Annotated in this window: 54 protein-coding genes, 2 tRNA genes and 1 riboswitch (1 of these 57 running past the window's edge); of the genes, 44 read left to right on the top strand and 12 right to left on the bottom strand. The window is 72.7% G+C overall.

Features of this window, described 5'->3' with window-relative positions:
- The 12 genes from GGG17_RS08625 to GGG17_RS08570 all read left to right on the top strand — a co-directional run.
- On the top strand, positions 1-689 hold the 3' portion of the coding sequence (locus GGG17_RS08625) for a cation diffusion facilitator family transporter (RefSeq protein ID WP_311966536.1). It extends 283 nt beyond the left edge of the window; only the last 689 of its 972 coding nucleotides appear in the window; its start codon lies beyond the left edge, outside the window; it ends in the stop codon at positions 687-689.
- The gene (rsmI, locus tag GGG17_RS08620; protein ID WP_154593303.1) at positions 686-1,564 is read left to right on the top strand and encodes a 16S rRNA (cytidine(1402)-2'-O)-methyltransferase; all 879 of its coding nucleotides are present in this window, start codon (positions 686-688) and stop codon (positions 1,562-1,564) included. Before GGG17_RS08625 ends, rsmI begins: the two co-directional genes overlap by 4 nt.
- 169 nt (positions 1,565-1,733) lie before the next feature.
- A complete protein-coding gene (locus GGG17_RS08615; protein WP_288799219.1) occupies positions 1,734-2,465 on the top strand; it encodes a succinate dehydrogenase cytochrome b subunit in 732 nt (243 codons plus the stop codon).
- Between the two features lie 13 nt (positions 2,466-2,478).
- Complete coding sequence (locus GGG17_RS08610; RefSeq protein ID WP_154593302.1) at positions 2,479-4,476, top strand: fumarate reductase/succinate dehydrogenase flavoprotein subunit; 1,998 nt, start codon at positions 2,479-2,481, stop codon at positions 4,474-4,476.
- Positions 4,473-5,216: a succinate dehydrogenase/fumarate reductase iron-sulfur subunit gene (locus GGG17_RS08605; RefSeq protein ID WP_288799218.1), complete on the top strand. Its 744-nt coding sequence runs from the start codon at positions 4,473-4,475 to the stop codon at positions 5,214-5,216. Before GGG17_RS08610 ends, GGG17_RS08605 begins: the two co-directional genes overlap by 4 nt.
- Positions 5,217-5,340: 124 nt before the next feature.
- Positions 5,341-5,877, top strand: coding sequence for a type II 3-dehydroquinate dehydratase (aroQ, locus tag GGG17_RS08600; RefSeq protein WP_154593301.1), 537 nt, complete (start codon positions 5,341-5,343; stop codon positions 5,875-5,877).
- An 84-nt stretch (positions 5,878-5,961) separates the two neighbouring features.
- Positions 5,962-7,857, top strand: coding sequence for a methionine--tRNA ligase (metG, locus tag GGG17_RS08595; protein ID WP_154593300.1), 1,896 nt, complete (start codon positions 5,962-5,964; stop codon positions 7,855-7,857).
- On the top strand, positions 7,854-8,723 hold the full coding sequence (locus GGG17_RS08590; RefSeq protein WP_154593299.1) for a TatD family hydrolase: 870 nt from the start codon (positions 7,854-7,856) through the stop codon (positions 8,721-8,723). Before metG ends, GGG17_RS08590 begins: the two co-directional genes overlap by 4 nt.
- A complete protein-coding gene (gene rsmA, locus GGG17_RS08585; RefSeq protein WP_375804512.1) occupies positions 8,720-9,646 on the top strand; it encodes a 16S rRNA (adenine(1518)-N(6)/adenine(1519)-N(6))-dimethyltransferase RsmA in 927 nt (308 codons plus the stop codon). The genes GGG17_RS08590 and rsmA overlap by 4 nt, the downstream gene beginning before the upstream one ends.
- Positions 9,647-9,694: 48 nt before the next feature.
- Positions 9,695-10,636 carry a 4-(cytidine 5'-diphospho)-2-C-methyl-D-erythritol kinase gene (locus GGG17_RS08580; protein WP_154593298.1) on the top strand — a complete coding sequence of 314 codons (942 nt, stop codon included), beginning with the start codon at positions 9,695-9,697 and terminating at the stop codon, positions 10,634-10,636.
- A 7-nt stretch (positions 10,637-10,643) separates the two neighbouring features.
- Positions 10,644-12,470, top strand: a complete 1,827-nt coding sequence (locus GGG17_RS08575) for an ABC-F family ATP-binding cassette domain-containing protein (protein WP_311966535.1) — start codon at positions 10,644-10,646, stop codon at positions 12,468-12,470.
- Between the two features lie 195 nt (positions 12,471-12,665).
- Positions 12,666-13,160 (top strand): MarR family winged helix-turn-helix transcriptional regulator, encoded by a 495-nt coding sequence (locus tag GGG17_RS08570; RefSeq protein ID WP_154593297.1) that lies wholly within the window; start codon positions 12,666-12,668, stop codon positions 13,158-13,160.
- 9 nt (positions 13,161-13,169) lie between these two features.
- Here the strand turns inward: GGG17_RS08570 and GGG17_RS08565 are convergent, their stop codons facing one another.
- Positions 13,170-13,991, bottom strand: a complete 822-nt coding sequence (locus GGG17_RS08565; RefSeq protein ID WP_154593296.1) for an IclR family transcriptional regulator domain-containing protein — start codon at positions 13,989-13,991, stop codon at positions 13,170-13,172.
- A gap of 10 nt (positions 13,992-14,001) precedes the next feature.
- On the bottom strand, positions 14,002-14,196 hold the full coding sequence (locus GGG17_RS08560) for a hypothetical protein (protein ID WP_154593295.1): 195 nt from the start codon (positions 14,194-14,196) through the stop codon (positions 14,002-14,004).
- Positions 14,197-14,250: 54 nt separating this feature from the next.
- Here GGG17_RS08560 and GGG17_RS17160 point away from each other — a divergent pair, with 54 nt between their 5' ends.
- From GGG17_RS17160 to GGG17_RS08535, 5 genes are all read left to right on the top strand, one after another.
- Entirely contained in the window at positions 14,251-15,027 is a 777-nt protein-coding gene (locus tag GGG17_RS17160; protein WP_154593294.1) for a hypothetical protein, read from the top strand.
- Positions 15,028-15,166: 139 nt separating this feature from the next.
- The gene (locus GGG17_RS16450; RefSeq protein ID WP_230082819.1) at positions 15,167-16,747 is read left to right on the top strand and encodes an HNH endonuclease signature motif containing protein; all 1,581 of its coding nucleotides are present in this window, start codon (positions 15,167-15,169) and stop codon (positions 16,745-16,747) included.
- A gap of 25 nt (positions 16,748-16,772) precedes the next feature.
- Positions 16,773-16,851 (top strand) — tRNA-Gln (locus tag GGG17_RS08545).
- Between the two features lie 138 nt (positions 16,852-16,989).
- A complete protein-coding gene (glmU, locus tag GGG17_RS08540) occupies positions 16,990-18,456 on the top strand; it encodes a bifunctional UDP-N-acetylglucosamine diphosphorylase/glucosamine-1-phosphate N-acetyltransferase GlmU (RefSeq protein ID WP_311966534.1) in 1,467 nt (488 codons plus the stop codon).
- On the top strand, positions 18,453-19,445 hold the full coding sequence (locus GGG17_RS08535; RefSeq protein WP_154593293.1) for a ribose-phosphate diphosphokinase: 993 nt from the start codon (positions 18,453-18,455) through the stop codon (positions 19,443-19,445). Before glmU ends, GGG17_RS08535 begins: the two co-directional genes overlap by 4 nt.
- Positions 19,446-19,514: 69 nt before the next feature.
- Here the strand turns inward: GGG17_RS08535 and GGG17_RS08530 are convergent, their stop codons facing one another.
- The 3 genes from GGG17_RS08530 to GGG17_RS08520 are packed head-to-tail and all read right to left on the bottom strand — an operon-like array spanning position 19,515 to position 21,177.
- On the bottom strand, positions 19,515-20,411 hold the full coding sequence (locus tag GGG17_RS08530; RefSeq protein ID WP_154593292.1) for a class-II aminoacyl-tRNA synthetase family protein: 897 nt from the start codon (positions 20,409-20,411) through the stop codon (positions 19,515-19,517).
- Complete coding sequence (locus GGG17_RS08525) at positions 20,411-20,674, bottom strand: acyl carrier protein (RefSeq protein ID WP_154593291.1); 264 nt, start codon at positions 20,672-20,674, stop codon at positions 20,411-20,413. Before GGG17_RS08525 ends, GGG17_RS08530 begins: the two co-directional genes overlap by 1 nt.
- Entirely contained in the window at positions 20,671-21,177 is a 507-nt protein-coding gene (locus tag GGG17_RS08520) for a holo-ACP synthase (RefSeq protein WP_154593290.1), read from the bottom strand. The genes GGG17_RS08525 and GGG17_RS08520 overlap by 4 nt, the downstream gene beginning before the upstream one ends.
- 248 nt (positions 21,178-21,425) lie before the next feature.
- Here GGG17_RS08520 and GGG17_RS08515 point away from each other — a divergent pair, with 248 nt between their 5' ends.
- The 22 genes from GGG17_RS08515 (at position 21,426) to GGG17_RS08415 (ending at position 45,462) form a co-directional block, all read left to right on the top strand.
- Positions 21,426-22,766 carry a UDP-glucose dehydrogenase family protein gene (locus GGG17_RS08515; protein WP_288799130.1) on the top strand — a complete coding sequence of 447 codons (1,341 nt, stop codon included), beginning with the start codon at positions 21,426-21,428 and terminating at the stop codon, positions 22,764-22,766.
- A 204-nt stretch (positions 22,767-22,970) separates the two neighbouring features.
- Positions 22,971-23,666, top strand: coding sequence for a 50S ribosomal protein L25/general stress protein Ctc (locus tag GGG17_RS08510; RefSeq protein ID WP_154593288.1), 696 nt, complete (start codon positions 22,971-22,973; stop codon positions 23,664-23,666).
- A 117-nt stretch (positions 23,667-23,783) separates the two neighbouring features.
- A complete protein-coding gene (pth, locus tag GGG17_RS08505; RefSeq protein WP_154593287.1) occupies positions 23,784-24,383 on the top strand; it encodes an aminoacyl-tRNA hydrolase in 600 nt (199 codons plus the stop codon).
- 121 nt (positions 24,384-24,504) lie between these two features.
- Positions 24,505-28,104, top strand: a complete 3,600-nt coding sequence (mfd, locus tag GGG17_RS08500) for a transcription-repair coupling factor (protein ID WP_154593286.1) — start codon at positions 24,505-24,507, stop codon at positions 28,102-28,104.
- Positions 28,105-28,304: 200 nt separating this feature from the next.
- The gene (locus GGG17_RS08495) at positions 28,305-28,547 is read left to right on the top strand and encodes an acyl carrier protein (protein ID WP_230082818.1); all 243 of its coding nucleotides are present in this window, start codon (positions 28,305-28,307) and stop codon (positions 28,545-28,547) included.
- Positions 28,544-29,734 (top strand): acyl-CoA dehydrogenase family protein, encoded by a 1,191-nt coding sequence (locus GGG17_RS08490; protein ID WP_154593284.1) that lies wholly within the window; start codon positions 28,544-28,546, stop codon positions 29,732-29,734. Before GGG17_RS08495 ends, GGG17_RS08490 begins: the two co-directional genes overlap by 4 nt.
- Positions 29,735-29,746: 12 nt before the next feature.
- Entirely contained in the window at positions 29,747-30,676 is a 930-nt protein-coding gene (locus tag GGG17_RS08485; RefSeq protein WP_154593283.1) for a class-II aminoacyl-tRNA synthetase family protein, read from the top strand.
- 4 nt (positions 30,677-30,680) lie between these two features.
- Positions 30,681-31,652, top strand: a complete 972-nt coding sequence (locus tag GGG17_RS08480; RefSeq protein ID WP_154593282.1) for a DUF1839 family protein — start codon at positions 30,681-30,683, stop codon at positions 31,650-31,652.
- Positions 31,649-33,940 carry a glycosyl hydrolase 2 galactose-binding domain-containing protein gene (locus tag GGG17_RS08475; protein WP_154593281.1) on the top strand — a complete coding sequence of 764 codons (2,292 nt, stop codon included), beginning with the start codon at positions 31,649-31,651 and terminating at the stop codon, positions 33,938-33,940. The genes GGG17_RS08480 and GGG17_RS08475 overlap by 4 nt, the downstream gene beginning before the upstream one ends.
- Before the next feature lie 57 nt (positions 33,941-33,997).
- Positions 33,998-34,534 (top strand): hypothetical protein, encoded by a 537-nt coding sequence (locus GGG17_RS16445; protein WP_230082817.1) that lies wholly within the window; start codon positions 33,998-34,000, stop codon positions 34,532-34,534.
- Between the two features lies 1 nt (position 34,535).
- Positions 34,536-35,216, top strand: a complete 681-nt coding sequence (locus GGG17_RS08470; RefSeq protein ID WP_230082816.1) for a nucleoside triphosphate pyrophosphohydrolase — start codon at positions 34,536-34,538, stop codon at positions 35,214-35,216.
- Positions 35,217-35,354: 138 nt separating this feature from the next.
- Entirely contained in the window at positions 35,355-36,644 is a 1,290-nt protein-coding gene (eno, locus tag GGG17_RS08465) for a phosphopyruvate hydratase (protein WP_288800014.1), read from the top strand.
- Between the two features lie 10 nt (positions 36,645-36,654).
- Complete coding sequence (locus tag GGG17_RS16440) at positions 36,655-37,416, top strand: FtsB family cell division protein (protein ID WP_154593278.1); 762 nt, start codon at positions 36,655-36,657, stop codon at positions 37,414-37,416.
- A gap of 47 nt (positions 37,417-37,463) precedes the next feature.
- Entirely contained in the window at positions 37,464-38,003 is a 540-nt protein-coding gene (locus tag GGG17_RS16435; RefSeq protein WP_154593277.1) for a DUF501 domain-containing protein, read from the top strand.
- Positions 38,000-39,010, top strand: a complete 1,011-nt coding sequence (locus tag GGG17_RS16430) for a Ppx/GppA phosphatase family protein (RefSeq protein ID WP_375804511.1) — start codon at positions 38,000-38,002, stop codon at positions 39,008-39,010. The genes GGG17_RS16435 and GGG17_RS16430 overlap by 4 nt, the downstream gene beginning before the upstream one ends.
- Before the next feature lie 37 nt (positions 39,011-39,047).
- Positions 39,048-39,180: riboswitch (FMN riboswitch) on the top strand.
- A 125-nt stretch (positions 39,181-39,305) separates the two neighbouring features.
- Positions 39,306-40,085, top strand: a complete 780-nt coding sequence (locus GGG17_RS08445; protein WP_154593276.1) for an ABC transporter permease — start codon at positions 39,306-39,308, stop codon at positions 40,083-40,085.
- A gap of 57 nt (positions 40,086-40,142) precedes the next feature.
- The gene (locus GGG17_RS08440; protein ID WP_311966533.1) at positions 40,143-41,204 is read left to right on the top strand and encodes an ABC transporter substrate-binding protein; all 1,062 of its coding nucleotides are present in this window, start codon (positions 40,143-40,145) and stop codon (positions 41,202-41,204) included.
- 120 nt (positions 41,205-41,324) lie between these two features.
- Positions 41,325-42,146, top strand: coding sequence for a uracil-DNA glycosylase (locus GGG17_RS08435; RefSeq protein ID WP_154593275.1), 822 nt, complete (start codon positions 41,325-41,327; stop codon positions 42,144-42,146).
- A gap of 254 nt (positions 42,147-42,400) precedes the next feature.
- Positions 42,401-44,080, top strand: a complete 1,680-nt coding sequence (pgi, locus tag GGG17_RS08430; protein ID WP_154593274.1) for a glucose-6-phosphate isomerase — start codon at positions 42,401-42,403, stop codon at positions 44,078-44,080.
- Between the two features lie 40 nt (positions 44,081-44,120).
- Positions 44,121-44,196: transfer RNA gene (locus GGG17_RS08425), tRNA-Leu, on the top strand.
- Between the two features lie 118 nt (positions 44,197-44,314).
- A complete protein-coding gene (locus GGG17_RS08420) occupies positions 44,315-45,127 on the top strand; it encodes a Bax inhibitor-1/YccA family protein (RefSeq protein WP_154593273.1) in 813 nt (270 codons plus the stop codon).
- 2 nt (positions 45,128-45,129) lie between these two features.
- Positions 45,130-45,462 carry a hypothetical protein gene (locus GGG17_RS08415; RefSeq protein ID WP_154593272.1) on the top strand — a complete coding sequence of 111 codons (333 nt, stop codon included), beginning with the start codon at positions 45,130-45,132 and terminating at the stop codon, positions 45,460-45,462.
- Here the strand turns inward: GGG17_RS08415 and GGG17_RS08410 are convergent.
- Positions 45,455-46,678: an acetyl-CoA C-acetyltransferase gene (locus tag GGG17_RS08410; RefSeq protein ID WP_154593271.1), complete on the bottom strand. Its 1,224-nt coding sequence runs from the start codon at positions 46,676-46,678 to the stop codon at positions 45,455-45,457. The genes GGG17_RS08415 and GGG17_RS08410 overlap by 8 nt on opposite strands.
- A gap of 52 nt (positions 46,679-46,730) precedes the next feature.
- Complete coding sequence (locus tag GGG17_RS08405; RefSeq protein WP_311966532.1) at positions 46,731-47,795, bottom strand: SGNH/GDSL hydrolase family protein; 1,065 nt, start codon at positions 47,793-47,795, stop codon at positions 46,731-46,733.
- A 198-nt stretch (positions 47,796-47,993) separates the two neighbouring features.
- Here GGG17_RS08405 and GGG17_RS08400 point away from each other — a divergent pair, with 198 nt between their 5' ends.
- Positions 47,994-48,533 (top strand): hypothetical protein, encoded by a 540-nt coding sequence (locus tag GGG17_RS08400; RefSeq protein ID WP_154593270.1) that lies wholly within the window; start codon positions 47,994-47,996, stop codon positions 48,531-48,533.
- 245 nt (positions 48,534-48,778) lie between these two features.
- The gene (locus GGG17_RS08395; RefSeq protein WP_230082815.1) at positions 48,779-49,465 is read left to right on the top strand and encodes an enoyl-CoA hydratase-related protein; all 687 of its coding nucleotides are present in this window, start codon (positions 48,779-48,781) and stop codon (positions 49,463-49,465) included.
- A gap of 51 nt (positions 49,466-49,516) precedes the next feature.
- On the opposite strand, the gene GGG17_RS08390 is transcribed toward GGG17_RS08395, so the two are convergent.
- Both GGG17_RS08390 and GGG17_RS08385 read right to left on the bottom strand, forming a co-directional pair.
- The gene (locus GGG17_RS08390) at positions 49,517-50,044 is read right to left on the bottom strand and encodes a GNAT family N-acetyltransferase (RefSeq protein WP_154593269.1); all 528 of its coding nucleotides are present in this window, start codon (positions 50,042-50,044) and stop codon (positions 49,517-49,519) included.
- 22 nt (positions 50,045-50,066) lie between these two features.
- Positions 50,067-50,960 (bottom strand): helix-turn-helix transcriptional regulator, encoded by an 894-nt coding sequence (locus GGG17_RS08385; protein WP_154593268.1) that lies wholly within the window; start codon positions 50,958-50,960, stop codon positions 50,067-50,069.
- Between the two features lie 79 nt (positions 50,961-51,039).
- On the opposite strand from GGG17_RS08385, the gene GGG17_RS08380 reads away from it, so the two are divergent.
- Both GGG17_RS08380 and GGG17_RS08375 read left to right on the top strand, forming a co-directional pair.
- A complete protein-coding gene (locus GGG17_RS08380; protein WP_154593267.1) occupies positions 51,040-51,612 on the top strand; it encodes a maleylpyruvate isomerase N-terminal domain-containing protein in 573 nt (190 codons plus the stop codon).
- Between the two features lie 96 nt (positions 51,613-51,708).
- A complete protein-coding gene (locus tag GGG17_RS08375; RefSeq protein WP_154593266.1) occupies positions 51,709-52,266 on the top strand; it encodes a winged helix DNA-binding protein in 558 nt (185 codons plus the stop codon).
- 205 nt (positions 52,267-52,471) lie between these two features.
- Here GGG17_RS08375 and msrA read toward each other — a convergent pair whose 3' ends face one another.
- Together msrA and GGG17_RS08365 are read right to left on the bottom strand one after the other, a co-directional pair.
- The gene (msrA, locus tag GGG17_RS08370) at positions 52,472-53,188 is read right to left on the bottom strand and encodes a peptide-methionine (S)-S-oxide reductase MsrA (RefSeq protein ID WP_230082814.1); all 717 of its coding nucleotides are present in this window, start codon (positions 53,186-53,188) and stop codon (positions 52,472-52,474) included.
- 18 nt (positions 53,189-53,206) lie between these two features.
- Positions 53,207-54,172 carry an acyl-CoA thioesterase gene (locus GGG17_RS08365; protein ID WP_154593265.1) on the bottom strand — a complete coding sequence of 322 codons (966 nt, stop codon included), beginning with the start codon at positions 54,170-54,172 and terminating at the stop codon, positions 53,207-53,209.
- A gap of 75 nt (positions 54,173-54,247) precedes the next feature.
- On the opposite strand from GGG17_RS08365, the gene GGG17_RS08360 reads away from it, so the two are divergent.
- Positions 54,248-55,600 carry a glutamate mutase L gene (locus tag GGG17_RS08360; RefSeq protein ID WP_154593264.1) on the top strand — a complete coding sequence of 451 codons (1,353 nt, stop codon included), beginning with the start codon at positions 54,248-54,250 and terminating at the stop codon, positions 55,598-55,600.
- Between the two features lie 119 nt (positions 55,601-55,719).
- On the opposite strand, the gene greA is transcribed toward GGG17_RS08360, so the two are convergent.
- A complete protein-coding gene (gene greA / locus GGG17_RS08355) occupies positions 55,720-56,211 on the bottom strand; it encodes a transcription elongation factor GreA (protein WP_288799081.1) in 492 nt (163 codons plus the stop codon).
- Positions 56,212-56,227: the final 16 nt, after the last annotated feature.

Genomic DNA, 56,227 nt, shown 5'->3' with positions numbered 1-56,227 from the left:
CGGCGGGGGTGATCCTCGTGACCGCGGTCGAGCGCTTCCTGCATCCGCAGCCGATCGACAACGTCGGTGTCGGCCTGGGCGTCTCGGTCGTGGCCTCGGTCATCAACGGTCTGGTCGCGGTGGTGCTGGTGCGCGCGGGTCGGCGGCACGACTCGATCACCTTGCGCGCGGACGGTCAGCACCTGCTGACGGACGTGTGGACCTCGGTGGGGGTGGTCGTGGGTGTCCTGCTCGTCGCCCTCACGGGGTGGCAGCGGCTGGACCCGGTCGTCGCCTCCCTCGTCGGCATCAACATCGTCCTCACCGGCGTGCGGCTGCTGCGCGAGTCCGTGGGCGGGCTCATGGACACCGCCCTCCCGGAGGAGCGGCACCGCGAGATCGCCGCCGCGCTGCTGCCGTTCGCGTCCGACGAGGTCGACTTCCACGGCCTGCGCACGCGCAAGTCCGGTCACCACGAGTTCGCCGAGCTGCACCTGCTCGTGCCCGGCCACTGGACCGTGCGGCGCGGCCACGACCTCACCGAGGACGTCGAGCAGCACCTGCGCCGGGCGATGCCGGAGCTGCAGGTCGTCATCCACCTCGAACCGCTCGAGGACCCCCGGTCCTACGACGGCGTCCCGGTCGACCTGGGTGCGCTGCCCGCGGGGCCGCAGGGCCGGACGGACCTGGGCCGGGAGGGGATCGTATGACGCCGCCCGCCGCCTCCCCTCCCGCCGCCAGGCCGGGGGAGGGCGTGCTCGTCCTCGCCGCCACCCCGATCGGCGACCCGCGCGACGCGGCTCCCCGCCTCGCCGACGAGCTGACCGCGGCCGACGTCGTCGCCGCCGAGGACACCCGTCGGCTGCACCGTCTCTGCCAGGCCCTCGGCGTCCAGCCGGGCGGCACCGTCCTCAGCTATCACGAGCACAACGAGGCCTCGCGCACGCCCGACCTGCTGGCCAGACTCGAGGCAGGGGAGCGGGTGCTCGTCGTGACGGACGCGGGCATGCCGTCCGTCTCCGACCCGGGCTATCGCCTGGTGGCGGCCGCGGTCGAGGCGGACGTCCGGGTGACCTGCGTGCCGGGGCCCAGCGCGGTGCTGATGGCCCTCGCGGTGTCCGGGCTTCCGGTCGACCGGTTCTGCTTCGAGGGCTTCCTCGCGCGCAAGGCCGGGGAGCGGGCCCGCCACCTCGCCGAGCTCGTCGGCGAGCGCCGCACCATGATCTTCTTCGAGGCGCCGCACCGGCTCGACGCGACCCTTGCGGCGATGGTCGAGGCCTTCGGCGGCGACCGGCGGGCTGCGGTGTGCCGGGAGCTGACCAAGACCTACGAAGAGGTCGTCCGCGGCCCCCTCGTGGAGCTGGTGGAGTGGGCGCGCGGCGAGGTGCGTGGCGAGGTCACCGTGGTGGTCGAGGGGGCGCCCGCGGTGGTCGTCCGGGCCGAGGACGCCGTGGCGCTGGTGCTCGACCGGGTCGCCTCCGGCGAACGGCTCAAGGACGCGTGCGCCGCGGTCGCCGCGCAGACCGGCGCGGCCAAGAAGGCGCTCTACGACGAGGCGCTGCGCGCCCGGCATACGGACCGGTAGTCCCAGGGGCCGAGACCCCCCGAACCTCACGTCGGTGACGTGGGTCACGAAGGCCACCCTAAGCAGACGGACACCAACGCGGCGCGCACCGTGATCGTTCCCGATCCGTGGCCTCGGAGGGCGCGCCCCGGTCGGGCCTGTGCTGCGGCGAAGGGGTAAGTTTCACCACGTGGCTACTTCGACACTTCCCGCGAGGCAGGACACGCCGCGGCGCAGCAGCATCGCCCTGAAGGTCATCATGGCGATCTCGGGTCTGTACCTCGTGTTCTTCGTCCTCTTTCACATGTACGGCAACCTCAAGCTGTTCGCGGGCCAGGCGGCCTTCGACGAGTACGCGCACCACCTGCGCACGATGTTCATGCCGATCCTCCCGCACTCGGGCTTCCTGTGGGTGTTCCGCCTGACCCTGCTCGTGGCCGTCGTCGCCCACGTCTGGGCCGCGCTCCAGCTGACCGGTCGCGCCCATGCCGCCCGCAAGGACCGCTACGTCGTCAAGCGCACCGTGCGGGCCACGCTGGCGTCGCGCACCATGCGCTGGGGTGGCCTGGCGCTCGCGATCTTCATCGTCTGGCACCTGCTGCACTTCACGATCGCCAAGATCAACGTCAACAGCAGCTACTCCGACGCGGACCTGATGGTCGGTGGCCACGAGAGCCCGTTCCTGCTGACCTTCGCCGCGTTCAGCACCTGGTGGATGACGCTGATCTACCTGCTGGCCATGGTGGCGCTGGGGATGCACCTGCGCCACGGCATCTACAGCTCGATCCAGACGCTGGGCGGCACCAGCACCAAGAAGGCCAACCGCACCGCCAACCTCGTCTCGATCGCCCTGGCGCTCGTGATCGCGGTCGGGTTCGCCGTGCCGCCCCTGGCCATCGTCCTCGGCATCATCGGGAAGTAGGACCTGAGTACCCATGACTGACAACCTGATCCACGGCATCTACCGCGAGGGCGAGCCGATCCAGGACACGGCGGCGCCCAAGGGCCCGATCGAGTCGCGCTGGACCCGCCACAAGTTCGAGACCAAGCTCGTCAACCCGGCCAACCGCCGCAAGCTCGACGTGATCATCGTCGGCACCGGCCTGGCCGGCGGCGCGGCCGCGGCCACGCTCGGCGAGGCCGGCTACAACGTCAAGGCGTTCTGCTACCAGGACAGCCCGCGGCGCGCCCACTCGATCGCCGCGCAGGGTGGCATCAACGCCGCCAAGAACTACAAGGAGGACGGCGACTCCGTCTACCGCCTCTTCTACGACACGGTCAAGGGCGGCGACTACCGCTCCCGCGAGTCCAACGTCTACCGCCTCGCCGAGGTCTCGGCCAGCATCATCGACCAGTGCGTCGCCCAGGGTGTCCCCTTCGCCCGCGAGTACGGCGGGCTGCTGGACAACCGCTCCTTCGGCGGCGTGCAGGTGTCCCGCACCTTCTACGCCCGCGGCCAGACGGGCCAGCAGCTCCTGATCGGCGCCTACCAGGCCCTGGAGCGCCAGGTCGCGGCTGGCTCGGTCCGGCAGTTCACCCGGCACGAGATGGTCGAGCTCATCGTCGTCGACGGCCGCGCCCGCGGGATCATCGCCCGCGACATGGTCACCGGCGAGCTCGAGACCCACCTGGCCGACGCCGTCGTGCTCGCCTCGGGCGGCTACGGCAACGTCTTCTTCCTGTCGACCAACGCCATGGGGTGCAACGTCACCGCCACCTGGCGGGCGCACCGCAAGGGCGCGCTGTTCGCCAACCCCTGCTACACGCAGATCCACCCGACCTGCATCCCGCAGCACGGCGACAAGCAGTCCAAGCTGACGCTGATGAGCGAGTCCCTGCGCAACGACGGCCGCATCTGGGTGCCCAAGCGCGCCGAGGACTGCGACAAGGACCCGCGCCAGATCGCCGAGGAGGACCGCGACTACTACCTGGAGCGGATCTACCCCTCCTTCGGCAACCTCGTGCCGCGTGACATCGCCTCCCGCCAGGCCAAGAACATGTGCGACGAGGGTCGCGGGGTCGGCCCGGCCATCGCCGAGATCGGCCCGGACGGCCAGGAGCGCCAGGTGCGTCGCGGCGTCTACCTCGACTTCGCCGAAGCCATCTCCCGCCTGGGCAAGGACGCCGTGTCCGCCAAGTACGGCAACCTGTTCGACATGTACGAGCGGATCACGGGGGACAACCCCTACGAGACGCCGATGCGCATCTACCCGGCCGTGCACTACACGATGGGTGGCCTGTGGGTCGACTACGACCTGCAGTCCAACATCCCGGGGCTGTTCGTGGCCGGCGAGGCCAACTTCTCCGACCACGGCGCCAATCGCCTCGGCGCCTCGGCCCTCATGCAGGGCCTGTCGGACGGCTACTTCGTCCTGCCCAACACCATCCGCGACTACCTCGCGGCCGGGCCCTTCCCCAAGGTCGACGCCGACGACAGCGCGGTGGCCGAGGCCGAGCGCTCCGTCCGCGACCGCATCCAGCACTTCCTCACGATCAACGGCACCCGGTCGGTGGACTCCTTCCACCGCGCCCTGGGCTCGATCATGTGGGAGTACTGCGGCATGTCCCGCACCGAGGAGGGCCTCAAGAAGGCCATCGGCATGATCCGCGACCTGCGCGCCGAGTTCTGGCGCGACGTGCGGGTCCTCGGCGAGGGCGACCGGCTCAACCAGGAGCTCGAGAAGGCCGGCCGCGTGGCCGACTTCCTGGAGCTCGGTGAGCTCATGTGCATCGACGCCCTGCACCGGCGCGAGTCCTGCGGCGGGCACTTCCGCGAGGAGTCGCAGACCGAGGAGGGCGAGGCCCTGCGCCACGACGACGAGTTCGCCTACGTCGGCGCTTGGGAGTGGGGCGGCGAGAACGGCGCCCCCACCCTGCACAAGGAAGACCTCGTGTACGAGTTCATCGAGCTGAAGCAGCGGAGCTACAAGTGAGAATCACCCTGAAGATCTGGCGCCAGGCGGGCCCCGCCGCCAAGGGCGCCCTCGCGACCTACCAGCTCGACGACATCTCCGAGGACATGTCCTTCCTCGAGGTGCTGGACGTGCTCAACGAGTCCCTGATCTCCTCCGGCGAGGAGCCGGTGGCGTTCGACAGCGACTGCCGCGAGGGCATCTGCGGGCAGTGCGGCGTGGTCATCAACGGCCAGCCCCACGGCCCGGAGGTCACCACCTCCTGCCAGCTGCACATGCGGTCCTTCTCGGACGGCGCGGAGCTGACGGTCGAGCCGTGGCGCGCCACGGCCTTCCCGGTGATCCGTGACCTCGTCGTCGACCGCTCGGCCTTCGACCGGATCATCCAGGCGGGCGGCTTCATCGGCGCCAACACCGGGTCGGCCCCCGAGGCCCACTCGGTGCCGGTCCAGAAGCGCAAGGCCGACCGGGCGTTCGAGGCGGCGGCGTGCATCGGGTGCGGCGCCTGCGTCGCGGCGTGCCCCAACGCCTCGGGCATGCTCTTCATGGGCGCCAAGGTCACGCACCTCGGCGAGCTGCCGCAGGGCCAGCCGGAGCGCTGGTCCCGCGTCGCCGCGATGGTCAAGCAGCACGACGCCGAGGGCTTCGGCGGCTGCACCAACATCGGCGAGTGCTCGGCGGCCTGCCCCAAGGAGATCCCGCAGGACGTCATCTCCACGCTCAACGCGGACTTCCGCATGAGCAAGGGCGGCAAGCGCTGACCCCGCTCGTCACCCCGGCGCCACCGCGTGCGCCGTCCCACCGGTAGCCACCGGGACGGCCTACGACCGCAGACGGCCCGTCCTCCCCTCGGCGAGGGGAGCGACGGGCCGTTAGCGTTCTCCCATGGACCAGACCCACCCCCGGCCGTCACCTCAGCGAGACCCCGCACCGCAGGCGGAGGTCACGAGCGCGGGCAGGCCCGTCGTCGCGGTCCTCAACGGCCCCAACCTCAACCTGCTGGGGGCGCGCAACCCCGAGGTCTACGGCCGCGACACCCTGGCCGACGTCGAGCGTCGCTGCGAGGAGCGGGCAGCGGCATACGGCCTGGTCGCCGACTGCCGCCAGTCCAACCACGAGGGCGTCCTCATCGACTGGGTCCACGAGCTGCGCACCAGCTGCGTCGGCCTGATCGTCAACGCGGGCGGCTACACCCACACGAGCGTGGCGCTGCGCGATGCCCTCGAGACCGTCGAGGCGCCGGTGATCGAGGTGCACATCAGCGACATCCACGCGCGCGAGGACTTCCGCCACCACTCCTATGTCGAGCAGGTCGCCGCCGCGCAGATCGCCGGCCACGGGATCGCGGGCTACGAGGAGGCGATCGACCTGGTCGCCCGCCTGGCGGGTGCCCAGGCCGGCCAGCCAGACCGGCCCGTATGACGCGCCGCCCCGGCCGCTCGCGCCGGACCTGACCAGCGGGCGACGGTGAGAGCGGTCCGCGTGCGCCCACTAGACTCGTGCCTCATGAGCAAGGTCCTGTCAGCAGTTGCCTGGCCGTACGCCAACGGCCCCCGCCACATCGGTCACGTCGCGGGCTTCGGCGTCCCCTCGGACGTCTTCAGCCGCTACATGCGGATGGCGGGTCACGACGTGCTGATGGTGTCGGGGACCGACGAGCACGGCACGCCGATCCTGGTCGCGGCGGACAACGCGGGCGTCACCGCGCAGGAGCTGGCCGACAAGAACAACGCGGTCATCGTGCAGGACCTCGTCGACCTGGGGCTGTCCTACGACCTGTTCACCCGCACGACCACCCGCAACCACTACTCGGTGGTGCAGGAGATGTTCCGTGTCTGCCACGCCAACGGCTACATGGTCGAGGAGACCACCAAGGGGGCGATCTCGCCGAGCACGGGGCGCACCCTGCCGGACCGCTACGTCGAGGGCACCTGCCCGATCTGCGGCTTCCCGGACGCGCGCGGCGACCAGTGCGACAACTGCGGCAACCAGCTGGACCCGACCGAGCTGATCGATCCGCGCTCCAAGATCAACGGCGAGACGCCGCAGTTCGTGCAGACGCAGCACTTCTTCCTCGACCTGCCCGCGCTGGCCGACGCGCTCGCGGTCTGGCTGGACGAGCGCGAGAGCACGGGCACCTGGCGCCCCAACGTCATCAAGTTCTCCCAGAACCTCCTCAAGGACGTGCGCCCCCGCGCGATGACGCGCGACATCGACTGGGGCATCCCGGTGCCGCTGGACGGTTGGCGCGACCAGCGCGCCAAGCGGCTCTACGTGTGGTTCGACGCGGTCATCGGCTACCTGTCGGCGAGCATCGAGTGGGCGCGGCGCATCGGCGACGAGGAGCGGTGGCGCGAGTGGTGGAGCGACGAGGCGAGCTCCTTCTACTTCCAGGGCAAGGACAACATCACCTTCCACTCCCAGATCTGGCCCGCCGAGCTGCTGGCCTACGCGGGTCAGGGCGCCACGGGCGGCGAGCCCGGCGTCTTCGGCGCGCCGAGCCTGCCGACCGAGGTCGTGGCCAGCGAGTTCATGACGATGGAGGGCAAGCAGTTCTCGTCCTCGCGCGGCGTCGTGATCTACGTCGGGGACATGCTCAGCCGCTACCAGCCGGACGCGCTGCGCTACTTCATCTGCGCCGCCGGCCCGGAGAGCCAGGACTCCGACTTCACCTGGGCGGAGTTCGTCCAGCGCACCAACTCCGAGCTGGTCGCGGGCTGGGGCAACCTGGTCAACCGCACGGCGAGCATGATCGCCAAGAGCTTCGGCCAGATTCCGCAGCCGGGCGCCCTCGAGCCGGTCGACCAGGAGATCCTCGACGAGGTCGCGCGCGGCTTCGACACCGTGGGGGACCTGATCGCCCACCACCGGCAGAAGGCCGGCATCGCCGAGGCCATGCGGATCGTCGGCGAGGTCAACACCTATGTCTCGCGCACCGAGCCGTTCAAGCTCAAGGGCGAGGACCAGCGCGAGCGCCTCGCGACGGTGCTGCACACGCTCGCCCAGTGCGTCCACGACTGCAACACGATCCTCGCCCCCTTCCTGCCGCACGCCGCCAACCGCGTGTGGGCGACCTTCGGCGGCGAGGGGGAGTTCATGCCGATGCCGCGGATCGAGCACGTCGAGGACCTCGGCCCGGTCACCACCGCGCCGGTCGACCCCTCGATCGCCGCGGACGAGCTCCGCGTCTACCCCATCATCACCGGCGAGTACTCCGCGACCCCGCGCTGGGAGCGGCGCCCGGTCTCCGTGGGTGCGCCGGTCGCCAGGCCGACCCCCGTCTTCGTCAAGCTCGACCCGTCCGTGGTCGAGGAGGAGATGGCCCGTATGACGGGCGCCTCCGGCGCCGGCGCGACCGGTGAGGGTGAGGCCGCCCCGGCCGGCGGCGAGGCCCGGGCATGACGGACGGCGGCGGCCACGGCGCCGGGCAGGAACGCGGCGCGCCGCCGCCCCTGCCCGACCCCTTGCCGCTGCCCGTCGTGGACAACCACACCCACGTCGACACCGCCCGCGACGGCGGCGAGCGCCCCGACCTGAGCGAGGTGATCCGGCAGGCGCGCAGCGTCGGCGTGGACCGCCTCGTGCAGGTCGGCTGCGACCTGGAGGCGGCCCGCTGGACGGTCGAGACCGCGGTGACGCACCCCGAGGTCATCGGCGGCGTCGCGCTGCACCCCAACGAGGTCCCGCCCCTCGCGGCTCGCGGTGACCTGGCTGCGGCATACGCCGAGATCGAGCGACTGGCGCAGCATCCACGCGTGCGGGTGGTGGGCGAGACCGGTCTCGACTACTTCCGCACCGGCCCGGAGGGGCGAGACGTGCAGCACGAGTCCTTCCGCTGGCACATCGATCTCGCGAAGCGGCTCGGCAAGGCGCTGCAGATCCACGACCGCGACAGCCACGAGGACGTCCTGCGGATCCTCGCCGAGGAGGGCGCGCCGCCGGTGACGGTGCTGCACTGCTTCTCCGGCGACATCACCGTGGCGCGCGAGTGCGTGGAGCGCGGCTACTACCTGTCGTTCGCGGGCACGGTGACCTTCAAGTCGGCCAAGTCGCTGCGCGACGCCCTGTCGATCGTGCCCCTGTCGCAGGTGCTGGTCGAGACCGACGCGCCCTACCTGACCCCGCACCCGTGGCGCGGCGGCACCAACGCGCCCTACCTCATCCCGGTGACGCTCCGGTCGATGGCGACCACCCTCAACGTCGACGTGCCGACGCTGTGCCGCGCGGTGTCCGACAACGCCGAGCGCATCTATGGAGGCTGGTCGTGACCGAGCCCTCGACCAACGGCTCGACCGACGGCCCGACCGACGGCTCGACCGACGGCCCGACCACCGGCCTGCTCGGGCCCGTCCAGATCCGCGAGCTGGCGAGCCGCCTCGGGGTGCGCCCGACCAAGCAGTGGGGGCAGAACTTCGTCCTCGACGCCAACACCGTGCGGCGCATCGTGCGCCTCGCCGGGGTGGGGCCGGACGACGTCGTCGTCGAGGTCGGGCCCGGGCTGGGCTCGCTGACCCTCGCGCTGCTGCCCGAGGTGCGCCAGGTCGTCGCCATCGAGGTCGACCCGGCCCTCGCGGCTGCCCTGCCCGACACCGTCGCCGCCACCAACCCCGCTGTCGCGCACAAGCTCTCGCTGGTGCAGGCGGACGCCCTCACGGTGCGGTCGCTGCCCGACCCACAGCCGACCGCCCTCGTGGCCAACCTGCCCTACAACGTGTCGGTGCCCGTGGTCCTGAGCTTCCTCGAGGCCTTCCCGACCCTTGCGCGCGTGCTCGTCATGGTGCAGCTCGAGGTCGCCGAGCGCCTCGCGGCCGGGCCGGGCTCCAAGACCTTCGGCGTGCCCTCGCTCAAGGCCGCCTGGTATGCCGACGTCCGCCTCGTCGGCACGGTCGGGCGCACCGTCTTCTGGCCCGCCCCCAACGTCGACAGCGGCCTGGTCGAGCTCGTCCGTCGTCCCGCGCCGGTCGTCGAGGGGGACCAGCCCGACCGCACCGACGTCTTCCGCGTGATCGACGCGGCCTTCCTCCAGCGCCGCAAGACCCTGCGCGCGGCCCTCGGCGGCTGGGCCGGCTCCACGGCCCGCTCCGAGGCGATCCTGCGCGCGGCGGGCGTCGACCCGCAGGCTCGCGGCGAGGCCCTCGACATCGAGGCGTTCACCCGCATCGCGGTGGCGGCCGGCACGGTCCCCGCGTGACCCGGCGTCGTCTGCGCGCCCGGCCCGGGTGTGGGTAGGGTGCGAGACATGCCGTCCCTGCCCGATGCCGTCACCGTGCGTGCCGCAGCCAAGGTCAACCTCGAGCTGCTGGTCGGTCCGCGCGACGCCTCGGGCTACCACGCGCTCGCGACGGTCTTCCAGGCCGTCAGCCTCTACGACGACGTCACCGTGCGCCGGGCGGGGCGCTGCTCGCTGACGGTGGCCGGCCGCGACGCCGAGCACGTGCCGACCGACGAGTCCAACCTCGCCTGGCGGGCGGTGGTCGCCGTCGGCGAGGGACACCCCGACGCGGGGCCGGTCGCCATCTCCATCGCCAAGGACATCCCCGTGGCCGGCGGTATGGCGGGAGGGTCGGCTGACGGCGCCGCGGCCCTCGTCGCCGCTGACGCGCTGTGGGGCGTGGGGCTCGGTCGCAGCGAGCTGCACCGCCTCGCGGCCGGGCTCGGGGCGGACGTGCCGTTCTCGGTGCTGGGCGGCACGGCCATCGGCACGGGGCGCGGCGACGAGCTGGCGCCGGCGATGGCGCGCGGCAGCTATCACTGGGTGTTCGCGTTCAGCGACGAGGGGCTGTCGACGCCGCGTGTCTTCGCCGAGCTCGACCGGCTGCGCGCCGAGCGGGGCGAGGAAGCGGTGCACCAGCCCGAGCCCGAGGTCTCCCCGGCCCTGATGACGGCGCTGCTCGCCGGGGACGCCGAGGCCGTGGGCCGGGCCATGCACAACGACCTGCAGGAGGCCGCGCTGTCCCTGCAGCCCCGCCTCGCGGACACCCTCGTCATCGGCCAGGAGTGCGGCGCGCTCGGCGGCATCGTCAGCGGCAGCGGCCCCACCTGCGCCTTCCTCGCGGCCTCGCACGAGCATGCGCTCGACCTGGCCGTCGCGCTGACCGCGTCGGGCGTGGCCTCCGACGTGCGTCGCGCCCAGGGCCCGGTGCCCGGCGCCCGACTCATCCACCCCGGCAAGGAGCAGTGACCAGCAGGTGGCCAACCTCGTCTCCGTCGAGCACGCGACCCTCGCGCTCGGCACGACGCTCGTCCTCGACGACGTCTCCCTCGGCGTCAGCTCCGGCACCCGCGTCGGCATCGTCGGCCGCAACGGCGGCGGCAAGTCCACGCTGCTCAAGGTGCTCGCCGGTTCGCTGCCGGTCGACGACGGCCGGGTCGCGCACACCGGCGGCCTGACTGTCGGCGTCCTCAGCCAGGACGACACGCTCGACCCGGCGCACACGGTGCGCCAGGCCGTCCTGGGCGACCGCGCCGAGCACGAGTGGGCGGGCGACCCGCGCGTGCGGGACGTGCTCGAGGGCCTGCTCGGGGGTGTGTCCGCCCCCGACGTCGGTGGCCTCGAGGCGATCGTCGGGCCGATGTCCGGTGGCGAGCGCCGGCGCCTCGCCCTGGCGGCGCTGCTCGTCGCGGACCCCGACCTGCTCATGCTCGACGAGCCGACCAACCACCTCGACGTCGAGGGCGTCGCCTGGCTGGCCCGCCACCTGTCGACCCGCCGCACCCGCACCGACAGCGCACTGGTCACCATCACCCACGACCGGTGGTTCCTCGACGCCGTCGCGACCGACACCTGGGAGGTCGTCGACGGTGCCGTCAACGCCTACGAGGGCGGCTATGCGGCATACGTGCTCGCCAAGGCCGAGCGGGCCCGCATCGCCGCCGTCACCGAGGAGCGGCGCGCCAACCTGCTCCGCAAGGAGCTGGCCTGGCTGCGCCGCGGTGCGCCGGCCCGCACCTCCAAGCCGCGCTTCCGCATCGAGGCGGCCACCCAGCTCATCGAGGACGAGCCGCCGCCCCGCGACGACGTCTCCCTCCTGCGCTTCGCCACCACGCGGCTCGGCAAGGACGTCATCGACCTGGAGGACGCGTCGGTCCGGCTGGGGGACAAGCAGATCCTCGACGACGTGACCTGGCGCCTCGGGCCGGGCGACCGCATCGGCATCGTCGGCGTCAACGGGGCCGGCAAGTCCACCCTCCTGCGCGTCGTCTCCGGCGACGTGGCGCTGGACTCCGGACGCCGCAAGCAGGGCAAGACCGTGGCGATGGCCTTCCTGTCGCAGGAGGTCCGCGAGCTGGAGCGCTTCGCCGACTGGCGGGTCATCGAGGCGATCGAGGACGTCAAGAAGTTCACGATGCTCGGCGGCAAGGAGGTCAGCGCCTCCTCGCTCGCCAAACAGCTCGGCTTCACCGGGCAGCGGCAGCAGACCCGCGTCGGGTCCCTGTCCGGTGGCGAGCGTCGGCGGCTGCAGCTGCTGCGCCTGCTCATGGCCGAACCCAACGTCCTGCTCCTCGACGAGCCCACCAACGACCTGGACATCGAGACCCTGCAGTCCCTCGAGGACGTCCTCGACGGCTGGGCCGGCACCCTGCTCGTGGTCTCGCACGACCGCTACCTGCTGGAACGCATGTGCGACAAGCAGATCGCGCTCCTCGGCGACGGTCGACTGCGTGACCTGCCCGGTGGCGTCGAGCAATACCTCGAGCTGTATGCCGCCCAGCAGGCCGCCCGCTCGCGGGGCGCCGTCGCCTCGGCCACCCCGGCGGGCAGGGTCACCCACGACGGCGGTGGCGGGTCGGCCTACTCCGCCGCCGAGGTCCGTGAGGCGCGCAAGGAGATGGGCCGCCTCGAGCGCCAGATCGCGCGGCTCGAGGCCGAGCAGGCCCGGCTCCACGACGACCTGGTGGCCCGGGCCACCGACGCGTCCGCGGTCCGCGAGCTCGACGTCCGGTTGCGCGAGGTCGTCGATCAGCGCGAGGAGCTGGAGATGGCCTGGCTCGAGGCCGCCGAGATCGCCGACTGAACGCCGCCCCCACCGCCGTCGTCGAGCCCACCGCGCCGCGCCCATTCGTCGGCTCGGGGCTCAGCCCGGGTCGTCCGGGGAGCCCGGCGCGCGCCCGGTCGTCAGCGCGGACAGCACCCAGTCCACCCAGGCGACGTCTCCTGAGCCCCGCAGGTCGCTCGACGTCGAGAAACTTGACGGGGGTAGCCTGTCCTCATGACCACCGCTGACGACGTCGACGGCATCGTCGAGGCGTGGGGGCGAGAGCGGCCCGACCTCGACCTCGCCCCCCTGGACGTCCTGTCGCGCGTCTCGCGTCTCGCCCGGCACCTCGACCTGGCGCGGGGTGAGGCCTTCGCCCAGCACGGGCTCGACGGGTGGGAGTTCGACGTGCTGGCCGCGCTGCGACGGGCCGGCTCGCCATACGAGCTGTCCCCGGGGGCCCTGGTCCACCAGACGCTGGTGACCAGCGGCACCATGACCAACCGCGTGGACCGGCTCACCGCACGGGGATTCGTGCGCCGGTCGCCGGACCCGCACGACCGACGGGGGGTCATCGTGGCGCTGACCGACGAGGGGCGCGCGGTGGTGGACGCGGCGTTCGCGGACCTGCTGGGGCGCGAGCGCGAGCTGCTCACGGAGCTGTCGCCGGCGGATCGCGCCGAGCTGGCGGGGACGTTGCGTCGGCTGCTGCTGTCCTTCGAGGGCTGAGGGAGCCGCTCAGGTCTGCACGCGCAGATCCTCCTCGATCGCCCGCGCGGTGTCGCGCAGCGCGTCGAGATAGCCCTCCAGCTGGCCTCGCTCGGTCGACATCACCTTGGTGGACACGTTGGCGGCGGCCACGACCTGGCCGCGGGGGTCACGGATCGGCACGGCGAGCGAGCGTAGGCCGAGCTCCAGCTCCTGGTCGAGCATGCACCAGCCGGTCTCGCGCACCTCGTCGAGCGAGCGCCGCAACGCCTCGACGGTGACGACGGTGTGGGGGGTCAGGCGCTCGAGCTGCACCCGCGCCAGGTAGTCCTCCCGCTGGTCGTCGGGCAGGCCGGAGAGCAGCACCCGACCCATCGAGGTCGCGTATGCCGGGAAGCGCGTGCCCACGAGGATGGACACCGTCATGATCCGGGTGGTGGCACGACGGGCGACGTAGACGATGTCGTCGCCGTCGAGGACCGCCACCGACGTCGACTCGCGGATCCGCTCGGAGAGGTCCTGCAGGTGCGGCTGCGCGACGTCGGGCAGGGTCTGGCTGGACAGGTAGGCGAAGCCGAGCCGCAGCACCTGCGGGGTGAGGGTGAAGGTGCGTCCGTCGCTGCGGACGTAGCCGAGGGCCTCGAGGGTGAGCAGGAAGCGTCGGGCGGCGGCCCGGGACAGGTCGGTGCGGCGGGCCACCTCGGACAGCGTCATCTCGGGATGCTCGTCGTCGAACGCCCGGATCACCGCGAGGCCGCGGGCCAGGGACTGCACGTAGCCGTCGCCGGGGGCCTGCCCCGCCTGGGCGGCCGGGGTCGCTGCGGTGGCAGCGGCGGCGTCCGTGCTGGTCATGGGTGCGATCCTAGCGATCGCGGCGGCGACCGCCGGGGTGGGCCCCGCGCAGCCGGGCGTGCTGCGTGGCGAGGCGCACGGGGGCGTTGGGGGCGCCATACCCGTCGTAGCCGCCGCGCCGCTCCACGACCTCGAAGAACACCGACCCGACGGTGGCGGTGACGTCCTCGTCACCAACGCCACCCTCCAGTGGGTCCCCACGCACCGTGAGCTGATCCCGCGGTGGCTCGAGCACCTCGCTGCCGCAGGGTGGTTCGCGATGCAGGTTCCCGCGAACCTCGACGCCCCGAGCCACGCCCTGATGCGCGAGGTGGCGGCCGATCACCCCCGCGCCGCGGAGCTGGCGCCGGTGCTGGACCGATCCCGGGCATCGGGGTCCGCCACGGACTACCTGCGGCTGCTGATGGCGTCGGGACTCGAGACGGATGCGTGGGAGACGACATACCTGCATGTCCTGGATCCTGCTGGGACGCAAGAGGATCCGGTCCTCGAATGGGTGCGTGGCACAGGACTGCGACCGGTCCTCGAGGTGCTGGGGGACGACGCGCAGTCCTTCCTGGCTCCCTACCGCGAGCGCCTGCGGTCGGCGTATCCCCGTGAGCCTCATGGCGTTCCGTTCCCCTTCCGCCGCGTCTTCGCCGTCGGCCGCCGGCCAGGAGCGCGCGACGGCGCCGCCCCGCTGGTCGTCGGCCTCGACCACGTGCAGGTGTCCTGCGCGGCGGGCGACGAGGGGCGGGCGCGGGCGTTCTACGGCGAGCTGCTGGGCATGGCGGAGCTCCCCAAGCCGCCCGTCCTGGCGGTGCGGGGTGGGTGCTGGTTCCGCTCGGGGTCGGCGGTGGTGCACGTCGGTGTCGAGCCCGACTTCAGTCCGGCCCGCAAGGCGCATCCCTGCCTGCTGAGCGGCGACCTCGACGAGGTGGCCCGTCGGCTCACCGCGGCCGGCCACGACGTCACCTGGGACGACGCGATCCCGGGCGTGCGACGGCTGCACACGCACGACGGCATGGGCAACCGGGTCGAGATCCAGCAGGCCTGACCGCCCCCTGCTGGTCGTCGAGCTGGAGTCGGTGGGCACTCGTGGCTATGGGTGCTGACCGTGGGTGAGGGGTCTGCCGTCTGGGTGTTTGTGCTGGTCAGGGGTGGTTTCCGAGCATACTTTTCGCTATCCTGTTCGCATGACGACGACGCCGCTCCGGCAGGCCCCCGGGCCCGACGCGGCCCCCGCACGCCGTCACCTGACCCCCCTGCCGGGCATCGAGCCGGGAGGGGGCGCGGGGGTGTTGACCGCGGGCGGGGTCGACCAGGTGGTGGACCGGTTGCTGGTGCTGGACGACACCGCCACCGACACCGAGCGGGTCGGGTTGCTGGCAGCGTTGCAGCGTCTGGAGCGCGCGGCGCAGGCCGCGCAGCTGCGCACCATGCTGGCCCTGGACGAGCACCGCCACGACCAGCGCGAGGCCGCGGGGCTGGCCACCGACCGGCGCGGCTCGGCGCCCGGGGTCGCCGCGGAGGTCGGGGCCGCGTTGGGCTGCTCGGCCGGCGCGGCAGGACACCGGCTGGGGTTGGCGCGGGTCGCGGACCGGGAGCTGGGTCGAGTGGCGGGCCTGCACGCGCGGGGTCTGGTGTCCGAGCAGCACGTGCGGGCGGTCGCGGCCGCCACGATCGGGCTCGGCCGCGATGACCGGGTCACTGTCGATGAGGAGGTCGCCCCGCACGCGGCGGGGTGCAGCGTGCGGGAGCTGGAGGCGCGGGCCCGGGCGATCGCGTACGAGCTGGACCCGGGCGCGGCGACCGCGGCGCACGAGCGGGCGGTCGCGGACCGGCACGTGTCGGGTCGCCCGGTCCCGGGCGCGATGATGCGCCTGTCCGCGCTGCTGCCCCTGGTCGAGGGCGTCGCGTGCCTGGCCGCGCTGCGTCAGGGCGCGCAGGCCGCCAAGGCCACCGGGGACGCGCGTTCGGTGTCGCAGCTGCAGGCCGACCTGCTGGTGCAGCGGATCACCGGGGAAGCACCCGGGTGCATGCCGGTCGAGGTCGGGATCGTGATGGGCGACCACACCGCATTCGGGACCGGGGACACCGCGGCCTGGCTACCCGGTTACGGGCCCGTCCCCGCCCCCGTCGCCCGACGCCTGCTGCGCGGACAGGACGAACGCCACCACCACACCCACCACACCCACGACAGTCACGACAACCACGACAGTCACGACGGTCACGACCGCGACGGTGGTGGTGTCACCGGGCCGGGTTACGTGCCTCAGGCCCGGCCCGGCGCGCCGGGAGACGGTCTGGACGGGGACGACCCGGCCGTGCTGGCCCGGGCAGCGGACGTGTTCCTGCGCCGCCTGTACACCCACCCCGACACCGGGCAGCTGGTCGCCCTGGACGCCCGCGGACGCGCGTTCGACGGCGCGTTGCGGCGCCTGATCGTGTGGCGCGACGGGACCTGCCGCGCCCCGGGCTGCGACTCACCCATCCGCCACATCGACCACGTCCACCCCTGGCGCGACGGCGGCACCACCACCGCCGACAACGGGATCGGCCTGTGCGAGGCCCACAACTACGCCCACGAAGCCCCCGGCCACACCACCCACGCCGTGCACCCACCCCCCGACTACACCGGCTGGGACCAGCCCCCCACCACCATCCACACCTACCCCGACGGCAGCCAGCACCCCAGCGACCCCCCACCCCTGATCCCCTCCATCTGGGGACCCCTCGGCAGCCACCCACGCAGACCAGCCAGCTCGGTCGACTAGGCTTGGGCGGTCGCCCAGGCGACGTTCCCCGGTTGGTCTGCTGGCAGGGCCCGCCTGACTTTGAATCAGGACAAGCGACGTAGGTTCGATTCCTACCCGGGGAGCTGGGCGACGAAGGTGCCCGCCCCAGCAGGGCGCGTGAGACGACTCCGTCCACGGACGTCACCTGGCGGACCGGTAGAGTTCACGTCGTGCGCCGCCAGGGCGTGCGAGCCCTGTCCCCGCCAGGCTGGAGACCCCCAGTGACCGCAGTTCGTCCTGCCGCCGTCATCGTCCTCGCCGCAGGCGAGGGCACCCGGATGAAGTCCGCCACCCCCAAGGTGCTGCACGCGATCGGCGGTCGCAGCCTGGTGGGCCACGCGATCAGGGCGGCCGAGGGCGTCGAGCCCCTGCACCTCGCGGTCGTGGTGCGTCACGAGCGGGAGCGGGTCGCCGCTCACGTCGCCGAGATCGCCCCTGAGGCGGTGATCGCCGACCAGGACGAGGTCAAGGGCACGGGCCGGGCGGTCGAGTGCGGGCTCGAGCAGCTGCCGGCCGACCTGTCCGGCACCGTGATCGTGACGTATGGCGACGTGCCGCTGCTCGAGTCGGTCACCCTCACGGCCCTGCTGGAGCAGCACGACGCCACCGGCAGCGCGGTCACGGTCGTCACCGCGCACCTCACGGACCCCACGGGCTACGGCCGCATCGTGCGCGACGCCGACGGCTCGGTCGCCGCCATCGTGGAGCAGAAGGACGCGACGCCGCAGCAGCGGGAGATCACCGAGATCAACTCGGGTCTCTACGCCTTCGACGCCCAGGTGCTGCGCAGCGCCCTCGCCCAGGTGGGCACCGACAACGCCCAGGGCGAGAAGTACCTCACCGACGTCCTCGCCATCGCCAAGGGCCAGGGGCTCACGGTCAGCGCCCACGTCGTCGACGACCTGTGGCAGACCGAGGGGGTCAACGACCGCGTCCAGCTCGCCACGCTCGGCAAGGAGCTCAACCGCCGCATCGTCGAGCGCTGGATGCGTGAGGGCGTGACGGTCGTCGACCCCGCCACCACGTGGATCGACGCGGACGTCTCGATCGGGCGCGACACCACCATCCGCCCGGGCACGCAGCTCCTCGGCGCCACGACCATCGGCGAGGGCGCCGAGATCGGGCCCGACACCACGCTGCAGGACACTCAGGTGGGGGACGGCGCGAGCGTCATACGGTCCCAGACCCTGCTGGCCGAGATCGGGCCGCAGGCCACGGTCGGCCCCTTCTCCTACCTCCGCCCGGGCACGACGCTCGGGGTCAAGGCCAAGGTGGGCGGCTTCGTCGAGACCAAGAACGCCCAGATCGGTGACGGCGCCAAGGTCCCGCACCTGACCTACTGCGGGGACGCGACGATCGGGGAGGGCACCAACGTGGGGGCCGGCACGATCTTCGCCAACTACGACGGGGAGCGGAAGTACCGCTCCACGCTCGGCAAGCACGTCTTCATCGGGTCCAACTCGGTGCTGGTGGCCCCGGCCGACATCGGCGACGGCGCCTTCGTCGCGGCCGGGTCGGCGATCAACCAGCCGGTGGGCGCGGGCGACCTGGCCGTCGCGCGCGGCCGTCAGCGCAACATCCCGGGCTACATCCGCAGCCGTCGCCCGGGCAGCAAGGCCGCTGAGGCAGCAGCCGCCGCCGAGGCACGGCAGGGCGACGAGAGCAAGCAGGAGGGCACCACCCGATGACCGGTGTGAAGCGCACCAACGAGAAGAACCTCATGATCTTCAGCGGCCGGGCGCACCCCGCGCTCGCCGAGGAGGTGGCCTACCAGCTCGAGACCCAGGTGGTCCCGACCGACTTCCGCACCTTCGCCAACTCCGAGATCTACGTGCGCTTCCAGGAGTCCGTCCGCGGCTCGGACGCCTTCGTGATCCAGAGCCACACCGCGCCGATCAACGAGTGGATCATGGAGAACCTCATCATGATCGACGCGCTGAAGCGGGCCAGCGCCAAGCGCATCACGACGGTCATGCCGTTCTACGGCTACGCCCGGCAGGACAAGAAGCACCTCGGGCGCGAGCCCATCTCCGCGCGACTGATGGCCGACCTGTTCAAGACCGCGGGGGCGGACCGGCTCATCGCCGTCGACCTGCACACCGAGCAGATCTCCGGCTTCTTCGACGGCCCGGTGGACCACCTGCAGGCGATCCCGATCCTGTCGGAGTACGTCTACGAGAAGTACCACCACCACAACCTGTGCGTGGTCTCCCCGGACGCCGGCCGGATCAAGGTCGCGGAGAAGTGGGCCAACCGCCTCGGCGGCACGCCGCTGGCCTTCATCCACAAGACCCGCGACCCGCACAAGGCCAACCAGTCCGTCGCCAACCGCGTGGTCGGTGACGTCGAGGGGCGCATGTGCATCCTGGTCGACGACATGATCGACTCCGGCGGCACCATCTGCCAGGCCGCGGACGCCATCATGGAGGCCGGGGCCAGCGGGGTCGTGATCGTGGCGACCCACGGCATCCTGTCCGACCCCGCCGTGGAGCGCCTCAAGGCGTCGGTGGCGCGCGAGGTCGTCCTCACCAACACCCTGCCCATCCCGGAGGAGAAGCGCTTCGACAAGCTCACGGAGCTGTCGATCGCCCCGCTGATCGGCGACGCGATCCGCGAGGTCTTCGAGGACGGCTCGGTCACCTCGCTGTTCGACCACGCCTCGGAGCGGGCGCACTGACGACCGGCCGTATGCCGGACGCCCGACGACTCACGGGGTCACCCCGAGGCGGCGGCGTGCGGCATACGGTCAGAGCGCGAGCTCCCGGCGCACCTCGGCGGGCCACTCGCGCACGTCCAGGCCGTGGACCAGCAGCAGCGCCAGCGCCACCCGCTCCACCCCGAAGCCCGTGCACGCCGTCTCGGCGGGCGACCCGTCGGGCAGCCTGAGGTCGAAGGCCGTGGCGAAGTGGGGGCCGTGGAGGTTGGCGGAGGCGAGCGCGGTGCGCGGGTGGCCCGGGCCGTAGGCCTGGACCGACAGCTCCCGCTTGAGCTCGGCGGCCCGCTGCCCGCGCGCCATGAGCTTGCCCGCCCGGCCGAAGAAGGGGTCGTTGGCGACCTCGGCCTCCACGTCGAGGCCGAGCGAGGTGAGCAGCGCGGCAGCCCGCTCGAGGTAGTGGTCGCGGTGCTCCACGCAGTCCTCGTGGGTCCCGACGCGCACGGACTCCTTCTGTCGGAAGGTGATCGTGCGGAAGGGGTCCTCGGACGGCTCGTGCCGGAAGGCGTGGCCGAAGATCAGGTAGGAACCGCTGACCTGCTGCCCCGCGAGCGCCGCGTAGAGCGGGTGGCAGGCGGCCGAGGCGAACATCAGCCCGGCGGGCTCGAGGCGGTGCGTCCAGTCCTCCCCGGTCTCGCACTCGGCCAGCAGCGCGCGGTGCTCCTCGTCGCCGCCGCGAAAGACGTCGACGCTGCCGACGAGCTGCGTCTGGGAGGCGACGTAACCCGTGCGCTGGAAGGACTCCTGGGGCATGAGCGGCCCGAAGTGGTAGGTCCTCTGCGGCCGGTCGGAGTACATCGCGTCCAGGCGCGCGACGAAGCCCAGCACCACCCGCTCCAGGTCCGCGCCTCGACCCCAGCTGCCCTGGTGCGGCAGCGGGAGCAAGTGCCCGGCCTCGACCAGGGCGCGCCGGAAGGCCGTGGGGTTCATCAGCCCCGCAGCTGGTCGACGGCGTCGCTGATGGAGCGCAGCGACGTGAACGTCTCGCGGGTCAGCAGGGCGTCGGGGAACTCGACGCCGAGCTCGTCCTCCAGTGCCATCATCAGGTTGACGCTGCGGTGCGAGGTCATGCCGGCGTCGAAGAGGTCGTCCTCCGGCGCCAGCTCGGAGGCGTCGCGCTTCAGGCCGGCGTGCGCGGCAACGACGGCGCGCACCGCCTCGATGGTGTCGGTGCCCGTGGTGTCGGTGCTCATGGTGTCCCTTCCTGCGCTTCTGTGGTGCGGGGTGTGGTGCGGGGCGTGGTGCGGCCGGAGCGGAGGCCCACCGCGGTGACGGTGACGGTGTCGGCGGTCAGGCCCGCGGGGGTGACCTCGTCGAGCTCGTCGAGCACGAGCTCGTCGATCCCGAGCCGAGCGGCCAGCTCTCGTGGCCGCCCGTGCAGCACCACCGAGGGTCGTCCGGCCCCGCCGACCACCTCGACGTGGCGCCACGGCCAGGGGTCGTCCTGCGCGGGGCCGAGCACCTTGGTGACCGCCTCCTTGGACGCCCACCGCCGGGCGGTGTCGCGCACGAGGTCCTGGCCGGTCAGGGCCGTCTGCTCGGCCCGCTCCCGGGGGGAGAGCAGGAAGGCCCGGTAGCGCTCGGCGTAGACGGCCAGCGAACGGCGGACCTCCGCGACGTCGGCGGTGTCGACGCCCACGGCGACGACCCGGGTGCTGGACGTCGACAGACCCACGCTGACGCAGCCCTCTCTCATGTCCACCCCGTCCCGTGGCCTTCCCCCGGCCTCGCTGCCGACCATGGCGGTCGACAGGCCGATCCTAGGTGGTGGCGGGGGTGCGCGGGCGTGGTTGCGGAGAATGCCGGGCGGTAGCAGCGGCGGTGGCGGTGACGGGGACGACGACCCGGAGATCGGGGGCGGTGGCCGAACGTTCACGGGGCGTTGGGGGACTCGTCGACCGCGCGATGTCCCGCCGGGCTTGCCGAACGCCTATCTTCGGCCCCGTGAAGCTCTCGGTGATCGGATGCGGATATCTCGGTGCGGTGCACGCGGCCAGCATGGCCGAGCTGGGCCACGAGGTGGTGGGGGTCGATGTGGACGTCGACCGGGTGGAGCGGCTGTCTCGGGGTGAGCCGCCGTTCTACGAGCCGGGTTTCGCGGAGCTGTTGCGGCGCGGCGTGGACGAGGGACGGTTGCGGTTCACGACGGACATGGGGGACGTCGCGGGTGCACGGGTGCACTTCGTGGGGGTGGGGACGCCTCAGCGGGAGTCGGGGTATGCCGCGGACCTGTCGCACCTGGACGCCGCGATGACGTCCCTGCTGGCGGTCATGGCCGATCACCCGGTGCCGGGGGCGCTGGTGGTGGGCAAGTCGACGGTGCCGGTGGGCACGGCGGCGCGGCTGCAGGAGTGGTGCGGGAGTGAGGGGGTGGCCGCGACGGTGGTGTGGAACCCGGAGTTCCTGCGGGAGGGGTTCGCGGTGCAGGACACGTTGACCCCGGACCGGGTGGTGTACGGCCTGCCGGAGGACCGGGCGGCCGGGGAGGCGGCGCGGGACCTGCTGGACGAGGTCTATGCGGGGGTGCTGTCGCACGGGATGCCGCGGCTGGTGACCAACTACCAGACGGCGGAGCTGGTGAAGGTGGCGGCCAACTCCTTCCTGGCGACCAAGATCAGCTTCATCAACGCGATCGCGGAGCTGTGCGAGGCGACGGGGGCGGACGTGACGCGGCTGGCGGAGGCGCTCGGGCACGACGAGCGGATCGGTCCGAAGTTCCTGCGGGCGGGGGTCGGGTTCGGGGGTGGTTGCCTGCCCAAGGACATCCGGGCGTTCATGGCGCGGGCGGGGGAGCTGGGCGTGGACCAGGCGCTGACCTTCCTGCGGGAGGTGGACGCGATCAACCAGCGGCGGCGTCAGCATGCGGTGGCGATGGCGGAGCGGCACTTCGGCGGGAGCGTCCGGGATCGCCGAGTCGCCATACTGGGGGCGGCGTTCAAGCCGGACAGCGACGACCTGCGGGACTCGCCGGCGTTGTATGTCGCGACGCGGCTGGTGGGGCAGGGCGCGGACGTGGTCGTGACGGACCCGATCGCGTTGCCGGGGCTGCACGCCCGGTACCCGCACATCCAGACGGCGCCGAACGCGCGAGCGGCGTGCGTGGACGCCGAGCTGGTGATGTTGCTGACGGAGTGGACCGACTTCACGGGCCTGGAGCCCGACCAGCTGGGCTCGGTGGTCAAGGAGCGCGCGATCATCGACGGTCGCAACGCCCTGGACCCGGCCCGGTGGGAGGCGGCCGGCTGGTCCTACCGCGGGATGGGCCGCGCCTCGACCACCTGGTGACCCGACGCGGGCGGTTCCGGCATACGGCGAGGCTCGGCTATGCTGGTGCGGTTGCCTCGGCGAGGGACAGGGCACGGTGCGCAGCACCGGCCAGGTCCGTGATCGACGCGGTGGTGGGGGTCACCTCCTGCTGACGCGCCGTCGCGCCCGCGCCGTGTCCCGCGTCGAGGCCCGACCGTTCCCCACCACCCACGAGGAGTCGACATGTCCGACGCCATCCTGCAGGCCGAGGCCCGTTCCGAGTTCGGCAAGGGCGCCGCCCGCCGCATCCGCCGCGAGGGCAAGATCCCCGCCGTCATGTACGGCCACGGCGCTGCCCCCGTGCACGTGACCCTCCCGGGCCACGACACGCTGCTCGCCCTCAAGAACCCCAATGCGCTGCTCACGATCGTCCTCGACGGCAAGGAGCAGTACGCCCTGGCCCGCGACGTGCAGCGCGACCCGATCAAGACCGTCGTCATCGAGCACATCGACCTCGTCGTCGTCCGCCGCGGCGAGAAGGTCACCGTCGACATCGCCGTGAGCGTCGTCGGCGAGGCCGCGTCCGAGACCGTGGTCACCCTCGAGAACTCCGTCCTCTCCGTCGAGGCCGAGGCCACCCACATCCCGGAGGGCGTCGAGGTGTCCGTCGAGGGCCTCGAGGCCGGCACCCAGATCCTGGCCAAAGAGGTCGAGCTGCCCGCCGGCTCCACGCTGGTGTCCGACGAGGAGCTGCTCGTCGTCAACATCACCCAGCAGGTCTCCGCGGAGGCGCTGGAGGCCGAGCTCGCCGAGGCCGAGGCCGAGGCCGGCATCGAGCACGAGGAGTCCGACGCCGACGCCGAGGGTGGCGAGGGCGAGTCCGCCGAGGGCGGCGACGCCGAGGGCGACGAGGCCAAGCCCGAGGGCGACGAGGCCTGATCCTCACCCCTCCCGCGGGCCAGCCCGCAGCACGACCCGTACGCCGGCGCGGCGCCCAGGCAGCACCTGGGCGCCGCGTCGTCGTGCCACCCCCTCTGCTCTGGGAGACTGCCTGACATGACCACCTCGGACACCTGGCTCGTCGTGGGCCTCGGCAACCCCGGGTCCGCGTACGCCCAGAACCGGCACAACGTTGGGGCCATGGCGGTCGACGTGCTCGCGGCCCGGGCCGGGGCGTCGCTGCGTCGCCACAAGGCCCGGGCGTCGGCGGCCGAGGTGCGGGTGGGGGTGCTGCCCGGCGGCGCCCCCGGCCCGCGCGCCGTGCTCGCCGTGCCGTCCTCGTGGATGAACGAGTCCGGTGGCCCGGTCAAGGCGCTGACCTCCTTCTACAAGGTGCCGCCGCGGCAGCTGGTCGTGATCCACGACGAGCTGGACATCCCCTTCGCCACCTCCCGGGTCAAGCTCGGCGGGGGAGAGGGGGGTCACAACGGGCTGCGGTCGATCAGCAAGAGCCTCGGGACCAGGGACTACGTGCGCGTGCGCCTCGGCGTCGGTCGCCCCCCGGGCCGGCAGGACCCGGCCGACTTCGTGCTCAAGGACTTCTCGGGCGGCGAGCGCGCCGACGTGGACGTGCTGCTCGAGGACGCCGCCGACATCGTCGAGGACCTGATCACCCGCGGCCTCACCTACGCCCAGGACCGCTGGAACGTCCGCTGACCCTGCTCCCGGTGGTCCGCACCCCGCTCCCGCGGGAGCGGGGTGTGTCGGTGCCGCGGCGTAGGCTGTCCCGCGGTCCGGATCCCCCGTGAAGCCACCCCCCTCGGAAGCGAGACTGCTCATGGCGCTGCCTGCCCTCCTCGACGTCCTCGGTCGTGACGCCACGGTGCGTCGCGTCCTGGACTCCGTCGGCGTCGAGCAGCTCGTGGAAGTGGCCGCGGCAGGGGGGTCGCGCGCCCCCCTCATCGCGCTGCTGGCCCAGCACCGCGGCGGCACCCCGGTCCTCGCCGTGACGGCGACCGGGCGCGAGGCCGACGACCTGGCCGCCGCGCTGCGCTGCTTCCTCCCGCACGACGCCGTCGCCGAGTTCCCCAGCTGGGAGACCCTCCCGCACGAGCGGCTCAGCCCGCGCAGCGACACCGTCGGGCGGCGGCTGGCCGTGCTGCGGCGGCTCGCGCACCCCTCCGCCGACGACCCGGCACTCGGCCCGGTCTCGGTCCTCGTGGTCTCCGTCCGCGCCTTGATCCAGCCCATCGCGACGGGGCTGGGCGAGCTGGAGCCGGTGGCCCTGGCCGCCGGCGACGAGCGTCCCCTCGAGGACATCGTCGAGGCGCTGGTCGGCGCGGCCTACACCCGGACCGACCTGGTCGAGCGACGCGGCGAGTTCGCCGTCCGCGGCGGCATCCTCGACGTCTTCCCACCCACCGAGGAGCACCCGCTGCGCGTCGAGCTCTGGGGCGACACGATCGAGGAGATCCGGTGGTTCCGGGTCGCCGACCAGCGCAGCCTGGAGGTCGCCGAGCACGGGCTGTGGGCGCCGCCGTGCCGCGAGATCCTGCTCACCGACACCGTCCGCGAGCGCGCCCGGGCCCTGGCCGAGCAGCTGCCCGGCGTCCGCGACCTGCTCGACAAGGTCGCCGAGGGGATCGCCGTCGAGGGCATGGAGTCCCTCGGCCCGGCCCTGGTCGACGGCATGGAGAGCCTGCTCGACACCCTGCCCGCCGGGGCGCACGTCGTCGTGTGCGACCCCGAGCGCGTGCGCACCCGCGCCCGCGACCTCGTCGCGACGAGTGCCGAGTTCCTCGAGGCGAGCTGGGCCAACGCGGCTGCGGGCAACGCCGTCCCCGTCGACCTCGCGAGCGTGCTCGGCACCGCGTCCTACCAGGGCCTCGGCGACGTGCGCGAGCACGCGCTCGCCACGTCCCGCCCGTGGTGGACCCTGACGCCCTTCGCCGCCGACGAGGACCTCGCCGCGCTGGTCGGGGCCGGCGACGACGACGCGCTGACGTTCACGGTGCCGACCGTCGAGACGCCGGCCTACCGCGGCGACCGCGACGCGGTCCTCGCCGACCTGCAGGGGTGGCTGCGCGACGGGCGCCGCGTCCTGATGGTGACCGAGGGCCAGGGTCTGGCCAAGCGCCTGGTCGACCTGCTCGGCGAGGGCGGTCTCCCGGCTCGTCTGCTCGCGGACGGCGCCGGGCTGGACAGTGGGGTCGCCTCGGTCGCGACCGGGCGGCTGGGGCGCGGGTTCGCCTGCGACAGCGTCGATCTCGTCGTCCTCACCGAGGCCGACCTGACCGGCACCTCAGGCCAGGGCACGAGCACCAAGGACATGCGCAAGCTGCCCTCCCGGCGGCGCAACCAGGTCGACCCCCTGCAGCTGCGTCCCGGCGACTTCGTCGTGCACGAGCAGCACGGCGTGGGCCGGTTCGTCGAGATGATGCAGCGGACGGTGGGCGGCGCGACGCGCGAGTACCTCGTCCTGGAGTACGCCTCCTCCCGCCGTGGGCAGCCCGGTGACCAGCTCTTCGTGCCCACCGACCAGCTCGACCAGGTCACCCGCTACGTCGGCGGTGAGCAGCCGACCCTGTCCAAGATGGGCGGCTCCGACTGGCAGCGGACCAAGAGCCGCGCCAAGAAGTTCGTCAAGCAGATCGCCGGCGAGCTCATCCGTCTCTACAGCGCGCGCATGGCGACCGCGGGCCACGCCTTCGGCCCGGACACACCTTGGCAACGCGAGCTCGAGGATGCCTTCGCCTACGTCGAGACCCCGGACCAGCTGTCCAGCATCGACGAGGTCAAGGCCGACATGGAGAAGTCCGTGCCCATGGACCGCCTCATCTGCGGCGACGTGGGCTACGGCAAGACCGAGATCGCGGTGCGGGCCGCCTTCAAGGCGATCCAGGAGGGCAAGCAGGTCGCGGTGCTGGTGCCGACGACACTGCTCGTGCAGCAGCACTACAACACCTTCTCCGAGCGCTACGCGCAGTTCCCCGTGACGGTCAGGGCGCTGTCGCGCTTCCAGACCGACAAGGACGCCCGGGAGGTGGTGGCGGGGCTCGCGGACGGGTCCGTCGACCTGGTCATCGGCACCCACCGGCTGCTGTCCAAGGAGATCTCCTTCAAGGACATCGGCCTGGTGATCATCGACGAGGAGCAGCGCTTCGGCGTCGAGCACAAGGAGCAGCTCAAGGCGCTGCGCACCTCGGTCGACGTGCTCGCGATGAGCGCCACCCCGATCCCGCGCACCCTGGAGATGGCGGTGACGGGCATCCGCGAGATGTCGACCCTGGCGACGCCGCCCGAGGAGCGTCACCCCGTGCTCACCTATGTCGGGGCGTATGACGAGAAGCAGGTGGTCGCCGCCATCCGGCGCGAGCTGCTGCGCGAGGGACAGGTCTTTCTCGTGCACAACAAGGTCTCCTCGATCGAGCGGGCCGCGTCGCGGCTGCGCGAGCTGGTGCCCGAGGCACGGGTCGAGACGGCGCACGGCCAGATGGGCGAGCACCGCCTCGAGCAGGTCGTGCTGGACTTCTGGGAGAAGAAGTTCGACGTGCTCGTGTGCACGACGATCGTCGAGACCGGGCTGGACATCTCCAACGCCAACACCCTGATCGTGGAGCGGGCCGACATGCTCGGTCTTTCCCAGCTGCACCAGCTGCGTGGTCGGGTGGGGCGCGGACGCGAGCGCGCCTACGCCTACTTCCTCTACCCCCCTGAGAAGCCGCTCACCGAGACCGCGCACGACCGGCTGCAGACCATCGCCAGCCACACCGACCTCGGCGCGGGCATGCAGGTCGCGATGAAGGACCTCGAGATCCGCGGCGCCGGCAACCTGCTCGGCGGCGAGCAGTCCGGCCACATCGCCGGCGTCGGGTTCGACCTCTACGTCCGCATGGTCGGGGAGGCGGTCGCCGACTTCCGGGGCGACGACGCCGCTGCCCAGCCGATGGAGATCAAGATCGAGCTCCCGGTCGACGCCCACCTCCCGCACGAGTACGTCCCGGGGGAGCGGCTGCGCCTCGAGGCCTACAAGAAGCTCGCCGTCGTCGAGGACGAGGCCGCCCTGGCCGACATCGTCGCCGAGCTCACCGACCGTTACGGCACCCCGCCCCCCGCCGTCGACAACCTCATCGAGGTGGCCCGCCTGCGCACGGTCGCCCGACGAGCCAAGGTCAACGACATCGGGGTTCAGGGCAAGTTCGTCAGGTTCGGGCCGGTCGAGCTGCGCGAGTCCCAGCAGCTGCGCCTCATGAGGCTGTATCCCGGGACCCTCGTCAAGGAGCCGCAGCGGCAGCTCCTGGTGCCGGTGCCCACGACCGCCAAGGTCGGCGGCACGGTGCTCCGCGACGTCGAGATCCTGCGCTGGGCCGCCGGTCTCGTGCAGTCGATCCTGCTCGACGACATCGCCGCGGCGGCCGGGGTCCAGGGACGCAGCTGAGCGCGCAGCGTCACACTGATCTCACCAGGTGTCATGGATTGGCGCATTGTGGTGATGCGCGGGTGTGGTGCCCCCCCGAACGCCAGGTGGACGGGAGGTGTCCGCACTAGGCTCGGTGGCGAGCAGCCCTAGGGGGAATCTGGTGGCAGCTCGTCGCGTCCGCACCAGCTCAGCAGAGGGCCACCATGTCTGTCGACTCCTTGACCACCACCATCCGCGACGCCCTGGCCGAAGCCGGCCGGCTCAAGGTGGATGCGCACCAGATCGGCGCCGACGCCGACCTCTACTCCGCGGGGCTGACCTCGCACGCCACCGTCAACGTCGTGCTGGAGCTGGAGGACACCCTCGACATCGAGATCCCGGACGAGCTGCTCGTCAAGAGCACGTTCGCCTCCGTGGGCGCCCTGCAGGCCGCCTTGTCGCCGCTGGTGGACCAGCGATGACCAGCGACCCCGTCACAGCCCGTGCCGGCGCGCAGTCCCCGACCAGCACGGACGTGGTCGCCGAGGCCGGACGGATCGCCACCGAGGTGGCGGCGGTCCACGCGGCCGACGTCGACCGCGACGCCCGCTTCCCGCACGAGGCCGTGTCGGCTCTGAGGCAGGCCGGGCTCCTCGGCGCCTGGATCCCCACCGAGCTGGGTGGTCTCGGTGCCGACGTCGTGCAGATCGGGCTCGCCTGCGAGGAGCTCGCCAAGGGCTGCGCCTCGACCGCGATGATCTTTGCGATGCACCAGATCCAGGTGGGGTGCCTGGTCCACCACGGCAGGTCCCCGTACTTCCAGGAGCTCATGCGGCGCATCGCCGCCGAGCAGCTGCTGGTCGGCTCCGCCACCACCGAGATGGGCATCGGCGGCGACGTGCGACGAAGCCTGTGCCACGTCGACCGCTCCGAGGACGGCACCTTCGAGCTGGTCAAGAAGGCCCCCGTCATCTCGTACGGCGTCGAGGCGGACCTGATCTTCGTCACCGCCCGCAAGGACTCCGGGGCCGTCGAGAGCGACCAGGTGCTGGTCGTCTGCGAGAAGGAGGACCTGACCCTGGAGCCGCTGGGCGACTGGGACACCATGGGCTTCCGCGGCACGTGCAGCCCGGGCTTCGTCCTGACGGCCCGCTCCCACCAGGACCGGATCTTTCCGGACGACTACGCCGACCTGTCCGCCCGCACGATGCTCCCGATCGCGCACTCCCTGTGGTCCTCCTGCTGGCTGGGCCTCGCCGAGGGCGCGACGGCGGTGGCGCGCGGGGTCGTGCGGCAGGCCGCGCGCCGCGCGGGCCAGCTGCCGCCGGTGACCGGTCTGCGGCTGGCCGAGCTGGAGGTCGTGCTCGAGGCCTTCCGGGCCCGCGTGCACGCCGCCACCGTCGGCTACCTCGAGGTGGACCCCACCTCCCAGGCCGCCACGCTCATGGGCCGGGCGATCGGCTACAACACCCTCAAGGTCTACAGCGCCGAGACTGTCGTGGACGTCGTCGCCAAAGCCCTGCTCATCGTGGGGATCGCGGGCTATCGTCGGACGGGGGCGGTGAGCCTCGACCGCCAGCTGCGGGACGCCTACGGCGCCCAGCTCATGGTCAACAACGACCGGATCCTCGGCAACACCGCCCAGCTCGAGCTGATCTACAAAGGCTGACAGGAGACCCCGATGACCTCACGTCACGACCGCGAGCTGGCCCTGCGTCGAGACCTCGTCGAGGCCGGCCACATGGTCGAGCTCCCGCTGCGTGGTCTGTCCGCGTTCACGCAGACCTTCGAGGAGGTCCTGACCGGGGTGGAGCGCCTCGTCCATGAGATGCAGCCGACCGAGGACGTGACCGTCATCTCGTTCCCCCCGCTGCTCACGCAGCCGGTCTTCGAAAAGACGGGCTACCTCGACTCCTTCCCCCAGCTCATCGGCTCAGTCGACGTCTTCACCGGCGACGGCCGGGAGCACAAGGCGATGGTGGGCGCCAAGAACTCCGGCGAGGACTGGACCACCCACCTCGTCCCGGCCCGCCTGGACCTGCTGTCCGCGCCCTGCCACCAGACCTACCCGCTGCACGCCGGGACCCGGCTCGAGCGGTCCGTGACGTACGAGACCGGCAACCGCTGCTTCCGGCACGAGCCGTCCGACGACCCCATGCGCCTCGTGTCCTTCCGGATGCGCGAGAAGGTCTGCATCGGCACCCCCGAGCAGGCCCAGGCGCACCGCGAGATCGGCCGTCGCGTGGGGCCGGACCTGCTGACCTCCATCGGGCTGCAGATCGAGGAGGTGCCGGCCAACGACCCCTTCTTCGGCCGCGCCGCCAAGATCTTCGCCGCGGGCCAGCGCGACGCCGGGCTCAAGGTCGAGTTCGAGTGCAAGGTCTACGGCGAGGACCAGCCCGGCACGGCGCTCGGGTCCTCCAACTACCACAACGACCACTTCGGGCTCGACTTCGACATCACGACCGCGGACGGCGAGCTCGCGCACAGCTCGTGCATCGGCTTCGGGCTGGAGCGGGTGACGGTGGCGTTGTTCGCGACCCACGGCATGGAGGTCCCGTCCTGGCCAGCTCCGGTGCGCACCCGGCTGGGGCTCGACGCGCAGGGCTGACGGCATGCTGCTGGACCACCTGCGGGCTGACACCTTCACGGCGCACCCGCTGCACGGCGACGACCGGGTCTGGACGCAGACCAACTGCTACCTCGACATCTGGATCGAGATCGCCGCTTCCCTCGGGCTGCCTCCCGAGCCCCTCGGCGTCTGCGCCTACAGCGCCGGCACGGTCCCGGGAGCCTGGGCCTTCCTCAAGGCCCAGACCGACGACCTGCGCGACCTCTACGGCATCGAGGTCGCCGAGATCAACCTGTGGCGCACCGTCGAGGAGCACGTGCTCGACCATCTCGAGGTCGGCGAGCTGCTGACGGTCGAGTCGGACGCCTACTACCTGCCGGACACCGAGGGGGTGTCCTACGGCGCAGAGCGGGTCAAGACGACGATCGTGCCCGTTCAGGTGGACCCTCGCGCGCGGACGATGACCTACTTCCACAACTCCGGCCTCTACGCCCTGCACGGCGAGGACTACGACGGGGCGCTGGCCCTGCACGGCCTGCCGACGTGCGCCCCGCAGCCCTACGTCGAGCGCGTCCGCCTCGACGGCCTCGTCCGCGACGAGACCGAGATCCGCCGCAGGGCAAGGGCGCTGGCCTCCCGCCACCTGGCTCGCCGACCGGTGGGCAACCCGGTGGCCGACCTGTGCGCCTCCGTCCGCGAGGTGGCGCCCACGCTGCGCGAGCGCGGCTTCGCGTTCTTCCACCTCTACTCCTTCACCGCCACCCGGCAGCTCGGGCTCACCGCCCAGGCCGCCGCCGACGCGACCCGCTGGCTGGCCGCCGGGGATGAGGTGGACGGCGACGAGCTGCGCAGGGCCGCAGACGACTTCGACGTCGTCTCCCAGGAGATGAAGAACCTCCAGTTCGCCCTCGCCCGGATCACCGGCGGTCGCGCGCGAGACCTCGAGCCGACCCTCGGGCGCGCCACCGAGCGGTGGGGGACCGCCATCGACCGGGTCGCGGCCCAGCTGGGATGAGCGCCCTCGCCGCGGGCGGGCACCCCGTCGAGATCCGTTGGCAGGTCAGGCGGCTCGACGAGGGTGGGGGGCTCGACCCCGTCGCCTGGCCGCGCGACGGGTGGGTCGACGCGGTCGTGCCCGGGTCCCTCGCCGCGTCGCCCGCCGTCGTCGAGGCGTATGGCGAGCCGGCGCTCGCCGACGCCGACCACGTCGCCTGGGGGCTGCGCGGTCTGCTCACCCTCGACGAGCCCCTGCCGGACGCCCGGCTGGTGCTGGACCGGGTCGCCACCCACGCCGACGTCCATCTCGACGGCACCCGGGTCCTGCGCAGCGACAACGCCTTTCGCCGCCACGTCGTCGACCTCGGCGACCTCGCCCCCGGGCGGCACGAGATCACGGTGCGGATCGCGGCGTTCGACGAGACGCCCGTGCCTCGCAAGCCCCGTCCCCGCTGGCGCAGCGCGCTGCTGCCCGACCCGAGCCTGCGGTGGCGGCGCACCCCGCTGCTCGGCCGCATCCCCACCTGGGAGGGGGTGCTGCCGCCGGTCGGCATCCTCGGCGAGGCCACCCTGCGACGTCGTCCCCGGGTCGAGGTGCTCTCGTTGCGGACGCACGCCGAGCCGGGGCCGGACGGCTGGACCGCCCGGCTCGCGCTGCACCTGCGGGCGGCGGACCCGCACGACGTCGTGGTGCTGCTCGACGGGCACGCGGTGCCGTCCGCGTCGGAGTCCGAGTCGGAGCCCGAGTCCGAGTCCTGGGACCTCGCCGACGACGGGGCCTGGCACCTGCGGCTCACGCACGACCAGGCGGTGGCGGCGACCGCCCTGTGGTGGCCGCACACCCACGGCGCCCCGGCCCTGCACCACCTGCGCGTCGAGGCGTCGGGCGAGACCGTCCTGGACCGGCGGATCGGCTTCTCCTGCGTGCGGGCTCGCCGCGAGGACGGCCGGTTCGCGCTCGCCGTCAACGGCGTCGACGTCTTCGTCCGTGGCGTCGTGTGGGCGGCCACCGACCCGCGCGGCTGGACCAGCGACCCCGCCGAGATGGCCCGGGACCTCGACGCCCTCGCCGCGGCGGGCCTCAACCTCGTCCGGGTGCCCGGCACCGGCACCTACGCCGACGCCCTCCTGCGCGAGCTCGCCGCCGAGCGTGGCCTGCTCGTGTGGCAGGACGTGATGCTCGCGACCTTCGACCCGCCCGAGGACCAGGCCTGGCTGGCCGAGCTCGAGGCCGAGCTGCGGGACCAGCTCGAAGCCTGGCAGGGCTGGCCGCACCTGGCGGTCCTGTGCGGGGGGACCGAGACCGAGCAGCAGCCCACGCTGATGGGGCTGCCCGCCGAGCGTCGCCGGATGACGGCGATCCACGACCTGGTGCCCCGCCTCGCGCGGGAGCTGGCGCCCGGCGCCGTCCACGTGACCTCGAGCCCGTCCGGCGGTCCCCGCCCGGTCAGCATCGAGCACGGCGTCAGCCACTACTTCGGGGTGGGGGCCTACCTGCGGCCGCTCGAGGACGCCCGCACCGCACGCGTGTCCTTCGCGTCCGAGGCGTTGGCGTTCGGCATACCGCCCGAGCCGTCAACCATGACCTCCCTCGAGGCCTCGGGTGCGGCCCCCGGGCCGGGGGACCGGGGCCGCGGATCGGCCTGGCGCCGGGCGGCGCCGCACGACCGGGGGACCTCATGGGACTTCGTGGACGTCACCGACCACTACCTCCGGTGCTGGGCCGGGCGTGACCTGGACCTCGATGACCTCCCGACCGAGCAGCGGGAGGACCTGCAGCGCCGGACCGTCGCCCGGGTCATGGCCGAGACCTTCGCCTGGTGGCGCAGCTCGCTCACCCCGACCGCCGGCGCCGTGGTGCTCGCCCACCGGGACCTGGCGCCGGGACCGGGCTGGGGCCTGCTCGACGTCACCGGCACGCCCAAGGCGCCACTGGCGGCCCTGACCGCGGTGCTCGCCCCCGTCGCGCTGCTGCTGCTCGACCGCGGGCTCGACGGGCTGCTGCTCGAGGCGGTCAACGACACGCCGCTCCCGGTGCGGGGGGCGCTGCGGCTGCAGGCCCTGGACCTCGAGGGCGACCCCGTCCTCGACGCCGAGCTCGAGCTCGTCGTCCCGGCGCGCGGGCACGCCCAGGTCGAGGTCGAGGAGGCGCTCGGCGGCTTCCGGGACCTCGGCTGGGCCTGGCGCTTCGCGCCCGCCCCCGCCTACTCGGCGGTCCGGGCCCGGTGGGACACCGACGGGGCCGGCGAGGTCCGCGCCGAGCGCTGGCTGGTCCCGCCGGTCGTGGCTCACACGACCACCGACTAGGCTGTGACCGCGTCCCCGAGGCGGACGGTGCAGACCCCTTCCCGAAAGGACTTGATGGTGTTGGCTTCCAAGCGCGTGCTCACCGGGACCCTGGCGGCCGTGGTCGCCGCCACCGGGCTCCTCGCGGGGTGCGACCAGGGCTCCCAGTCCCGCGCCGCCGCGATCGTCGACGGCCAGCCGATCCTCGAGTCCGACGTGCAGACCGCGGCCCGCGAGTTCAACGGCGGGTCGTCCCAGGTCACGCAGCCGGTGCAGCCGGCCAACGTCGTCGGCCTGCTGACCTTCGGGCGCTATGTCCTGCCCGCGATGCAGCAGTCGGGCAAGGGGATCTCCGACGACGCCGCAAAGAAGATCCTGGACAAGGTCGACAACCCCTCCCGGCCCACCATCGACTTTGTGCGCACGGCCCTCGCCCTCAACAGCATGGACCCGGCCACCGAGCAGCGGGTCGTCCAGCAGCTCAAGCAGGCCGACATCGAGCTCAACCCGCGCTACGGCTCGCTCGACCGCACCACCCTGCAGATCGGTGACGAGAAGCGCAACTGGCTCGTGGCCGACGCGGCCGGCGCGCCCACCCCCTCGCCCACGCCCTGACATGACGACGAACGGCGATCTCGGGCGGCCCCGCCGCGGCGAGCGGCTGCTCGACCTCGTCGCCGTCATGGACCGGCTGCGGTCCCCGGGCGGGTGCCCGTGGGACGCCGAGCAGACCCACGACAGCCTCGCGCCGTATGCCGTCGAGGAGGCGCACGAGCTGGCCGAGGCCATCGCCTCGGGCGACCGTCAGCACCTCGTGGAGGAGCTGGGGGATGTGTTGCTCCAGGTCGCCTTCCACGCCCGGGTGGGCGAGGAGCACCCCACCGACCCCTTCGACGTCGACGACGTCGCCGGGGCCATCATCAGCAAGCTCGAGCGACGCCACCCCCACGTCTTCGCGGACGCCGTGGTGCGAGATGCCGCCGAGGTCGAGGCCGGCTGGGAGGCCATCAAGGCCCTCGAGAAGCCCGACCGGTCCGGTCTGCTCGACGGCGTTCCTGCGTCGCTTCCGGCGCTCGCCCTCGCCGCCAAGGCGGCCTCGCGGCTCGAGCGGGCCGGACGCGGCGAGCTCCTCGCCGAGGCCGTGGCACCCGCCCCCGCCGGCGAGGCGGGGACGGACGACGTCGGGGCCGCCCTGCTCTCCCTCGTCCTCGAGGCCCGCACGCGCGGGATCGACGCCGAGCAGGCCTTGCGGAGCACGGTCCGGCGGCTAGCGGCGCGCGCCGACGGCGACGCTTGAGCGGCCGGGCGGACGGCATACGGCCGCCGCCTGTCCACCGCTCGGACGGCGGCACGGTTGGCCGCACCCCGGCGCGCCCCCCGCGGCGCTCGGGATAGGCTCGAGCCGCACCGATCACCATCGATCAGGAGAGTTCTTGTGGCCAACATCGAAGCAGTAGGCGCACGCGAGATCCTCGACTCGCGTGGAAACCCCACCGTCGAGGTCGAGGTCGCCCTGGAGGACGGCACCATCGCGCGGGCCGCGGTCCCGTCCGGGGCCTCCACCGGGGCGTTCGAGGCCGTGGAGCGTCGCGACGGCGACAAGGGTCGCTACCTCGGCAAGGGTGTCGAGGACGCCGTCAACGCCGTGCTCGACGAGATCGCGCCGCGGGTCCTCGGCTACGAGGCCACCGAGCAGCGCCTCGTCGACAACGAGATGCTCGCCCTCGACGGCACCGACAACAAGGGATCGCTCGGCGCCAACGCGATCCTCGGCGTCTCGCTCGCCGTCGCCAAGGCCGCCGCCGAGTCGGCCGGCCTGCCGCTGTTCCGCTACGTCGGCGGCCCCAACGCCCACGTCCTGCCCGTCCCGATGATGAACATCCTCAACGGTGGGTCGCACGCCGACTCCAACGTCGACATCCAGGAGTTCATGATCGCCCCCATCGGTGCGCCCTCCTTCAAGGAGGCCCTGCGCTGGGGCGCCGAGGTCTACCACGCCCTCAAGTCCGTGCTCAAGGAGCGCGGCCTGGCCACGGGCCTCGGCGACGAGGGCGGCTTCGCCCCCAACCTCGAGTCCAACCGCGCCGCGCTGGACCTGATCCTGGACGCGATCCGCGCCGCAGGCTACGAGCCCGGCACGGACATCGCCCTGGCCCTCGACGTCGCGGCGTCCGAGTTCTACCAGGACGGCTCCTACGCCTTCGAGGGCGGCACCAAGTCGGCGGACGAGATGATCGCCTACTACGCCGAGCTCGTCGGGGCCTACCCGCTGGTCTCGATCGAGGACCCGCTCAACGAGGACGACTGGGACGGCTGGAAGTCCATCACCGAGCAGCTCGGCGACAAGGTCCAGCTGGTCGGCGACGACCTGTTCGTGACCAACCCCGAGCGCCTGCAGCGTGGCATCTCCAGCGACACCGCCAACGCCCTGCTCGTCAAGGTCAACCAGATCGGCTCGCTCACCGAGACGCTCGACGCCGTCGACCTGGCGCACCGCAACGGCTACCGCTGCATGATGTCGCACCGCTCCGGCGAGACCGAGGACGTCACCATCGCCGACCTGGCCGTCGCCACCAACTGCGGCCAGATCAAGACCGGTGCCCCGGCCCGCTCCGAGCGCGTCGCGAAGTACAACCAGCTCCTGCGCATCGAGGAGGAGCTCGACGACGCGGCCGTCTACGCCGGCGCGGGCGCGTTCCCGCGCTACCGGGGCGCGGGCGCCTAGTCTGGGGCCCATGCCGTCCAGCAGCTCCCGAGGAGGGACGTCGCGCCCCGCGCGACGTCCCTCCTCCGGTGCAGCCGCGGGGTCGTCCCGACGCCCTGCCGGCGCCGGCGACCGGCAGCGGCGGCCCGCCGGGAGCACCCGTCGGCGAGCCGGCGACGACGGTGGCGCGGGCCGTGGCGGTGGCCCGGGTGGTGCGAGCGGGCCGGGTGGGTCGCGTGGATCGGGTGGATCGGGCGGGCGGCTGCGGCCCGCGACGCTGCGACGGCTGCTCGGCCTGGCCGCCATCGTGGTGATGCTCGCGATCATGCTCGTCCCCACGCTGCGCCGCTATCTCGAGCAGCGCGACCAGATCGCCACCCTCGAACGCTCCATCGTCGAGCAGCAGCGCCAGGTCGACGCCCTCGTCCGCGAGCGCGCCCGATGGGACGACCAGGCCTTCCTCGAGCAGCAGATCCGGTCCCGCCTGCACTTCGTCAAGCCCGGCGAGACGTCCTACACCGTGCTGGACCCGCAGTCGGGCCGGCGCACGTCCGTCGATGCCCAGGTGGTCGGCGTGGACCTCGACGCCGAGCAGCTCCCGTGGTACTCCAAGGTCTGGACCTCGTTGTCCAGCGCCGACCGGCTCGGCCTCGACCCCACCGTGGCCCCCGCCGAGGGCGGCTCGACGCCCACACCGCGGCCAACGATCTCGGACACGCCACGCCCCGGCGCCACCCCTTCCGGCAGCGCCACCAGCGGTCGCACCACGCCTGGTGCCTCGCCCACGCGCTGACGCCGGGCGCCCGACATACCTCCTCTCCCGAAGGCCGAGGCCACCGTATGAGCACCGAGTCCACCACGCCCGCCCCGGGTCTCGCCGACGACGACGCGGCCGCCGTGCACGCCCAGCTGGGGCGCGAGGCGCGCGGCGTCGTCGAGGTCGCGCACCGTTGCCCGTGCGGGCGCCCGGACGTCCTGCGCACGCTGCCGAGGCTGGCCGACGGGACGCCCTTCCCGACCACCTACTACGCCACGTGTCCTCGGCTGACCGGCGCGCTGTCGACCCTCGAGGCCCAGGGCGTCATGCGCGAGATGACCGAGAGGCTGCAGGACGACGAGGCGCTGGCCGAGGCCTACCGCCGCGCGCACGAGGCCTACCTCGCGGACCGGGCCGAGCTGGGCGCTGTGCACGAGATCGACGGGATCTCCGCTGGGGGCATGCCTACCCGCGTCAAGTGCCTCCACGTGCTCGCGGGCCACGCGCTTGCCGCCGGCCCGGGGGTCAACCCGCTCGGCGACGAGGCCGTCGAGGCCGTGGGGCAGTGGTGGGCGCCCGGACCGTGCGTCGTGCCGACCGAGGACGGCTGGGAACGCCGGTGAGCCCCGTTGCCGGGACGGCCGGCGAGGTGCGCCGCGTCGCGGCCGTGGACTGCGGCACCAACTCGATCCGGCTGCTCGTCGCGGACGTCGACCTCACCGCGCCGACCGCACCCGTCCTGCACGACGTCGTGCGCCGCATGGAGGTCGTCCGCCTCGGCGAGGGCGTCGACCGGACCGGCCGCATCTGCGAGGCCGCCCTGGCCCGCGCCCTCGGACGGTCGCGGGAGTATGCCGAGCAGTGCGCCGAGCTCGGCGTGGCGGACGTGCGCTTCGTGGCGACCTCGGCCGCCCGGGACGCCGGCAACGCCGAGGACTTCGCGGCCGGGGTGGTCGCAGCCTTCGCCGAGCACGGGCACGACGGCGTCGCTCCCGAGGTGATCAGCGGCGCCGAGGAGGCCGAGCTGTCCTTCCTCGGCGCGACCGGCGACCTCGGGGCGGCGGACGTCCCCGGCCCCTACCTCGTCGTCGATCTCGGCGGCGGGTCCACGGAGCTCGTGCGCGGCACGGCGGACGGCGTCGTCCAGGCGGCGATCTCGGTGGACATGGGGTGCGTGCGGCACGTCGAGCGCTACCTGCACCACGACCCGCCCACCGCCGAGGAGCTGGCCGTCGCCCTCGCCGAGGTGGACCGGCAGCTGGACCTGGCCGCCGCCACCGTCGAGCTCGCCGGGGTCCGCACCCTCGTCGGCGTCGCCGGCACCGTCACGACCGTGACCGCACACGCGATGGGGCTGACGGCATACGACCCCGAGGTCATCCACCTGTCGAGGCTCCCCGCCGACCAGGTCCGCGCGGCCTGTACGGACCTGCTCCACCTCGACCGCCGCCGCCGCGCGGCGCTGCCGTTCATGCACCCGGGGCGGGTCGACGTCATCGGGGCTGGCGCGCTGATCTGGGGCCGGGTCGTCGACCGAGTGCTCGCCGCCGGTGCGGACGACCTCGTCGTGACCTCCGAGCACGACATCCTCGACGGCGTCTGCCTGCGCCTGGCGGCCGACACCGACTGACGGTGGCACCTCGCCGCCGGGCCTACACTGGGGGGAGCACGTGCTCCGGGGTCGGTGCAATTCCGAGCCGGCGGTGACAGTCCGCGACCCGACCACCTCTCCGAGGTGGGCGGCTGACCTGGTGGAACTCCAGGACCGACGGTGAAAGTCCGGATGGGAGGCAGCACGCGGCGCCCTGTCTGCGCCCGCTCCGGTCCAGGGACCGGCGCGGATCCGGACCTGGCGCACGTCCGTCGACCGACGGTGACCCGGCGCAGCCACGCAGCATCGGCACGGGAGTCGACCGGAGGTGAGGATGACCCGACACGCGAGGCACACCTGGCTGGCGCCGCTGGCGCTCGGCGCCGTCCTGCTCGCCGTCTGGGCGCTGGTCGCGGCGTTCGCCGGGCTGCCGGCCTTCCTGCTGCCCGGTCCGCTCGACGTGGCGACACGTCTGGTGGGCATGCTGGGCGGCCCCGTGGTGTGGCCCTACGTCGCGCTCACCCTCGCCGAGGCGCTCGGCGGCTGCGCGCTCGGCGCCGCTGTCGCCCTGCCCCTGGCCGTGCTGGTCCACCGGTCGCGCTGGGTCGGCGCCGCCGTGACCCCCTTCCTCGGGGCCACCCAGGCGATCCCCGCCATCGCCCTCGCCCCGCTGCTCGTGCTCTGGGTCGGCTACGGCCTGACCGCGATCATGGGCCTGTGCTCGCTGATGGTGTTCTTTCCGATCCTCATCTCCTCCGTCGTCGGCCTGACCCACGTCCCGCGCGAGGTCGTGGACGCCGCCCGCATCGACGGCGCCGGCAGCTGGGACCTGCTCCGGCACGTCGAGGCGCCCCTGGCCCTGCCCAACGTCCTCGCCGGCCTGCGCAACGGCTTCACCCTGTCCGTGACCGGGGCCGTCGTGGGCGAGATGGTCATGGGCGGCGAGGGGCTCGGCACCCTGCTCACGCTGCAGCGGGACGCGGTCGACACGGCGGGCATGGTCGCCGTCATCGTGATGCTCTGCGTGATCGCAGCCTCGGCATACACCCTGCTCCTGGTCGTCGAGCGACGCTCCACGATCGTCGCCGACGTCCGTGAGACCCCTCGCGGCTGACCGGACCTCACCCACCCGCACTCCCGCACCCCCGCATCCCCGAGAGGACCACTCCCCGTGACCATCACCCGCCGATCCCTGCTCACCGCCGTCGGACTCACCTCGGTGCTGGCGCTGGCCGCGTGCGGCGGCAGCGGCGACCCGGTGGTCCGCTCGTCCACCGCCGGTGCGCCGACCGGCACGCCCGCGAGCAGCAGCACCGGGGGAGGGAGGGCCACGGTCGGCCTCACCTACATCCCCAACATCCAGTTCGCGCCGTTCTACGTGGGGATCGAGCAGGGCTCCTTCCGGCGTCGTGGCACCGACGTCACCGTCCGCCACCACGGCGCGCAGGAGGGGCTGTTCACGGCCATCGCCTCCGGGCAGGAGGACCTGGTCATCGCGGGCGGCGACGAGATGGTCGAGGCCCGCGCCAAGGGTCTGGACCTGGTGGCCGTCGCTTCCTACTACCGGAGGTACCCCGTCGAGCTGATCGTCCCGGCCGACTCCCCGATCAAGACACCCGCCGACCTCGAGGGTCGGTCCCTCGGGGTGCCCGGGCGGTATGGCGAGAGCTGGCTCGGGGCCCTGGCGATGTTCAAGGCCGCGGGCATCACCGAGCGGGACGTGCGGGTCACCGAGATCGGATACACCAGCCAGGCCGCGCTCGCGACCCGCAAGGTGGACGCCGTCATGGGCTACGCCAACAACGACACGGTGCAGATGCGGCTCGCCGGGCTCGACGTGCGCTCGATCCCGCTCACGGCGACGGGCGAGGTGCCGCTCGTGTCCATCTCGCTCGTGACCACCCGGGACTACCTGCGCGCCAACCCGGACCGTGTCCGCGCGGTGGCCGACGGGATGCTGGACGGCATCCAGATGATGGTCTCCGACCCGGAGCAGGCCATCAAGGACTCGGCGCGGCACGTGCCCAACCTCGCCGAGGCCAAGGCCGCCGCCGCGGCCCGAGCCACCCTGGACGCGACGGTCACGGTCATGCGCACCAAGGACGGGGCGGTCAGCGGCAGGCTGGACCCGGCACAGTGGCAGGCCATGTCGACGTTCATGCGCTCGCAGGGCCTGATCCCCAAGGACGTCCCCGCGGGTGACGCGGTGGCGACGGGCTACGTCTCGCGCTGACGCGAGCCTACTGCTGGGCCTGCTGCCGCTCATCCTCCCCGGCCGGCTCCTCGTCAGCTCTCGGACCAGGTCCACCGGATGCCGTGCACGCCCGGCGGTGCGGGATGGCATCCTGCCGGCATGGACCTGCTCCCGCACCCCGGCACCGGCGACCTGCATCCCTCGCCCGTGCCGCCGGGCACGGGGTGGCCCGGGGATCCCGCGCGGCCCCGCACCCAGCGTGCCGCAGCCGCGACGGACGTCATACGGCTGGCGGGGTCGGCCCGGTCCCTCGATCAGCTCGACGCGAGAGTGGCCGTCTGCCAGGCCTGCCCACGCCTGGTCGGGTGGCGCGAGCAGGTCGCCCGCGCCAAGCGGGCCGCGTTCGCCGACCAGCCCTACTGGGGCCGCCCGGCGCCGGGGTGGGGAGACCCGCACCCGCGCGCGCTGATCGTCGGGCTCGCCCCCGCGGCGCACGGCGCCAACCGGACCGGCCGGATCTTCACCGGGGACCGCAGCGGGGACTGGCTGTATGCCGCCCTCCACCGCGCGGGCCTGGCCAGCCAGCCCACCAGCGTGCATGCGGCCGACGGCCTCGAGCTGCACGGCGTGCGCATCACGGCCCCCGTGCACTGCGCGCCCCCGGACAACCAGCCCTCGACCCTGGAGAAGGCCACCTGCGCACCGTGGCTGGATCGTGAGATCACCCTCGTGGAGCGCGATCTCGAGAGCCTGCTCGCCCTCGGCGGCATCGGCTGGGCGCAGGCGATCGGCGCCGCGAGACGGCTCGGCTGGGCCGTCCCGCGTCCCGCGCCGAAGTTCGGCCACGGCGCCGAGGCCACCCTGATCACCGCGCGGGGCAAGGAGATCCGCCTCGTCGGGTGCTACCACGTCAGCCAGCAGAACACCTTCACCGGCCGCCTCACCGACGCGATGCTCGACGAGGTGATCGCGCGGCTGTGAGCCGGGGCCGGTTGTGCTCGCCGGCCTTGGTGCGCCCGGCCGAGACGATGCCGGGACGTTAAATCGTTCAAGCGCTTCATCGGCCCCGGCCGTGCGGCGTGGACCTGCGGCGGGATCCCCGGGGACGGACTCCTGGAGGCACAGAGGTGATTAGATGCAAGAGGTGCGTGGCCGAGGTCACGCGACGCACAGCGATGACAACGGCGTCCTCGCACGACAACCCGACGTCCGCCATCACCGCAAGGAAGGCACCCATGCCCCATCCTGTCGACCCGACGACGACCGACGCCTGGCGTGAGCTCTCCGACGCCCGCGACGACCTGGAGCCCGACCTGCGCGGGTGGTTCGCCTCCGACCCGGACCGGGCGCGCCGGATGAGCCTGGACGCCGGCGACCTGCACGTGGACCTGTCCAAGAACCTCGTCGACGACCAGATCCTCGCCGAGCTGGTCCGGCTGGGCGAGCAGGTGGGGCTGGCCGAGCGGCGCGCCGCGATGTTCGGCGGGGAGCGGATCAACGTCACCGAGAAGCGGGCCGTCCTGCACACCGCGCTCCGGGCTCCCCGCGGCACGGTCGTCGAGGTGGACGGCACCGACGTCGTGCCCGAGGTGCACGAGGTTCTCGACCAGATCTACGCCTTCGCCGACAAGGTGCGCTCGGGGGCGTGGACCGGCGTGACCGGACGGCGCATCAAGAACGTCGTCAACATCGGCATCGGCGGCTCGGACCTCGGCCCCGTCATGGCCTACGAGGCGCTCAAGCCCTACGGCCAGGAGGGGCTGGAGCTGCGCTTCATCTCCAACATCGACCCCACCGACGTCCACGAGAAGACCGCCTACCTCGACCCCGAGGAGACGTTGTTCATCGTCGCGTCCAAGACCTTCACGACGCTCGAGACGCTCACCAACGCCCGCCTCGCCAAGAAGTGGCTCCTGGACGGTCTGGCCGAGCGCGGCGCCATCCGCGAGGGTGACAGCGACCAGGCGCTCGCCGCGATCGCGCAGCACTTCGTCGCTGTCTCGACGGCGCTGGACAAGGTCAGCGAGTTCGGCATCGACCCGGCCAACGCGTTCGGGTTCTGGGACTGGGTGGGCGGGCGCTACTCCGTCGACTCGGCCATCGGCACCTCGCTGGTCGTCGCTATCGGGCCCGAGCGGTTCGCCGAGCTGCTCGCCGGTATGCACACGATGGACGAGCACTTCCGCACCGCGCCGCTGGAGCGCAACGTCCCCGCCCTCATGGGTCTGCTCAACGTCTGGAACTCCAACTTCCTCGGTGCCCACACCCACGCCGTGCTGCCCTACGCGCAGTACCTCCACCGCTTCCCGGCCTACCTGCAGCAGCTCACCATGGAGTCCAACGGCAAGGGCGTGCGGTATGACGGGACGCCCGTCACGACCGAGACCGGCGAGATCTGGTGGGGCGAGCCCGGCACCAACGGCCAGCACGCCTTCTACCAGCTCATCCACCAGGGCACCCGCCTGGTGCCGGCCGACTTCATCGCGTTCGCCAACCCCTCGCACCCGCTCAAGGACGGTGCCCAGGACGTCCACGAGCTGTTCCTGGCCAACTTCCTCGCCCAGACCGCGGCGCTGGCCTTCGGCAAGACCGCCGAGGAGGTCCGCGCCGAGGGCACCGAGGAGTCCCTTGTCAGCGCGCGCGTCTTCGAGGGCAACCGGCCGACGACCTCGATCATGGCGCCGGCCCTCACCCCGTCCACGCTAGGTCAGCTGATCGCGCTCTACGAGCACATCACCTTCGTCGAGGGCGTCGTGTGGGGCATCGACTCGTTCGACCAATGGGGCGTCGAGCTCGGCAAGAAGCTCGCCAAGGAGGTCGGCCCCGCCATCGAGGGCGACGCCGACGCCCTGGCCGCCCAGGACCCGTCCACGCGGGGGCTCATCGAGTACTACCGCGACCACCGCGGCAGCTGACGCGCTCGGCATACGTCCGGGCGAGCCCTAGTCTGGACCCGCCCTCGTAGCCCAACGGCAGAGGCAGGCGACTTAAAATCGCTCGAGTGCGGGTTCGACTCCCGTCGGGGGCACCATGGCCGGCACAGCGGGCGCTGAAAGCGGCCTGTCGGGAACTTTTCCGGTCGCTGTGACGTCATGGTGAGGGAGACCGTCGCCCCGAGCGTGACGGCCCGATCATTGGGAGACATCACGATGAGCAACCCGATCTTCGATCGCGTCGACCGGGAGGCGCAGCGCGGCTACGCCGGCTTCGGCCAGCAGGAGCGCACGCCCGACCTGTCCGCACGCCAGCTCCAGGACATGTATGCCGCCCCGTCGGTCACCCCCGTTCACGAGCGCCGGGTGACCCTCGACGACGTGATGATGAAGTCGCTGCTGTTGTTCGGCATCGTCGTCGGCGTGGGCGCGGTGTCGTGGTTCGCCGCGGCGGCCGCCCCCGCGACCGGCATGGCGCTGTGGATGGGTGGCATGTTCGGCACCCTGATCCTGGGCCTGGTCATCGCCTTCAAGAAGGTCATCAGCGTCCCGCTCATCGTGGGCTACGCCGTGCTGGAGGGCCTGTTCGTCGGGGCCATCAGCCAGTTCTTCAACGCGCAGTGGGAGGGCGTGGTCCCGACCGCCGTCCTCGCCACGCTCTGCGTCTTCGGCGCGATGTTCGCCGGCTGGAAGGCTGGCTTCATCAAGGTCACCGACAAGTTCCGTCGCATGATGGGCATGGCCCTGATCGGCTACGCGATCTTTGCCCTGATCAACCTCGTCGCCGCCTTCATGGGCGTCGGCGGCGGCTGGGGCTTCGGCGGCAGCGGCATGCTCGGCATCGGCATCTCGCTGTTCGCGACCGGTCTCGCGGCTTTCACCCTCGCGCTGGACTTCGACTCGATCGACAACGCCGTCCGCTCCGGGATGCCCGAGAAGTACTCCTGGCTGCTCGCCCACGGCCTGGTCGTGACTGTCATCTGGCTCTACATCGAGATGCTGCGCCTCCTGGCGCGCCTGCGGGACTGAGCATGACGCCCGCCCGTCTGCCTGACGAGGTCCGGGTCGAGCTGGAGCGCGTGGTCCGGCGGTGGCAGCAGCTGCCGCTGGACCACGCGCTCCGCGCGGCCGGGCCGGTGCGCGCCCTCGCCCAGGCGCTGGCCGACGAGGTCGCCGACGCCGAGGCCCGACCCCGCGTGACGCTGCCCGAGCTGGGGCCGGCGACCCTGCTGCACCAGCTGCAGGTCTGTGTCTACGACGCGAGCCGGTATGCCGCCGCCCGCCTGCACCCCGAGGAGCGGCAGGCGGGCGGCATACGCGATCTCGCGGAGCGTCTCGCGCAGGTGAGGCGCCAGATCAGCTGAGGCGCTCGTAGATGATGGCCATGCCCTGGCCACCACCCACGCACATGGTCTCCAGGCCGTAGGTCAGGTCGCGGGCCTGCAGCGAGTGCAGCAGGGTCGTGGTGATGCGGGCGCCCGTCGAGCCGAAGGGGTGGCCCAGCGCGATCGCCCCGCCGTTGACGTTGAGCTTGTCGAGGTCCATGCCGAGGTCGTCGGCGCTCGGCAGCACCTGCGCCGCGAAGGCCTCGTTGATCTCGTAGAGGTCGAGGTCGCCGATGGTCATGCCGGCACGGGCGAGGGCCTGGCGGGAGGCCTCGACCGGGCCGAGGCCCATGATCTCGGGGGACAGGGCGCTGACGCCCGTCGACAGGATGCGGGCCAGCGGCGTGAGGCCGAGCTCCTTGGCCTTGTCCGCGGCCATGACCACGACGGCGGCGGCGCCGTCGTTGAGGGGGCAGCAGTTGCCCGCCGTGATGGTGCCGTCCTCGCGGAAGACGGGCTGCAGGGTCTGCATCTTGTCGAGGGTGACGCCCGCGCGGGGGCCGTCGTCGGTGTCGACCACGGTGCCGTCCGGCAGGGTGACGGGGGTGATCTCCTCCGCGAAGAAGCCGCTCTTGATGGCCTGCTCCGCGAGGTTCTGCGAGCGGACGCCCCACTCGTCCTGGCGCTCGCGGGAGACGCCGCGCAGCGTCGCGACGTTCTCGGCGGTCTGGCCCATCGAGAGGTAGATGTCGGGCAGCAGACCCTCCTCGCGCGGGTCCGTCCAGGTCGTGTTGTCGGCCGCGATGCGCTCCATGCGCTCCTGGGCGGCCGCGAAGCGGGGGTTCTTGGTGTCGTCGGCGGAGCCGCCCGCCCCCGCGAAGTCCCGGTAGCGCGAGACGCACTCGACGCCCCCGGACACGAAGACCTCGCCCTCCCCGGCCCGGATCGCGTGGAAGGCCATGCGCGTGGTCTGCACGGAGCTGGCGCAGAACCGGTTGACGGTGGCGGCGGGCACGTGGTCGAGGTCGGCGAGGATGGCCACGACCCGCGCCATGTTGGCGCCGTGCTCCCCGGACGGCTCGGCGCAGCCGAGGTAGAGGTCGTCGATGAGCGATCGGTCCAGGCCGGGGACCTTGTCGAGCGCAGCGCGCACGACGTGGGCCGCGAGGTCGTCCGGGCGGACGTCCTTGAGCGAGCCCTTGAAGGCCCGGCCGATGGGGGTCCGTGCGGTCGAGACGATGACAGCGTCCTGCATGCGGCACTCCTTCGTGTCGTGCGGGTGCCTTACCCGCAGGTATGCCGAGAGGTTAGCCCGGCTGCGGCTCGTCGGTCACGCTCGCGCCAGGCGGGGTGGCCGACGTCACCTGGGCCTTGCGGAGCCGACCCACGTCGGGGCGGCGCAGCCGTCGCAGGACGGCACGTCGGGTCCGGGTGGTCCGCGACGTCCCACCGCCGGTGGCGTCCGAGGCGGCCTCGGCGCTGACCTCGGTGCCCGGGTGGGCCACGGCATGGACGGCGGCCACGTGCAACGGTCCCACGCCCTCGCCGCGCGCGACCTCCGGGGGGCGCTCCGACTCGGGCCACAGACCGAGGGCGGCAGCGACGGACGGCAGGATCGCCGACGCGGCCCGCGCGTAGCCGGCCGCCGAGGGGTGGAACTGGTCCTTGGAGAACATCAGGGCGGGCTCGGCGAGGAAGTCCGGACCGATGAGATCCCCGAGCGAGACCGTGCGGGCGCCCGCCTCGACGGCGGCCACCGTCTGCGCGGCCGCGAAGTCCCGGGACCACCGGCTCACCAACCACCGCAGCGGCTGGGGGAGCGGCTCCACCGTGCCGAGGTCCGGGCAGGTCCCGACGATGACGGTGGTGCCGAGGGCCCGCAGCGCCATGATGGTCACGGCCAGGTGCGCCATCGCCTCGGGGACGTCCTTGCGGTGGGTCACGTCGTTGCCCCCCACCACGACGACCACGACGTGCGGCCGCGGTGCGCGAGCCAGCAGGTCCTCCAGCTGGGCGGGCAGGTCGGTCGACTCGGCGCCCACGACGGCGGCGTTGGTGAGGCGCACGGGCTGCCCGGCGATCGCGGAGATGCCGTGCGCGAGCGTGGCGCCGATGGTCTGGCGCCGGTGGTCGACCCCCAGACCCGCGGCCAGCGAGTCGCCCAGCACACCGAGCTCGATGGGGTCGCCGAGGCCGGCGCCGTAGACGTCGGAGTCCCGCGGCGCGGACTCGAAGGGCTTGCCCACGACCCGCCGCACCATGCGCGCCTCGACCTTGAGGATGCCGTAGCCGGCCGCCCCCACGCCGGCCACCCCGGCCAGGCCGTAGCTCCCGCCGCGCGCGATCCTCGTGCCCAGACCCAGCGTCCCCACCCCGTTCAGCCCGTCGATGTCCCGTCCAGGGTAAGCAAACTCGGTTACCGGTGCGTAATGCCCGATGCGCAGCACCTGGCTTCTCCGAGTTCGGCTCCCGTTCACGTCGGGGTGGCCCCCGTGATGCTCGGCGCGAGTCGAATGGTCGTCTGGCGCCGGCGACTCCCGCCGTTGCGGCCACGACGGGCAGGGGGCTCGATGGACAGCGCAGGACCTCCGCGGCGCCCCGACGAGCACGTCACCGCCCTGCCGGGGTGGTGGACGACCGTGCAGGAGGCCGAGCAGCAGGCCCTGCAGCTCACGCGGGGGACCGACGTGCTCACCGCCGCGACCCACGTCGTCGACGGCATCGCCCTCGTGACCGCGCAGGTCCTCGGGCCGCACCGCTGGGCCGGCGCCGGGCTGCGTGACCATGACCGCTGGGCCGTGATGGCGCGCGACGCCGTCGCCGACCACGAGGCGCGGTATGGCGGGCGGCTGTTCGTCTTCCCCGGCCAGTGCGCCCTCGCCGGCGCGATGACGGCGCGCGAGGTCCTGGACGGCACCGTGATCGACGAGCTCGTCATCCCCGGCCACCCCAGCCGCATCGACCCGCAGGCCCGGATCGAGGGCCTGGACTTCGTGCGGCCGGTCTACCGCCAGGGCCAGGTGGTGCTGACCCTCCGCCCGATCGGGTCAGGCCTGTTCACGCCGTTCGAGCGGCCGCGGACGGCCGGGGCGCTGCGACCGAGCACCTGACGCGCCCGAGCATCTGACGCGCCGGAGCGTCTGACGCACCCGACCGCTCGGCGCGCGGGAGGGGCCGACGGTCGACGTAGGGCCACGGGGCCTATCCAGGTTCGTCCCCCTTTGCCAGACTGCCAGGACACGCCCGATCGAGGAGGATCCATGGCAGACGTGCTCGTCTGCGTCGACTGCACCGGCGACGTCACGACGGTGACGATGACCAGCCCGAGGCAGCGCAACGCCCTGTCGTCGACATGATGGGCGCGCTGCGCGACGCCCTCGCCGAGGCGGGCAGCACCGACACCCTCGCGGTGGTGCTGGCCGCGGAGGGCCCGGTGTTCAGCGCCGGCCACAGCTTCCTCGACATGGTGGGAGCCAGGTCGGAGGACGTGACCGAGCTGTTCGAGCTCTGCACGTCGCTGATGGACACGGTCCAGGCGATGCCGCAGCCCGTGATCGCCCGCGTGCACGCCCTCGCCACGGCCGCCGGCTGCCAGCTCGTCGCGACCTGCGACCTGGCGGTGGCGGCCGAGACGGCGGGCTTCGCGCTGCCGGGAGGCCGCGGCGGGTTGTTCTGCCACACCCCGCTGGTGGCGGTGGCGCGCAACGTCGGTCGCAAGCGCGCCCTCGAGATGGCCTTGTCCGGCGACGTCGTGGACGCGGGCACCGCCCTGGAGTGGGGTCTGGTCAACGCGGTCGTCCCCGAGGACGAGCTGGACGAGGCGGTGGCCGCCCTGGTCGCTCGCGTGACCCGTGGCAGCGCCGCCCAGCGTGCCGCCGGCAAGCGGCTCTTCTACGCCCAGGTCGGCCGGGACCAGTCCGAGGCCTACGCGATGGCGATTGCCGCGATGGCAGACGGCGCGGTGGGGGTCGACGGCCAGGAGGGGATGACCGCCTTCCTGGAGAAGCGGCACCCTCGCTTCACCAGCACCCCGCAGGGCTGATCGGCCGCCTGGGTCTGGACACGTCAGGCCGGACCCCTCAGGCCCGACGGCTCAGACGCGCAGGTCGAGGAGCATGGTCTCGGCCGTGCCGTCGTGCCCCACCGTGCGATAGCCGAGCCGGCCATACAGGTTGACCGCCTCGTTGCCGTCCTCCACCGACAGGCTGGCGCCGGCATACCCCGCGGCCCGCAGCCGGTCGGCGAGCCGCTCCATCAGGGCCTGCCCGACCCCCTCGCGGCGGTAGTCCTCGAACACCGTGACGCTCACCTCGGGCATGGTGTCGGCGACGTAGCCGTAGCCCGGGTCCTGCGCCGAGAACGTCCGGGCCCACGCGACGCCGACGGTCTCGGTGCGCGTCTGGGCGACCACGCCGAGGTCGCCGCCGCGGTGCCCGAAACCGGCGAAGTAGTGCGCCATCCGGGGGTTCTCGCGGACCTCCGCACGGCTGGTGCGGTGCCGCAGCCAGTTGACGTTGACCCACGTGGCGACCTCGAGGAGCTCCTCGTCGGCGGTCGTGGCGTCGCGCCACTCCAGCTCGTCCAGCAGGGAGGTCGGGTCAGGCTGCGGGGCGTCGTCCATGGCGCGCACGATAGCCGAGGGCTCAGGCCCCTCCGCGCTGCAGCGTCACGAACTCCCGTGGCGAGTAGCCCGTCGCCGTGCGGAAGTCGCGCGAGAAGTGCGCCTGGTCGGCGTACCCCAGGTCTGCGGCCACGTCGGCGAGGCTGCCCTCGTGGTGCCGCAACCGGTCGGCGGCCTCGTGCAGCCGGCGACGACGGACGAGCCACAGCGGGGTGAGCCCCAGCCGGCGCTCGGTGAGGCGCTGCAGCGTCCGCTCGGACAGGCCCACCCGCTCGCACAGCTGGGTGACCGTGAGGACCGAGCCGTCCTCCTCGACGGTGCGCACGACGTCGTTCACCAACCGGTCCTCGACGCCCGGGGGGCACAGGCGGGCGACCCGGTCCTCCACCAGCCGGCGGCCGACGGCGTGGGCTGCCTCGTCGCTCGGGTCCTCGCTCATCACGGCTCGCAGCGCCTCGGGCAGGTCCCCGAGCAACGGGACGGTGGCGAGGTCGACATACCGGTCGGTGATCCCGCTGACCGGCCCGCCCAGGAGCGGCGCGCCGGCGGCGGGTGCGAGCATCACGCCGAAGGCCCACCCGCGTCCCTCCAGGACGGTGATCGACAGGCCTCGCCGCGGGCCGACGAACCGTGCGTAGACCGACGACACGACGGCCAGGGTGACGGGGTACTGCAGGACCTTCTGCTCCCGGCGCCCTCGCTCGGGCCGCTCGGGCTGGTCGGAGTGGTCGGGCTGGTCGGGATCCTCCGGCACGTCCCACACCGGCACCCAGTAGCGCCTGATCCAGCCCTGCAGCTCGTCCGGCGGGAGGTAGCGGCTGATCACGAAGCTGTCGTCCGCCGGGTCGCGCAGGTGCGCCCGGTCGATGTCGTCGGTCGCCCGGCCCGGCTGTCGGGAATCGTCAAGACGGCCCATGCCCGCCGAGCCTAGCGTCGGGGTGCCCGGTCCAGACGTGCCCCGCCGTCTCGACTCCCCATCTGCCGAGGAGACCCTCATGACCACCACCACCCACCCGACCACCAGGACCGACGACAACCCCACCCTCGCGAGCTGGCGGCAGCACGCCGAGCCCTTCACGGCGGTCGTCGTGGCGGTGACCGACTGGGACGCCGCCAGCCCGTGCGAGGGATGGACCGCCACCGACGTGGTAGACCACGTCGTCCAGACGGAGCGGGACTTCGTCGAGGGATGCGGCCTGGCCCTGCCGGTCACCGCCGAGGGATCCCCGTCCCACCGGTGGGCCGCGCACGAGACGGCCGTGGCCGCCCTGCTGGCGGACCCGGCCGTGGGGGACCAGGCGTTCGACGGCCATTTCGGCCCCACGACCGTGGGCGCCACCCTCACCCGCTTCTACGGCTTCGACCTGCTGGTGCACCGCTGGGACATCGCCCGCTCCCAGGGCCGTGACGAGGTCCTCACGGACACCGAGCTCGACGAGATCGACGCCGCCGTGGACGGATTCGGCGAGCACGCCTACGCACCCGGCATCTTCGCCCGACCCGTCGAGGTTCCCGAGGGGGCGGACCGGCGTGCCCGCGTCCTGGCGCGGACGGGCCGCCGAGCCTGACGTCCGTCCACAAGGGCATGGTGAGGCGCCCGCCGAGGCGCCCCACCTGTGGATGAGCCGGAGCCCTCCCGGGGTCACCGGTGCAGGCTGTCCGGCATGCCTACCTGTGACGACTCGGCCGCGTGGACCTACCGGACCCTTCGTGGCTACTCGGACCCTCCGCTGCACGACGTCGCGCGGTTGCTCGACCTGGCGGCGCGCTGGGTGGAGGACGTCGTCGCCGACGCCCTGCGCTCCGAGAAGGTCGAGCAGGCGCTCACGATGCGGGAGGTCCGCGTCCTGCTCGTATGTCGCCCCGCCGGCACCTCGATCGGCGAGCTGCGCGAGCGGGAGCCGCTGAGTCGTCAGGGCCTGCATTCTGTGGTGCGGCGGCTCGTCGACGCCGGTCTGCTCGTACGTGACTGGCACGACACGACGGGGGACCCCATCGTGCGTCCGACCGGATCTGGGGCACGCCTTGCCAGACGTCTCAGGATCGCCCTCTCCATGGCGCTCGAGGACGCGGGGCCCGGGCTGCATCACGGTTCCCGGGGCCTCCTCGAGGACCTGCAGACCCTGGTGGACGACCGTCCTCTGCACGTGGCGCCGCCCAGGCCGCGGCGGGCGCGGCGCGGCCCCGGCGGCCCGAACTCCCGCCTACGACCCGCACCGTGACCCGGCGACTCGATGTAGGCCTCTGAGCCTGTGACCGAGGGTTGGGTGGTGTCACGCTGCGGAGGGGGAGTGGGGGCTGTGCGGCGACGAAATCGTCAGGAGCGTTGACGCGTGTGGTCAGGGCTCCTGACGATGCGTGAGCGGAGCAGCAATTCCTGCGCTCACGGGGAGTGTGGTCTGCGTGCACTCCGTGTCCGGCTGCTGGTCAGGCGCGTGGCGGCTCGACGGACGTCTGGGCGGGCAGGTCGTCGGAGGAGACCAGACCCACGGGGCAGGTGTAGCCGTTGGGTCCGTGGTTGCAGTAGCCGCCGGGGTTCTTGTGGAGGTACTGCTGGTGGTAGTCCTCGGCGAAGTAGAAGGGCCCCGCGTCGTCGGCCGACCGCAGCTCGGTGGTGACGTGGCCGTGGCCGCGCGAGGTCAGCAGCTCGTCGAAGGCTCGCACGGCAGCGCGGGCCTGGGCCTCCTGCAGGGGCGTGGTCCAGTAGATCGCCGAGCGGTACTGCGTGCCGACGTCGTTGCCCTGGCGGTTGGCGGTCGTCGGGTCGTGGTTCTCCATCAGCGTGGCGACGAGGCGGTCGGCGCCGACCTGGCCCGGGTCGTAGGCCACGAGCACCATCTCGGTGTGCCCGGTGCGACCGGTGCACGCCTCCTCGTAGGTCGGGTTGGGGGTGAACCCGCCCATGTAGCCCACCGCCGTGCCGACCACGCCGGGCATCTGCCAGAAGATCCGCTCCAGCCCCCAGAAGCAGCCGCCTGCGACATACAGGATCTCGGCGGGGGAGCCGTCGGTGGTGGTCCAGGGGCCAGTGAGTGGGGCATCGAGGACCGTATGCCGCGCCGCCAGCCCGCCCATGGGGGTGTCGCGCCCGGGCAGTGCCTCGGCGGGGGTGACCATGACGGGGTTGGGGCGACCAAAGATCATGCGTCCAGTCTCGCACGCTCACTGCGGGGCGTCGGGCGCTGCCGCGGGGATGGGGCGGCGCAGCCGCTCACGGATGTCGATCAGCGCCTTGGCGTGCTCCTGCAGCGCGAGGTCCTCGGGTCGCTGGGGGTTCCAGGAGCGCACGTGCTGCTTGTGGCCGTGCTCGTCGAGCGCCACGAGGACCATGGTGCAGTGCGTCGTCGTGCGCATCTCACCGGTGCGGGGGTTGCCGGAGCGGACGTGCACCGAGACGTGCATCGAGGAGTGGCCGGTGTAGATCAGGCGCGCCTCCACCTCGACGAGGTCCCCGATGAGCAGCGGGCGGTAGAACCGGACGCCGCCGGCGTAGACCGCGATGACGCTGCCCTGGTGCCAGCGCTCGGCGACCAGCGTGGCCGCCTCGTCGATCCAGCGCATGACGATGCCGCCGTGCACCTTGCCGCCCCAGTTGACGTCGGTCGGCGCCGCCATGAACCGCAGCGTCTCGCGGCAGGCGTCCGTGTCGTCGGTGTAGCGCTGCCGCTCCATGTCGGCCTCGATGGCACGCCTCCCCTCGATGCGGCTCACCGCCAAGGCCTGCTGCTCGCGCTCCCAGTCGTCCTGCGGCACGAACTCCGGCACCGCGGCGGGCCGCCCGTCCTCGCCCATGGACACGAAGACGAGCAGGCACTGCGTGTTGATGGTGAGCCGGCCGTCGCGAGGGTCGCCGGAGGAGACGGTCGCCACGATGTGCATCGACGAGCGCCCGGTGTGGACCACGCGGGACTGCACCTCGACCAGGTCCCCGACCTCGACCGGGCGGGTGAAGTGGATGTTGCCGACATACGCGGTCACGCAGTAGGTGCCGGACCACCCTGCGGCACAGGCATATCCGGACTTGTCGATCCACTCGAGCATGCGCCCGCCCCCCACCCGGCGCCGGACGTTGCCGTCCGTCGGGGCCGCCATGAATCGGAGGGTCACGCTGCGCTGGGTGCCGGGCATGGCCCCCAGGCTAGTGACGCGGAGCCGGAGGGGCCGCGCGACGTCCACCAGGGCCGGGGTGGATAGCCTGCGGGCATGTCTCGCGTGCTGTGCGTCGATGTCGGCTCGACCTTCACCAAGGCGGTGGTGGTCGAGACGCAGACCGGTGAGCTGGTGGCGCGGGCCGAGACGCTGACCACCGTGACCACCGACGTGCTCGACGGCTACCGGACCGCGCGCGGGCTGGTCGAGGCGCAGCTCGTCGACCCGGCGCTGGGCGGGGCGGGGTCGATCGACGACGTGCTGCTGTGCTCCAGCGCGGGTGGGGGGCTGCGGCTCGCGGTGGTGGGCTACGAGCGGACGGTGACCGCCGAGGCGGGGCACCGCGTGGGCCTGTCGGCCGGCGCCAAGGTCGTCCACGTGAGCGCGGGCGAGCTCGACGCGCAGGGCATCCGCGACCTGCGGGCCAGCCGTCCGGACGTGGTCCTGCTCGTCGGCGGCACCGACGGGGGCAACGCAGAGGTGCTGCGGCACAACGCGACTCGCCTGGCGCGGGCCCGCGTGACCATGCCCGTCGTGGTCGCCGGCAATGCCGCGGCGCGTGACGAGGTCGTGGCGATCCTGCAGGAGACCGGCCGCCGGGTGGTCGCCACGGACAACGTCGTCCCGCGCATCGGCGTCATCGCGCCGGAAGGGGCGCGGGCCGCCATCCGGGAGGTGTTCCTGGAGCACGTGATCGGGGGCAAGGGGCTGTCGCGGGGGCCGGAGCTGGCGCGGCTGGTGCGCGCCGCGACGCCCGACGCGGTGCTGAGCGGCGTCGAGGTGCTGGCGGCGCTGCACGACGGCGACGTTCTGGTCGTCGACGTGGGCGGCGCGACGACCGACGTCTACTCCGTCATCGAGCCGCAGGGGGAGGACGCGACGCTGCGCAAGCACGTCGTCGGCACGCTCTGGGCGATGCGCACCGTCGAGGGGGACCTCGGGATGCGCTGGAACGCCCCCACCATCGTCGAGGCGGCCCCCGGCGAGGGGCTCGCCGTGAGCGAGGGCCTGAGCGCGTATGCCGACCGCGTCCACGCCGACACCGGGCACCTGCCGGTCGACGCGATCGAGCGCAGGCACGACGCCGAGCTGGCCCGCCTCGCGGCCACGATCGCGGTGCGCCGCCACGCCCGCCCGGACCGTCCCACCGGCGACATCGCCCTCGTGCTGGGGTCGGGCGGTGCGCTGCGGCACGGCGGCCAGCCGGGGGGGAGCACAGCGACAGCGGGGGAGAGGACAGCAGGGGAGGTGCTCGGCGCGGTCACGAGCGACTGGGCCGGCGGCTGGCGGGTGCCCGACCAGGCCCGGACGGCCGTGGACGTGGACTACGTGCTGTGCGCGGTGGGGCTGCTCGCGGGGGTCGACGAGGCGGCGGCCCGCCGGGTGGCAGCGCGGCTGCTGCGGTAGGGCGGTCGGCATACGGCCCGGAGAACCCGAAGATCGTGAGGGTCTGGTCCAAGAATCGTGGACCAGACCCTCACGATCGTGGGAGAACGAGGAGGTCAGGCTGTCATACAGTCACACAGTCACGCCTGATAGGGCTTGGCGTCCTTGATCTTGACCGAGATGGTCTTGCCGTTGGGGGCCTCGTACGAGGCCGAGTCGCCCTTCCTCTTGCCGTTGATGGCGGCGCCGAGGGGGGACTTCTCGGAGTAGACCTCGAGGTCCTCGTCGCCGGCCATCTCGCGGCTGCCGAGCAGGAACGTCAGGTCGTCGCCGAACAGGTCGACGGTGACGACCATGCCCGGCTCGACGATGCCGTCGTCCGCAGGGGCCTCGCCGACCTTGGCGGTCTCCAGCAGCTGCTTGAGCTGGCGGATGCGGGCCTCCATCTTGCCCTGCTCCTCCTTGGCCGCGTGGTATCCGCCGTTCTCCTTGAGGTCGCCCTCGTCACGGGCGGCCTCGATGCGCTTGGCGATGTCGGTGCGGCCGGGGCCCGACAGCTGCTCGAGCTCACCCTTGAGGCGGTCGTAGGCCTCCTGGGTCAGGAAGCTCTGCTGAGCGGTCGTCTCGGTCACGATGATGTCTCCTGGT

Source organism: Arsenicicoccus cauae, from assembly GCF_009707125.1.
In the GTDB taxonomy this organism is placed as follows: domain Bacteria; phylum Actinomycetota; class Actinomycetes; order Actinomycetales; family Dermatophilaceae; genus Arsenicicoccus; species Arsenicicoccus cauae.
This window is presented reverse-complemented; position numbering and strand designations above follow the sequence as displayed.

Bases quoted from the DNA above. Each gene is read 5' to 3' on its own strand.
- rsmI (WP_154593303.1), top strand. From the start codon at position 686: ATGACGCCGCCCGCCGCCTCCCCTCCCGCCGCCAGGCCGGGGGAGGGC.
- GGG17_RS08610 (WP_154593302.1), top strand. From the start codon at position 2,479: ATGACTGACAACCTGATCCACGGCATCTACCGCGAGGGCGAGCCGATC.
- aroQ (WP_154593301.1), top strand. From the start codon at position 5,341: ATGGACCAGACCCACCCCCGGCCGTCACCTCAGCGAGACCCCGCACCG.
- metG (WP_154593300.1), top strand. From the start codon at position 5,962: ATGAGCAAGGTCCTGTCAGCAGTTGCCTGGCCGTACGCCAACGGCCCC.
- GGG17_RS08590 (WP_154593299.1), top strand. From the start codon at position 7,854: ATGACGGACGGCGGCGGCCACGGCGCCGGGCAGGAACGCGGCGCGCCG.
- GGG17_RS08580 (WP_154593298.1), top strand. From the start codon at position 9,695: ATGCCGTCCCTGCCCGATGCCGTCACCGTGCGTGCCGCAGCCAAGGTC.
- GGG17_RS08570 (WP_154593297.1), top strand. From the start codon at position 12,666: ATGACCACCGCTGACGACGTCGACGGCATCGTCGAGGCGTGGGGGCGA.
- GGG17_RS08565 (WP_154593296.1), bottom strand. From the start codon at position 13,991: ATGACCAGCACGGACGCCGCCGCTGCCACCGCAGCGACCCCGGCCGCC.
- GGG17_RS17160 (WP_154593294.1), top strand. From the start codon at position 14,251: ATGCAGGTTCCCGCGAACCTCGACGCCCCGAGCCACGCCCTGATGCGC.
- GGG17_RS16450 (WP_230082819.1), top strand. From the start codon at position 15,167: ATGACGACGACGCCGCTCCGGCAGGCCCCCGGGCCCGACGCGGCCCCC.
- GGG17_RS08535 (WP_154593293.1), top strand. From the start codon at position 18,453: ATGACCGGTGTGAAGCGCACCAACGAGAAGAACCTCATGATCTTCAGC.
- GGG17_RS08530 (WP_154593292.1), bottom strand. From the start codon at position 20,411: ATGAACCCCACGGCCTTCCGGCGCGCCCTGGTCGAGGCCGGGCACTTG.
- GGG17_RS08525 (WP_154593291.1), bottom strand. From the start codon at position 20,674: ATGAGCACCGACACCACGGGCACCGACACCATCGAGGCGGTGCGCGCC.
- GGG17_RS08520 (WP_154593290.1), bottom strand. From the start codon at position 21,177: ATGAGAGAGGGCTGCGTCAGCGTGGGTCTGTCGACGTCCAGCACCCGG.
- GGG17_RS08510 (WP_154593288.1), top strand. From the start codon at position 22,971: ATGTCCGACGCCATCCTGCAGGCCGAGGCCCGTTCCGAGTTCGGCAAG.
- pth (WP_154593287.1), top strand. From the start codon at position 23,784: ATGACCACCTCGGACACCTGGCTCGTCGTGGGCCTCGGCAACCCCGGG.
- mfd (WP_154593286.1), top strand. From the start codon at position 24,505: ATGGCGCTGCCTGCCCTCCTCGACGTCCTCGGTCGTGACGCCACGGTG.
- GGG17_RS08490 (WP_154593284.1), top strand. From the start codon at position 28,544: ATGACCAGCGACCCCGTCACAGCCCGTGCCGGCGCGCAGTCCCCGACC.
- GGG17_RS08485 (WP_154593283.1), top strand. From the start codon at position 29,747: ATGACCTCACGTCACGACCGCGAGCTGGCCCTGCGTCGAGACCTCGTC.
- GGG17_RS08480 (WP_154593282.1), top strand. From the start codon at position 30,681: ATGCTGCTGGACCACCTGCGGGCTGACACCTTCACGGCGCACCCGCTG.
- GGG17_RS08475 (WP_154593281.1), top strand. From the start codon at position 31,649: ATGAGCGCCCTCGCCGCGGGCGGGCACCCCGTCGAGATCCGTTGGCAG.
- GGG17_RS08470 (WP_230082816.1), top strand. From the start codon at position 34,536: ATGACGACGAACGGCGATCTCGGGCGGCCCCGCCGCGGCGAGCGGCTG.
- GGG17_RS16440 (WP_154593278.1), top strand. From the start codon at position 36,655: ATGCCGTCCAGCAGCTCCCGAGGAGGGACGTCGCGCCCCGCGCGACGT.
- GGG17_RS16435 (WP_154593277.1), top strand. From the start codon at position 37,464: ATGAGCACCGAGTCCACCACGCCCGCCCCGGGTCTCGCCGACGACGAC.
- GGG17_RS08445 (WP_154593276.1), top strand. From the start codon at position 39,306: ATGACCCGACACGCGAGGCACACCTGGCTGGCGCCGCTGGCGCTCGGC.
- GGG17_RS08435 (WP_154593275.1), top strand. From the start codon at position 41,325: ATGGACCTGCTCCCGCACCCCGGCACCGGCGACCTGCATCCCTCGCCC.
- pgi (WP_154593274.1), top strand. From the start codon at position 42,401: ATGCCCCATCCTGTCGACCCGACGACGACCGACGCCTGGCGTGAGCTC.
- GGG17_RS08420 (WP_154593273.1), top strand. From the start codon at position 44,315: ATGAGCAACCCGATCTTCGATCGCGTCGACCGGGAGGCGCAGCGCGGC.
- GGG17_RS08415 (WP_154593272.1), top strand. From the start codon at position 45,130: ATGACGCCCGCCCGTCTGCCTGACGAGGTCCGGGTCGAGCTGGAGCGC.
- GGG17_RS08410 (WP_154593271.1), bottom strand. From the start codon at position 46,678: ATGCAGGACGCTGTCATCGTCTCGACCGCACGGACCCCCATCGGCCGG.
- GGG17_RS08400 (WP_154593270.1), top strand. From the start codon at position 47,994: ATGGACAGCGCAGGACCTCCGCGGCGCCCCGACGAGCACGTCACCGCC.
- GGG17_RS08395 (WP_230082815.1), top strand. From the start codon at position 48,779: ATGGGCGCGCTGCGCGACGCCCTCGCCGAGGCGGGCAGCACCGACACC.
- GGG17_RS08390 (WP_154593269.1), bottom strand. From the start codon at position 50,044: ATGGACGACGCCCCGCAGCCTGACCCGACCTCCCTGCTGGACGAGCTG.
- GGG17_RS08385 (WP_154593268.1), bottom strand. From the start codon at position 50,960: ATGGGCCGTCTTGACGATTCCCGACAGCCGGGCCGGGCGACCGACGAC.
- GGG17_RS08380 (WP_154593267.1), top strand. From the start codon at position 51,040: ATGACCACCACCACCCACCCGACCACCAGGACCGACGACAACCCCACC.
- GGG17_RS08375 (WP_154593266.1), top strand. From the start codon at position 51,709: ATGCCTACCTGTGACGACTCGGCCGCGTGGACCTACCGGACCCTTCGT.
- msrA (WP_230082814.1), bottom strand. From the start codon at position 53,188: ATGATCTTTGGTCGCCCCAACCCCGTCATGGTCACCCCCGCCGAGGCA.
- GGG17_RS08365 (WP_154593265.1), bottom strand. From the start codon at position 54,172: ATGCCCGGCACCCAGCGCAGCGTGACCCTCCGATTCATGGCGGCCCCG.
- GGG17_RS08360 (WP_154593264.1), top strand. From the start codon at position 54,248: ATGTCTCGCGTGCTGTGCGTCGATGTCGGCTCGACCTTCACCAAGGCG.